57 protein-coding genes and 6 pseudogenes (1 of these 63 running past the window's edge) are annotated in these 54,953 nt (G+C 61.6%); 24 read left to right on the top strand and 39 right to left on the bottom strand.

The genetic code is table 11. The annotated features are described in order from the left end of the window. From M5G17_RS03880 to M5G17_RS03830, 11 genes are all read left to right on the top strand, one after another. Positions 1-24 carry the 3' end of a thiamine pyrophosphate-binding protein gene (locus M5G17_RS03880; protein ID WP_273891697.1) on the top strand. It extends 1,659 nt beyond the left edge of the window, so only the last 24 of its 1,683 coding nucleotides appear in the window; its start codon lies off the left edge, out of view; it ends in the stop codon at positions 22-24. 10 nt (positions 25-34) lie between these two features. Beyond that, positions 35-838: an aspartate dehydrogenase gene (locus M5G17_RS03875; RefSeq protein ID WP_273891695.1), complete on the top strand. Its 804-nt coding sequence runs from the start codon at positions 35-37 to the stop codon at positions 836-838. Between the two features lie 10 nt (positions 839-848). Beyond that, positions 849-2,339: an aldehyde dehydrogenase gene (locus tag M5G17_RS03870; protein ID WP_273891694.1), complete on the top strand. Its 1,491-nt coding sequence runs from the start codon at positions 849-851 to the stop codon at positions 2,337-2,339. Continuing rightward, entirely contained in the window at positions 2,336-3,301 is a 966-nt protein-coding gene (locus tag M5G17_RS03865; protein WP_273891692.1) for a VOC family protein, read from the top strand. The genes M5G17_RS03870 and M5G17_RS03865 overlap by 4 nt, the downstream gene beginning before the upstream one ends. 13 nt (positions 3,302-3,314) lie before the next feature. Beyond that, positions 3,315-4,457, top strand: a complete 1,143-nt coding sequence (locus M5G17_RS03860; RefSeq protein ID WP_273891691.1) for an FAD-dependent monooxygenase — start codon at positions 3,315-3,317, stop codon at positions 4,455-4,457. 9 nt (positions 4,458-4,466) lie between these two features. Further along, positions 4,467-4,784: a hypothetical protein gene (locus M5G17_RS03855; RefSeq protein ID WP_273891690.1), complete on the top strand. Its 318-nt coding sequence runs from the start codon at positions 4,467-4,469 to the stop codon at positions 4,782-4,784. A 1-nt stretch (position 4,785) separates the two neighbouring features. Continuing rightward, positions 4,786-5,013, top strand: coding sequence for a recombinase-like helix-turn-helix domain-containing protein (locus M5G17_RS03850; RefSeq protein WP_273891689.1), 228 nt, complete (start codon positions 4,786-4,788; stop codon positions 5,011-5,013). Positions 5,014-5,033: 20 nt separating this feature from the next. Next, complete coding sequence (locus M5G17_RS03845; protein WP_273891688.1) at positions 5,034-6,065, top strand: aromatic ring-hydroxylating oxygenase subunit alpha; 1,032 nt, start codon at positions 5,034-5,036, stop codon at positions 6,063-6,065. Beyond that, positions 6,065-6,502 carry a Rid family hydrolase gene (locus tag M5G17_RS03840; protein ID WP_273891687.1) on the top strand — a complete coding sequence of 146 codons (438 nt, stop codon included), beginning with the start codon at positions 6,065-6,067 and terminating at the stop codon, positions 6,500-6,502. Before M5G17_RS03845 ends, M5G17_RS03840 begins: the two co-directional genes overlap by 1 nt. A 3-nt stretch (positions 6,503-6,505) precedes the next feature. Next, positions 6,506-7,465: a PDR/VanB family oxidoreductase gene (locus M5G17_RS03835; RefSeq protein WP_273891685.1), complete on the top strand. Its 960-nt coding sequence runs from the start codon at positions 6,506-6,508 to the stop codon at positions 7,463-7,465. A 372-nt stretch (positions 7,466-7,837) separates the two neighbouring features. Further along, positions 7,838-9,067 (top strand): hypothetical protein, encoded by a 1,230-nt coding sequence (locus M5G17_RS03830; RefSeq protein ID WP_273891684.1) that lies wholly within the window; start codon positions 7,838-7,840, stop codon positions 9,065-9,067. A 39-nt stretch (positions 9,068-9,106) separates the two neighbouring features. Here M5G17_RS03830 and M5G17_RS03825 read toward each other — a convergent pair whose 3' ends face one another. From M5G17_RS03825 to cysK, 4 genes are all read right to left on the bottom strand, one after another. After that, positions 9,107-9,997: a DMT family transporter gene (locus M5G17_RS03825; protein WP_273891683.1), complete on the bottom strand. Its 891-nt coding sequence runs from the start codon at positions 9,995-9,997 to the stop codon at positions 9,107-9,109. A gap of 107 nt (positions 9,998-10,104) precedes the next feature. Next, positions 10,105-10,266, bottom strand: a complete 162-nt coding sequence (locus M5G17_RS03820) for a hypothetical protein (protein WP_165392196.1) — start codon at positions 10,264-10,266, stop codon at positions 10,105-10,107. Positions 10,267-10,383: 117 nt separating this feature from the next. Continuing rightward, positions 10,384-11,319, bottom strand: a complete 936-nt coding sequence (locus M5G17_RS03815) for an aspartyl/asparaginyl beta-hydroxylase domain-containing protein (protein WP_273891682.1) — start codon at positions 11,317-11,319, stop codon at positions 10,384-10,386. Between the two features lie 162 nt (positions 11,320-11,481). Next, on the bottom strand, positions 11,482-12,456 hold the full coding sequence (gene cysK / locus M5G17_RS03810; RefSeq protein ID WP_273891681.1) for a cysteine synthase A: 975 nt from the start codon (positions 12,454-12,456) through the stop codon (positions 11,482-11,484). Between the two features lie 231 nt (positions 12,457-12,687). On the opposite strand from cysK, the gene M5G17_RS03805 reads away from it, so the two are divergent. Beyond that, positions 12,688-13,533 carry an AAA family ATPase gene (locus M5G17_RS03805; RefSeq protein ID WP_038996581.1) on the top strand — a complete coding sequence of 282 codons (846 nt, stop codon included), beginning with the start codon at positions 12,688-12,690 and terminating at the stop codon, positions 13,531-13,533. Positions 13,534-13,549: 16 nt separating this feature from the next. After that, a complete protein-coding gene (locus M5G17_RS03800) occupies positions 13,550-14,728 on the top strand; it encodes a vWA domain-containing protein (protein WP_273891680.1) in 1,179 nt (392 codons plus the stop codon). A gap of 103 nt (positions 14,729-14,831) precedes the next feature. Here M5G17_RS03800 and M5G17_RS03795 read toward each other — a convergent pair whose 3' ends face one another. From M5G17_RS03795 to M5G17_RS03780, 4 genes are read right to left on the bottom strand one after another with little or no spacing between them, the layout of a single operon-like run. Next, complete coding sequence (locus M5G17_RS03795; RefSeq protein WP_273891679.1) at positions 14,832-15,752, bottom strand: 5-oxoprolinase subunit C family protein; 921 nt, start codon at positions 15,750-15,752, stop codon at positions 14,832-14,834. Next, positions 15,749-16,453, bottom strand: a complete 705-nt coding sequence (gene pxpB / locus M5G17_RS03790; protein ID WP_273891678.1) for a 5-oxoprolinase subunit PxpB — start codon at positions 16,451-16,453, stop codon at positions 15,749-15,751. The genes M5G17_RS03795 and pxpB overlap by 4 nt, the downstream gene beginning before the upstream one ends. Next, positions 16,450-17,202, bottom strand: coding sequence for a 5-oxoprolinase subunit PxpA (locus tag M5G17_RS03785; protein WP_273891677.1), 753 nt, complete (start codon positions 17,200-17,202; stop codon positions 16,450-16,452). The genes pxpB and M5G17_RS03785 overlap by 4 nt, the downstream gene beginning before the upstream one ends. 25 nt (positions 17,203-17,227) lie before the next feature. After that, positions 17,228-18,514 carry an MFS transporter gene (locus M5G17_RS03780; protein WP_273891676.1) on the bottom strand — a complete coding sequence of 429 codons (1,287 nt, stop codon included), beginning with the start codon at positions 18,512-18,514 and terminating at the stop codon, positions 17,228-17,230. 142 nt (positions 18,515-18,656) lie between these two features. On the opposite strand from M5G17_RS03780, the gene M5G17_RS03775 reads away from it, so the two are divergent. After that, complete coding sequence (locus M5G17_RS03775) at positions 18,657-19,568, top strand: LysR family transcriptional regulator (protein ID WP_273891675.1); 912 nt, start codon at positions 18,657-18,659, stop codon at positions 19,566-19,568. Here the strand turns inward: M5G17_RS03775 and M5G17_RS03770 are convergent. Genes M5G17_RS03770 through M5G17_RS03760 form a run of 3 tightly spaced genes read right to left on the bottom strand, consistent with a single transcriptional unit; the run spans position 19,565 to position 21,388 of the window. Further along, a complete protein-coding gene (locus M5G17_RS03770) occupies positions 19,565-20,086 on the bottom strand; it encodes a DUF2937 family protein (protein WP_273891674.1) in 522 nt (173 codons plus the stop codon). The genes M5G17_RS03775 and M5G17_RS03770 overlap by 4 nt on opposite strands. 11 nt (positions 20,087-20,097) lie before the next feature. Beyond that, positions 20,098-20,874 (bottom strand): class II glutamine amidotransferase, encoded by a 777-nt coding sequence (locus tag M5G17_RS03765; protein WP_273891673.1) that lies wholly within the window; start codon positions 20,872-20,874, stop codon positions 20,098-20,100. A 22-nt stretch (positions 20,875-20,896) separates the two neighbouring features. Next, a complete protein-coding gene (locus M5G17_RS03760) occupies positions 20,897-21,388 on the bottom strand; it encodes an MFS transporter (RefSeq protein ID WP_273891672.1) in 492 nt (163 codons plus the stop codon). A gap of 84 nt (positions 21,389-21,472) precedes the next feature. Between M5G17_RS03760 and M5G17_RS03755 the strand changes: the two genes are divergently transcribed. Both M5G17_RS03755 and M5G17_RS03750 read left to right on the top strand, forming a co-directional pair. Beyond that, complete coding sequence (locus M5G17_RS03755; protein WP_273891671.1) at positions 21,473-23,521, top strand: S9 family peptidase; 2,049 nt, start codon at positions 21,473-21,475, stop codon at positions 23,519-23,521. A gap of 152 nt (positions 23,522-23,673) precedes the next feature. Next, positions 23,674-24,147 (top strand): cyclic nucleotide-binding domain-containing protein, encoded by a 474-nt coding sequence (locus M5G17_RS03750; protein ID WP_130263591.1) that lies wholly within the window; start codon positions 23,674-23,676, stop codon positions 24,145-24,147. Here the strand turns inward: M5G17_RS03750 and M5G17_RS03745 are convergent. Further along, a complete protein-coding gene (locus tag M5G17_RS03745; RefSeq protein ID WP_273891670.1) occupies positions 24,144-24,416 on the bottom strand; it encodes a hypothetical protein in 273 nt (90 codons plus the stop codon). The two genes, M5G17_RS03750 and M5G17_RS03745, sit on opposite strands and share 4 nt — an antisense overlap. A 126-nt stretch (positions 24,417-24,542) precedes the next feature. Here M5G17_RS03745 and M5G17_RS03740 point away from each other — a divergent pair, with 126 nt between their 5' ends. After that, positions 24,543-24,914 carry a YajD family HNH nuclease gene (locus M5G17_RS03740; protein ID WP_273891669.1) on the top strand — a complete coding sequence of 124 codons (372 nt, stop codon included), beginning with the start codon at positions 24,543-24,545 and terminating at the stop codon, positions 24,912-24,914. A gap of 71 nt (positions 24,915-24,985) precedes the next feature. Further along, a complete protein-coding gene (locus M5G17_RS03735; RefSeq protein WP_130263589.1) occupies positions 24,986-25,456 on the top strand; it encodes an RNA methyltransferase in 471 nt (156 codons plus the stop codon). A gap of 8 nt (positions 25,457-25,464) precedes the next feature. Here M5G17_RS03735 and M5G17_RS03730 read toward each other — a convergent pair whose 3' ends face one another. Further along, a complete protein-coding gene (locus M5G17_RS03730) occupies positions 25,465-26,679 on the bottom strand; it encodes a hypothetical protein (protein ID WP_273891747.1) in 1,215 nt (404 codons plus the stop codon). Between the two features lie 56 nt (positions 26,680-26,735). Beyond that, positions 26,736-27,185 (bottom strand): YcgN family cysteine cluster protein, encoded by a 450-nt coding sequence (locus M5G17_RS03725; RefSeq protein WP_273891668.1) that lies wholly within the window; start codon positions 27,183-27,185, stop codon positions 26,736-26,738. 148 nt (positions 27,186-27,333) lie between these two features. On the opposite strand from M5G17_RS03725, the gene M5G17_RS03720 reads away from it, so the two are divergent. Beyond that, a complete protein-coding gene (locus tag M5G17_RS03720) occupies positions 27,334-27,927 on the top strand; it encodes a nitroreductase family protein (RefSeq protein WP_273891667.1) in 594 nt (197 codons plus the stop codon). A 64-nt stretch (positions 27,928-27,991) separates the two neighbouring features. Here the strand turns inward: M5G17_RS03720 and M5G17_RS03715 are convergent, their stop codons facing one another. The 5 genes and pseudogenes from M5G17_RS03715 to M5G17_RS03695 form a co-directional block, all read right to left on the bottom strand. Beyond that, positions 27,992-28,924 carry a D-2-hydroxyacid dehydrogenase gene (locus M5G17_RS03715; RefSeq protein WP_273891665.1) on the bottom strand — a complete coding sequence of 311 codons (933 nt, stop codon included), beginning with the start codon at positions 28,922-28,924 and terminating at the stop codon, positions 27,992-27,994. A gap of 66 nt (positions 28,925-28,990) precedes the next feature. Beyond that, the gene (locus M5G17_RS03710) at positions 28,991-29,284 is read right to left on the bottom strand and encodes a YcgL domain-containing protein (protein ID WP_273891664.1); all 294 of its coding nucleotides are present in this window, start codon (positions 29,282-29,284) and stop codon (positions 28,991-28,993) included. Beyond that, positions 29,281-30,414, bottom strand: coding sequence for a ribonuclease D (gene rnd / locus M5G17_RS03705; protein WP_273891663.1), 1,134 nt, complete (start codon positions 30,412-30,414; stop codon positions 29,281-29,283). Before rnd ends, M5G17_RS03710 begins: the two co-directional genes overlap by 4 nt. Positions 30,415-30,513: 99 nt before the next feature. Then, positions 30,514-32,147: pseudogene (locus tag M5G17_RS03700) on the bottom strand (phosphoethanolamine transferase). Positions 32,148-32,316: 169 nt separating this feature from the next. Beyond that, the gene (locus M5G17_RS03695) at positions 32,317-32,679 is read right to left on the bottom strand and encodes a 5-carboxymethyl-2-hydroxymuconate Delta-isomerase (protein WP_273891662.1); all 363 of its coding nucleotides are present in this window, start codon (positions 32,677-32,679) and stop codon (positions 32,317-32,319) included. A gap of 121 nt (positions 32,680-32,800) precedes the next feature. Between M5G17_RS03695 and M5G17_RS03690 the strand changes: the two genes are divergently transcribed. Next, positions 32,801-33,025, top strand: coding sequence for a DUF465 domain-containing protein (locus M5G17_RS03690; RefSeq protein WP_273891661.1), 225 nt, complete (start codon positions 32,801-32,803; stop codon positions 33,023-33,025). Between the two features lie 91 nt (positions 33,026-33,116). Here the strand turns inward: M5G17_RS03690 and M5G17_RS03685 are convergent, their stop codons facing one another. Beyond that, positions 33,117-33,920, bottom strand: coding sequence for a phytanoyl-CoA dioxygenase family protein (locus M5G17_RS03685; protein ID WP_273891660.1), 804 nt, complete (start codon positions 33,918-33,920; stop codon positions 33,117-33,119). Between the two features lie 203 nt (positions 33,921-34,123). Between M5G17_RS03685 and M5G17_RS03680 the strand changes: the two genes are divergently transcribed. Then, complete coding sequence (locus M5G17_RS03680) at positions 34,124-35,521, top strand: amino acid permease (RefSeq protein WP_273891659.1); 1,398 nt, start codon at positions 34,124-34,126, stop codon at positions 35,519-35,521. On the opposite strand, the gene M5G17_RS03675 is transcribed toward M5G17_RS03680, so the two are convergent. The 6 genes and pseudogenes from M5G17_RS03675 to M5G17_RS03650 all read right to left on the bottom strand — a co-directional run bounded on the left by M5G17_RS03675 (position 35,522) and on the right by M5G17_RS03650 (position 42,480). Further along, positions 35,522-36,418: a LysR substrate-binding domain-containing protein gene (locus M5G17_RS03675; RefSeq protein ID WP_273891658.1), complete on the bottom strand. Its 897-nt coding sequence runs from the start codon at positions 36,416-36,418 to the stop codon at positions 35,522-35,524. 40 nt (positions 36,419-36,458) lie between these two features. After that, entirely contained in the window at positions 36,459-37,115 is a 657-nt protein-coding gene (locus M5G17_RS03670; protein ID WP_273891657.1) for a DUF1266 domain-containing protein, read from the bottom strand. A gap of 10 nt (positions 37,116-37,125) precedes the next feature. Continuing rightward, positions 37,126-38,346: a hypothetical protein gene (locus tag M5G17_RS03665; protein ID WP_273891655.1), complete on the bottom strand. Its 1,221-nt coding sequence runs from the start codon at positions 38,344-38,346 to the stop codon at positions 37,126-37,128. Next, complete coding sequence (locus M5G17_RS03660; RefSeq protein ID WP_273891654.1) at positions 38,337-40,664, bottom strand: tetratricopeptide repeat protein; 2,328 nt, start codon at positions 40,662-40,664, stop codon at positions 38,337-38,339. Before M5G17_RS03660 ends, M5G17_RS03665 begins: the two co-directional genes overlap by 10 nt. 188 nt (positions 40,665-40,852) lie before the next feature. Further along, on the bottom strand, positions 40,853-41,227 hold the full coding sequence (locus M5G17_RS03655) for a type 1 fimbrial protein (RefSeq protein ID WP_273891653.1): 375 nt from the start codon (positions 41,225-41,227) through the stop codon (positions 40,853-40,855). Between the two features lie 411 nt (positions 41,228-41,638). After that, a pseudogene (locus M5G17_RS03650) lies at positions 41,639-42,480 on the bottom strand (IS5 family transposase). Positions 42,481-42,577: 97 nt separating this feature from the next. On the opposite strand from M5G17_RS03650, the pseudogene M5G17_RS03645 reads away from it, so the two are divergent. Both M5G17_RS03645 and M5G17_RS03640 read left to right on the top strand, forming a co-directional pair. After that, positions 42,578-42,751: pseudogene (locus M5G17_RS03645) on the top strand (helicase-related protein); the annotation flags it as partial. A 151-nt stretch (positions 42,752-42,902) separates the two neighbouring features. Further along, a complete protein-coding gene (locus M5G17_RS03640) occupies positions 42,903-43,367 on the top strand; it encodes a DUF6392 family protein (protein ID WP_273891652.1) in 465 nt (154 codons plus the stop codon). Between the two features lie 234 nt (positions 43,368-43,601). Here the strand turns inward: M5G17_RS03640 and chrA are convergent, their stop codons facing one another. From chrA to M5G17_RS03595, 9 genes are all read right to left on the bottom strand, one after another. Further along, positions 43,602-44,816, bottom strand: a complete 1,215-nt coding sequence (gene chrA, locus M5G17_RS03635; RefSeq protein WP_420793338.1) for a chromate efflux transporter — start codon at positions 44,814-44,816, stop codon at positions 43,602-43,604. Positions 44,817-44,912: 96 nt separating this feature from the next. Next, complete coding sequence (gene arsJ, locus M5G17_RS03630) at positions 44,913-46,145, bottom strand: organoarsenical effux MFS transporter ArsJ (protein ID WP_273891651.1); 1,233 nt, start codon at positions 46,143-46,145, stop codon at positions 44,913-44,915. Positions 46,146-46,154: 9 nt separating this feature from the next. Beyond that, positions 46,155-47,159 (bottom strand): ArsJ-associated glyceraldehyde-3-phosphate dehydrogenase, encoded by a 1,005-nt coding sequence (locus M5G17_RS03625; protein ID WP_273891650.1) that lies wholly within the window; start codon positions 47,157-47,159, stop codon positions 46,155-46,157. 32 nt (positions 47,160-47,191) lie between these two features. After that, positions 47,192-47,695 carry a phosphatase domain-containing putative toxin gene (locus tag M5G17_RS03620; RefSeq protein ID WP_273891649.1) on the bottom strand — a complete coding sequence of 168 codons (504 nt, stop codon included), beginning with the start codon at positions 47,693-47,695 and terminating at the stop codon, positions 47,192-47,194. Positions 47,696-47,707: 12 nt separating this feature from the next. Beyond that, the gene (arsH, locus tag M5G17_RS03615; RefSeq protein ID WP_273891648.1) at positions 47,708-48,424 is read right to left on the bottom strand and encodes an arsenical resistance protein ArsH; all 717 of its coding nucleotides are present in this window, start codon (positions 48,422-48,424) and stop codon (positions 47,708-47,710) included. Between the two features lie 4 nt (positions 48,425-48,428). Further along, a complete protein-coding gene (arsB, locus tag M5G17_RS03610) occupies positions 48,429-49,496 on the bottom strand; it encodes an ACR3 family arsenite efflux transporter (protein ID WP_273891647.1) in 1,068 nt (355 codons plus the stop codon). Between the two features lie 2 nt (positions 49,497-49,498). After that, complete coding sequence (locus M5G17_RS03605) at positions 49,499-49,975, bottom strand: arsenate reductase ArsC (protein WP_273891646.1); 477 nt, start codon at positions 49,973-49,975, stop codon at positions 49,499-49,501. Positions 49,976-49,995: 20 nt separating this feature from the next. Continuing rightward, on the bottom strand, positions 49,996-50,352 hold the full coding sequence (locus M5G17_RS03600; RefSeq protein ID WP_273891645.1) for a metalloregulator ArsR/SmtB family transcription factor: 357 nt from the start codon (positions 50,350-50,352) through the stop codon (positions 49,996-49,998). Positions 50,353-50,359: 7 nt separating this feature from the next. Further along, positions 50,360-50,773 carry an arsenate reductase ArsC gene (locus M5G17_RS03595; RefSeq protein ID WP_273891644.1) on the bottom strand — a complete coding sequence of 138 codons (414 nt, stop codon included), beginning with the start codon at positions 50,771-50,773 and terminating at the stop codon, positions 50,360-50,362. Between the two features lie 242 nt (positions 50,774-51,015). Between M5G17_RS03595 and M5G17_RS03590 the strand changes: the two genes are divergently transcribed. Next, entirely contained in the window at positions 51,016-51,288 is a 273-nt protein-coding gene (locus tag M5G17_RS03590) for a hypothetical protein (protein ID WP_273891643.1), read from the top strand. Between the two features lie 360 nt (positions 51,289-51,648). On the opposite strand, the pseudogene M5G17_RS27530 reads toward M5G17_RS03590, so the two are convergent. The 4 genes and pseudogenes from M5G17_RS27530 to M5G17_RS03575 form a co-directional block, all read right to left on the bottom strand. After that, positions 51,649-51,912 (bottom strand): annotated as a pseudogene (locus tag M5G17_RS27530) (IS66 family transposase); the annotation flags it as partial. Then, a pseudogene (locus tag M5G17_RS03580) lies at positions 51,909-52,727 on the bottom strand (SulP family inorganic anion transporter); the annotation flags it as partial. The pseudogenes M5G17_RS27530 and M5G17_RS03580, both read right to left, overlap by 4 nt. A 4-nt stretch (positions 52,728-52,731) precedes the next feature. Next, positions 52,732-52,872 (bottom strand): annotated as a pseudogene (locus M5G17_RS27525) (LysE family translocator); the annotation flags it as partial. Between the two features lie 429 nt (positions 52,873-53,301). Beyond that, a complete protein-coding gene (locus tag M5G17_RS03575; protein WP_273891642.1) occupies positions 53,302-54,801 on the bottom strand; it encodes a sensor domain-containing diguanylate cyclase in 1,500 nt (499 codons plus the stop codon). Positions 54,802-54,953: the final 152 nt, after the last annotated feature.

Here is a 54,953-nt window from a genome sequence, read left to right as displayed (position 1 = left end):
AAAGCCCAGAAAGCCACGGCCTGAGGACTTGAAGATGCTCAATATCACCATGATCGGCTGCGGCGCCATTGGCGTCGCGGTGCTGGAACTGCTGGAGAACGATGCGCAGATGCGGGTCGAGCATGTGATTGCCTCGGCCGGCTCCGAAGCCCTGGTAGAGCAGCGCCTGGCCAGCTTCAAGCGCCCGCCGCAGGTGCTCACCGCCCTGCCCGCCGATGCCCGCCCGGACCTGCTGGTGGAGTGCGCCGGGCACAAGGCGATCGAAGAGCACGTACTGCCGGCGCTGGAGCGCGGTATCGCCTGCCTGATCGTCTCGGTCGGTGCTTTGTCGGAGCTGGGCCTGGTCGAGCGCCTGGAAGCGGCGGCCGCCCGTGGCAATACGCGCATCGAGCTGCTGCCCGGCGCCATCGGCGGTATCGATGCGCTGTCGGCGGCCAAGGTCGGCGGTCTGGACTCGGTTGATTACACCGGCCGCAAGCCGGCCCGGGCGTGGAAGAACACCCCGGCCGAGCAGGTCTGCGACCTGGATGCCATCGACCAGGCCACGGTGATCTTCGAAGGCAGCGCCCGGGAAGCGGCGCGCCTGTACCCGAAGAACGCCAACGTCGCCGCCACCCTGTCGCTGGCAGGCCTGGGCCTGGACCGCACGCGGGTAACGCTGATTGCCGACCCGCGCAGCGACGAGAACGTCCACCACTTCGAGGCCCGGGGTGCCTTCGGCGGTTTCGAGATGAGCCTGCGCGGCAAACCGCTGCAGGCCAACCCGAAGACCTCGGCGCTGACCGTCTACAGCGTGGTCCGCGCCCTGGGCAACCACGCCCATGCCATTTCCATCTAGGGGAACTTTGATGACGCTGGAACAGACTCTACCTATCTGCATCGCCGGCACCTGGCGCCTGGGCGGCGGTGAACGCTACGCCACGCGCTACCCGGCCACCGGCGAGCCGGTGGCCTGGCTCAACGCCGCCAGCCTTGATGACGTCGAAGAAGCGGTGCAAGGGGCTCATCAGGCCTTTCTTAACAGCGGCTGGGCCCAGCGCAAACCGCACGAACGCGCTGCGGTGCTGTACCGCATCGCCGAGCTGATCCGCCAGCGCGGTGAAGAACTGGCGCAGTTGCAGCGCCAGGACAACGGCAAGCCGATCAACGAAACCCGCGCCCTGGTGGCCAGCGCCGCTGGCACTTTCCAGTTTTTCGCCGCGGCCTGCGAAACCCTGGAAGAAACCATCACTCCGTCGCGCGGCGACTTTGTCAGCATGAGCGTGTACGAGCCGATGGGCGTGGTCGCGGCCATCACCCCGTGGAACTCGCCGATCGCCAGCGAAGCGCAAAAGGTCGCCCCGGCCTTGGCCGCCGGTAATGCCGTGGTGATCAAACCCGCGGAAATCACCCCGTTGCTGGCCCTGCAACTGGCGCAGATCTGCGAAGACGCAGGCTTGCCCAAGGGCCTGGTCAGCGTACTGCCGGGCAAGGGGTCGCTGCTCGGAGACGCCCTGACCCAACACCCGCTGATCAAGCGTGTGTCGTTCACCGGCGGAACCAAAACCGGCAAGCACATCGCCCATATCGCTGCCGACAAGATGATGCCGGTATCACTGGAACTGGGCGGCAAATCGCCAACCATCGTCCTTGATGATGCCGACCTCGATCACGCTGTGGCCGGGGTGCTCTACGGCATTTTCAGCTCCTCGGGCGAGGCCTGCATCGCCGGCTCGCGGCTGTTCGTCGCCCGCGCCCTGTATGAGCCGTTCATGCAGCGCCTGGTGGCCGGGGCCGCTGGTTTGCGCCTGGGCGACCCGGCTGACGAGTCGACGCAGATGGGCCCGCTGATCAGCGCCGCGCACCGCGAGTCGGTGGAGCGCTATGTGGCCCTGGGCCTGGCCGAAGGTGGCCGCTTGTTGCTCGGCGGCCAGCGCCCAACCGGCGGTATCTACGAGCAAGGCTACTACTACCCGCCGACCATCCTCGAAGGCCTGAGCAACAGTCAGCAGACCTGCCAGGAAGAAATCTTCGGCCCGGTGCTGGTGGCCCTGCCCTTCGACAGCGAAGAGCAATTGGTCGAGCAGGCCAACGACAGTCTTTACGCCCTCGCCGCCGGCATCTGGAGCCGCGACTACAAGCGTGCGTGGGCCCTGGGCCGCAAGATCCAGGCCGGCACCGTGTGGATCAACACCTACAAGCAGTTCTCCATTGCCACCCCGTTCGGCGGCTGGCGCGACAGTGGCCTGGGCCGCGAGAAAGGCCGCCTCGGCATCCTGCAGTACATGGAACAGAAGAGCCTCTACTGGGGCATGAACGAACAACCGCTGGCCTGGGCCGGTGTGGAGGCAAGGCCATGAGCGTATTGGGCATCGATGAAGTCACCTACGGCGTCGAAGACCTCGACACCTGCGTGCGCTTCTTCAGCGACTGGGGCCTGAACAAGGTCAGCGAACAGGCCGACGAGGTGATCTTCGAAACCCTTAACGGCTGCCGGGTGGTACTGGCCGATATCAACAAGGCTGGCCTGCCACCCGCGATCGAAGCGGGCTCGACGGTGCGCGAAGTGGTCTGGGGCGTTGAAAGCGAAGCGGACCTGGCCCTGTACAGCCAGCGCATCGCCAAGGATCCGGGCTTTGTCGAGGGCAACGGGCGCATCGGCTGCACCGACCCCAATGGCCTGGCGATTCGTCTGCAGGTGACCCGCAAGCGCGCGCTGGACATCGAGTGCAGCGGCCACAACACCTGGCAGACCAAGGGCCGGATCAACAAACCGGCGCCGGTCTACGAGCGCGCCACGCCCATTGAAGTCGGCCACGTGGTGTTCTTCGTCAAGGATGTGAATGCCTGCGAAGCCTTCTACCACGAACGCTTCGGTTTCCAGGCCTCGGACCGCTACCCCAACCGCGGCGCCTTTTTGCGCACTGCCGAAGAAGGCGGCCACCACGACCTGTTCATGCTCCAGTTGCCGGCACCGCGGGCCGGCCTGAACCACGTGGCCTTCACCGTGCGCGACCTGCACGAAGTGTTCGGCGGCGGCATGCACATCTCGCGCAGCGGCTGGAGCACCGAGATCGGACCTGGCCGGCACCCGGTGTCGTCGGCGTTTTTCTGGTACTTCAAGAACCCGGCCGGCGCCCTCGTCGAGTACTACGCCGACGAGGACCAACTGACCGGCGAATGGCAACCCCGCGAGTTCGAGCCCGGCCCGACGGTGTTTGCCGAATGGGCGATTGCCGGCGGCATCGATGGCAACACCCGGCGCCAGCAACATGCCGAAGCGCCGCAAGGCAAGTTCCTTACCGACAAACCCAAACCCTGAGCAGGAGTTGTCCATGTCTTCGTTGAACATTGCCATCAACGGTGCCGGCATCGGTGGGCTCACCGCCGCCATCGCCCTGCGCCAGGCCGGTCACCAGGTCACGGTTTTCGAACAATCCAAAGCCTTCCTGCGGGTCGGCGCCGACATCAACCTTACGCCCAATGCCGTGCGCGCCCTCGACGGCCTCGGCGTCGGCCTGGCTGTGCGTATTCCGGCAGCGCGCCCGACCCACCGCATCAGCCGCCTGTGGGACAGCGGCGAAGAAACCTCGCGCCTGGAAATGGCCGACGCCGCGCAAAGCCAGTACGGCGCACCGCAGTTGACCATCCACCGCGCCGACCTGCTGGCGGCACTGGCCGATGTGTTCCCGCTGCACAACGTGCAGTTCGCCAAACGCGCCGAGCACGTGCTGCAGGATGCCGACGGCGTCGAGCTGCGCTTCAAGGACGGCAGCCGCCATCGCGCCGACCTGCTGATCGGCGCCGACGGCATTCACTCGGTGGTGCGTAATGCCCTGTTCGGTGAAGAGCAACCACGCTTCACCGGGGTGGTCGCCTACCGCGCCGTAATCCCGGCCAGCCGCGTGGCCCAGGTGCCGAACATCCAGGCCTTCACCAAATGGTGGGGGCCGAACCCGCAGAGCCAGATCGTCACCTTCCCGCTGAACCAGGGTCGCGACATCTTTATCTTCGCCACTACCGCCCAGGAAAGCTGGCACCTGGAGTCCTGGACCACCGCCGGTGACGCCGCCGAGCTGCGCAGCCATTACCAGGACTTCCACGCCGATGCCCGCGCCCTGCTCGACGCCTGCGACGAGGTGCTCAAGACCGCGCTGTACGAACGCGACCCGCTGCCGTACTGGTCCGAAGGCTTGATCACCCTGTTGGGTGATGCCTGCCACCCGATGATGCCGTTCATGGCCCAGGGTGCCGGCCAGGCCATTGAAGACGCCGTAGTGCTGGCCCGTCATCTGCACGGTGTGAACACCCCAGCGCAGGTCACCCGTGCCCTGCAGGGCTATCAACTGGCCCGCCTGGAACGCACCAGCCAGATCCAGATCGGCTCACGCGGCAACCAGTGGCTCAAGGCCGGCGGCAACGCCGACTGGGTTTACGGCTATGACGCCTGGAGCGTGCCCACGGTAAGTGCAGCCTGAGGCCCGAACATGAGCGAGACGATGCAACTGACGGTGGTGCTCAAGCACGACCAGTCGAAGAACCTGGAACAGATCCAGGCGCACATGAAGCAGATGGGCTGGTGGGACAGCTTTCCGCCCGCCGGCGTCGAGCTGGTGTCCTGGACCGTGGCCATGGGCCTGGGCCAGATCGTCACCCTGCGCCTGCCGCCGAGCCTGCTCGGCAAGGTCAATGTGGAACTGGAGCGCGCCGCCTGGGGCGTGTTCCGCACCGAATGCTACCCGACGTACGACTTTGTCCCGGTCCGCGAAACGATCCGCGAACGGGTCCGCAATGGAGGTCAATGACATGAACAACAACCAACGCTACCTGGAACCCCATCAGGCGCGCAAACGGCCCAACACCCCGTTCGAGGAGCTGCTTGGCGACTCCATCGAGCGCGCTTACGGCAACGGCGTGACCCAACTGCCCGAGCTGCTGGCACACCTGAACCTGGCCGGGCCGCCCTGCCCTTTGACCAGCGGCGAATGGACCGAAGACTCCTATAAATCCCTGATGGCACGGCTGGGCGCATGACCCGCCGGAGGTAAAACAAGATGAATATGCAATTCACCGTCGACCCTGTTGAGAACCATCTGGCCAACGGCCTCAAAGACCTCTGGTTTCCCGTATTGCCCTCCGAGCTGCTCGGCGACAAGCCGGTATCGGTACGCCGCCTGGGCTACAAGATCGCCCTGTGGCGCGACAACGATGGCAGCGTGCATGCCCTCGAAGACCACTGCCCGCACCGCGGCGCGCCACTGTCCCAGGGCCCGGTGCTGGGTGACCGCCTGCAGTGCCCGTACCACGGCGTCGAAGTGCGCTGCGACGGCACCGTGACCAAGGTCCCCGGCAGCCCGGGCTGCAAGCTCGAAGGCAGCCGCCCGACGCGCATGTTCCATACCCGTGAGGCGGCCGGGGCGATCTTTTTGTTCAACGCCACCGACCCGCACCTGGACGCCCCACCGGAGCTGGTACTGCCCGAGCAACTGACCTCGCCCGAGTGGAGCAGCTTCCTCTGCTACACCGAATGGCAAGGTGACTACCGCTACGTACTCGACAACGTCATGGACCCGATGCACGGCACCTACCTGCACAAGATGTCGCACTCGATGAGCGAAGGCGAAGCCACGGCCAAGTTCGTCACCCGCGATACCGAGCAGGGCTTCTTCTTCGAGAAGGAAGGCCAGCGCGGGGTCAACTTCGACTGGACCGAATTCCTCGACAACGGCTGCCACTGGCTGCGCCTGGAAATCCCTTACCCGAAGACCGGCGGCCCGGGCGGCAACTTCACCATCATCGGCAGCTACACCCCCAGCAGCCGCAGCCTCTCGGCGGTGTTCCACTGGCGTGCCCGGCCGTTGACCGGCTGGCAGCGCGACACCTGGCGCTTCCTCTACAAGAACCGCCTGGAAGCCCGTCACTGGGCAGTGCTGGAGCAAGACCGGGTGTTGCTGGAGTTCATGGAATACGACGCCAATCAGCGCGAAAACCTCTACCAGCATGACCTGGGTGTGGTGCGCCTGCGCCGTTACCTCAAGGGCCAGGCCAAGGAGCAACTGGCGCTGATCGAAGCGAAGCAGCTGTGATGAACCTGCCCGTACAACGTATCCAGGCGCAGGCATTGACCGAGCTGGCCAGCGCCAGTTGGTCCAATGCCCTGCTGCTTGGCGATGAACTGGTGATGTCCGGCATGACCGGCCATCCCGCCACCCGCCAGGCGGCCGAGTGCGGCACGCCACTGGATGCCTACGCTCAGACCCTGGTGGTGCTGAACAAGGCCCGGGCCCTGGTGGAAGCGGCAGGCGGGCACATCGGCAATCTCTACCGCTTGACGGTGTACCTCACCGACATTGCCGACAAGGACGAAGTCGGTCGCGCACGCCGCGACTTCTTCAAAGGTTTCGCCTGTTACCCCACCTCCACCCTGGTTCAAGTGAGCGCCCTGGTGTTCCCTGAGCTGGTGGTGGAAATCGAAGCCAGCGCCCGGCTCGACATTGACTTGCGCACTGCGCCATTGAGGTGACCGATGTCCAACTCCTCTACCATCACCGCGCTGGTGCATACCCTGCGCCACGAAGCCGAAGGCATCATCAGCGTCGAACTGCGCCCCTGGGGCGACACCGTGTTCGCACCGTTCGAGGCCGGCTCGCACATCGACCTGCACCTGCCCAACGGCCTGGTGCGCAGTTACTCGCTGCTCAACTCGCCGAGCGACCAGGGCCGTTATGTGGTGGGCATCCTGCGTGACCGCAACAGCCGTGGCGGCTCAGCGTTCGTCCATGAGCAACTGCGCGTTGGCTCGCAACTGAGCATCTCGCAACCACGCAACAACTTCGCCCTCGACCCGCATGCCAGCCACAACGTGCTGGTGGCCGGTGGCATCGGTATAACACCGATCTACTGCATGTTTCGCCAACTGCTGGCCCTGGGCAAATCCGCCGAGCTGATCTACTGCGCCCGCTCGCGCAAGGAAGCGGCGCTGCTGGAAGCACTCAGCGCAGTTGATGCCAAGGTGCTCTACCACTTCAACGACGAGAAGAACGCGGCGCCGGATCTGGCCCATTACCTGGCCGGCCAACCCAGCGACACACACTTCTACTGCTGCGGGCCGACGCCGATGCTCGATGCCTTTGAGAGCACCTGCGAAAGCCTGGGCTATCCCCATGCGCATATCGAACGTTTTACCGCCGCCGAACTGCCACCCTCGGAAGATGCCCAGGACAGCTACAGCGTCGAGCTGAAAAAGTCCGGCAAGACCCTGAACCTCGAGCCTGGGCTGAACCTGCTCGATGTACTGCTCGAAGCCGGTTGCGATATCGAGTACAGCTGCCGCGAAGGGGTATGCGGGTCGTGCGAAACCCGAGTGCTGGAGGGTGATATCGACCACCGCGACGGTGTACTGACCAAGGCTGAACGAGCAGAGAACAAATCGATGATGGTCTGTGTGTCGGGCTGCAAGAGCCGGCGCATGGTGCTGGATCTGTAGATAAAAATAGCTAACTACTTATTTACTCATAAAACAAACAAGGCGCTATTACAGCGCCTTGTGCACTTAAGCCGCACCTTAACTGCACACGCCTGTTACTTAAACTCCACGCTGTTTCACCCACAACACAAATCAAAGCGTTTCAAATATAAATAATTGATTTACTTGATGTTTAGCGGAAAACCTACCGCTTATCCGCACTGGCACAGTTCCTGATCTTACCCTCTCGAGTTCAAAAATAAAAACAACGTGCCACTTATAAAACAATAACAAACCTACCCCTGCGCCACCGCTGACTTTCGCTTAATGCCTGATTGCAGGCGGCGGACAGCTGTCGCCCAGAGAAACTGCTCAACCTTGCGGGGCATTGATATGAACAAGTACGTGATAAGCCTGGGCCTGATCCTCGGCAGCGCCACCAGTTTCGCTTCCGAGCCCGGCCCGGCGGCGCCCGATCAGCCGCCAGCGCTGAAAAAACCATTTCCGCACATCGCCTGGCGCAGTGACGATGGCCAGAGTTCACTGGATATCGGCGGCGCGCTGCGAGTCAACTACCGCGACGAACACTGGGATACTACCGAGAACAACGGACGCTTTCTTTTCGATACCTTCCGCCTGGATGTCCAGGCCACCCATAAGCAACTGTTCAGCGACATCGGCTACTGGTTCCAGGACGACGGCAAGCGCTCGATCGACCGCGGCTACGTCGGTTATCGCTTCAACACCAACGCTAATGTGCAACTGGGGGCGCCGTTCAAACCCTTTGGCCTTGAGCCCTACCCGCAGTTCGGCTGGAGTTATCACATTCCGTTTTTCATGGGCTATGGCGTCAGCGCCGGCACGGGCCTGAAATACAGTTACAAGGACAAGAACTGGGACCTGCAATTGGGTTACTTCCCGCGCATGCTGCCCAGCGGCATCCGCTACTCGCCGGAAGTCGGCCGTTATGCCGACCTGAACGACAACGCCGTGGCCTTTACCCAGTCGCGCCAGGACAACGAGAAGCGCAACCAGGTCAACGCCCGGGTCGCCCGGACGTTTAGCGGTGACGGCTGGAAGACTGAAATCGGCGCCTCGCTGGCCGCCGCCGAGCTGTACAACGCCACTACCCGCGACGATGGCGACTACTGGGCGGGCGGCGTGCATGCGATCGTCAACGCCGGCAACTGGACGGTCACCAGCCAGGCGATTCGTTACGAGTACGATCCGCAGAACCCCGATGGCGTCAGCAATGACTCGGTGCTGATGGGTGGCAACGGCCTGACCCCGGCCTTCCTGATCGCCTCCAAAGCCACCATCGGCTCGATCAACGTCGGCTACGACATCTTCACTCCAAGCCTGGGCCAGTTGAAGAAGATCAAGGTGTACAACGACTACAGCCGCATGATGAAAGACAAGAGCGGCTGGGATGACTCGCAGATGTTTACCGTCGGCGCTCAGTTTCTGGCCATGCCGATCATGGCCTGGGTCGATTTCACCTGGGCGAAGAACGCCAACCCCTTCGGCGGTGCCGAAAACGGCACGGGCTGGACCAGCACCAGCTCGGTTGGCAGCAACGACTGGTACTACCGCACCAACATCAACATCGGCTACTACTTCTGAAGGTAAGCCGCCCGGCACGCCGCCGGGCGGCCGGCCGTGCTAGTCAGCCTGCAGTTGCGCCTGGGCGGCAGCGGGCTTGCGGAACACGAACAACAGGCCAACGACGATCAGGCCCATGCCCAGCAGGCTGAGTGCCGCCAGGCGGTTGCCGAAGATCAGGTAGTCCATCACTGCGGTGACTGCCGGCACCAGGTAGAACAGGCTGGTGACATTGACCAGGTTGCCCTGGGCGATCAGCCGGTACAGCAGCAAGGTCGCCAGTAGCGACACCACCAGCCCCATCCACAGCAAGGCGCCGACGAAGCTGCCGGTCAGCTCCACCTGCAGCGGCTGAAACGGCGCAAACACGGCACACATCAACAACCCAGCAAAGTACTGCAGCGGCAAGGTTCCCATGGGGTTGCGGGTGATGCGCTTTTGCATGATCGAGCCAAAGGTCATGCTCATCAGTGCCAGCAGGGCAAACAGCATCCCCGCCAGTGATACACCACCGAGGTTGATGCCCTGGTAGACCACCATGATCAAGCCGCTCAAGCCCAGGCCCAGGCCGAACAACCGGCGCCAGGAGCGCTGGCGTTCCATCAGCACCACGGTGAGGATCGGTTGCACGCCCATGACCGTGGCCATGACCCCGGGGGTAACCTGGGTGTTAAGCGCCAGCAGATAGAAAATCTGGTAAGCGCCCAGCAGCACGCAACCAGTGGCCAGGGCTTGCAGTACCGCCGGGCGCGTACGCGGCCAGTGCAGCTTGAGCAACGGGCTGAGCAACAGCAGGCCGACCAGGGCCAGGGCTGAACGCAACAGCAAAAAGGCAAAGGGGCTGGCATGGGCCAGGCCAAGCTTGGAGACAATCGCCCCGCTACTCCAGAGCAGGACGAACAGGCTGGTAGTGGCCGCCGAGACCACGGATTGTTTCGCTAGAACAGACATGAATGCCACCTGTAATTCGGGCAGATAAGCCGAACGGTGCTACCCGCGAGGGGAAGCCAACCGTATTCAGTAGGGTGCAGGTGTGTGGGGACGCAGCAATTGGCCGCTTAGCCCAGCACTACCACCGCTGGCGGTGCAACGATGCACACGACCACGCTACTGACAGGTGGTGGGTAGTGGCTGATCATGGCCGGCTGCTGATTCCCGCGCACAACGACAACCGCGTCAGGCGCGGTGGCGAATACGGTGGATGGGCAGGAAGCTGGCATGAGCAGGTCTTCGGTGAGGTGAAGTGTGGCTGACTATAGTGGTGAAATTATCGCGGGGCAAGCCCGCTCCCACAGGTTCTCACTCTGTGGGAGCGGGCTTGCCCCGCGATGTCTTTCTCAGAACAGCCAGCGATACAACAGATAGGCAACCACCACCGCCAGCACCGGACGCAATACCCGGTAGGCCTTGGGATTGGCACGCTTGAACTGCTTGACCCGGCTGCTGATGACGTTGCTGAAACGCTTGCTCCAGGCATAGGCCTGGTTGATCCCGCCAACCCGCTCGTCGTCGGTGTTCTGCGGCGCGGTGGCGCGGCCGAGGAAGGCACTGACCTTGCGGTTGATGCGGGTCATCAGCGGGCTGTTGAGCGGCCGCTCGACGTCGCAGAAGAGGATCACCCGGGTGGTTTCGGTTTCGTTCTTGACCCAGTGTACGTAGGTCTCGTCGAACATCACGTCTTCACCGTCGCGCCAAGCATACACCTGGCCATCGACGTAGATCCGGCAGTCGTCGGAGTTGGGCGTCGACAGGCCCAGGTGATAACGCAAGGAGCCGGCGAACGGATCGCGGTGCGGGTTCAGGTGGCTGCCACCGGGCAGCAAGGCGAACATCGCACCCTTGACGTTGGGAATGCTGTTGACCAGTTCGACGGTCTTGGGGCACAGCGTTTCGGCCGAAGGCAGCGGCTTGTCGTACCACTTCAGGTAAAAACGCTTCCAGCCCTTCTTGAAGAACGAACCGAAGCCGGCGTCGTTGTCTTTCTCGGCGGCGCGGATGTAACCCTCGTCAAACAGGTGCATGGCCTCTTCGCGGATCACTTCCCAGTTGTCCTTGAGCACGTCGAGCTCGGGGAAGCGGCTGCGGTCCAGATAGGGTTTGGACGGCACGCCGGAAAACAGGTACATCAGGGCGTTATAAGGGGCGAACAGCGCCGAATGGTTGACGAACTGGCGCAACATTGGCAAACGCGCCTTGCCGCGCAGGTGCACATACAAGGTGCTGCCGAAAAACAGCAGCAGTACACCTGCCTTGGCGACAAAGGAAAAGGTCATGCAACACTCCTTGGAATTTCGATCAGGCCATCGCTGCCAGATTAATCGAGCATGATAAACCGATCCGCCCGCGGTACAAGCCTGCGCAGCTGGCAATCAGTGTTGAGGATTGTGCAACAAACAGCGGCGCCGAACATTGCGCCGGATCAGCGCCGCTGCGGTTTACTGCTGGTTTTCCTGCTCGGTGAACAGGTCGGCAAAAAGCATGCTCGACAGGTAGCGCTCGCCGGAGTCCGGCAGGACGACGACGATGGTCTTGCCCAGCATTTCCGGTTTTTCCGCCAGACGCACCGCGGCAGCCATGGCCGCTCCGGAGGAAATGCCGCAGAGGATGCCCTCTTCCTGCATCAGGCGCAGGGCCATGGCCTTGGACTCCTCGTCAGTGACCAGCTCGACCTGATCGACCATCGACAAATCCAGGTTCTTCGGCACAAAACCTGCGCCAATGCCCTGGATCTTGTGTGGGCTGGGCTTGATTTCTTCACCGGCGCGGGCCTGGGTGATCACTGGAGAGCTGCTCGGCTCGACCGCCACCGAGAGAATCGCCTTGCCCCGGGTCTGCTTGATGTAGCGCGACACCCCGGTAATGGTGCCGCCAGTGCCGACCCCGGCCACCAGCACATCCACCGCGCCGTCGGTGTCGTTCCAGATCTCCGGGCCGGTGGTCTTCTCATGGATCGCCGGGTTGGCCGGGTTCTCGAACTGGCCGGGCAAAAAGTACTTCGCAGGGTCGCTGGCAACCAGCTCGTTGGCCCTTTCGATCGCGCCTTTCATACCCTTGGCCGGGTCGGTGAGTTCCAGTTGCGCGCCCAGGGCCTTGAGCACCTTGCGCCGCTCGATGCTCATCGACGCCGGCATGGTCAGCAGCAGCGTGTAGCCACGGGCGGCGGCGACAAAGGCCAGGCCGATGCCGGTGTTACCCGAGGTCGGCTCGACGATGGTCATGCCCGGTTTGAGTTTGCCACTGCTTTCGGCGTCCCAGATCATGTTCGCGCCGATCCGGCACTTGACCGAATACCCGGGGTTGCGCCCCTCGATCTTGGCCAGCACGGTGACGCCGCGAGGGGCGATGCGGTTGATCTGCACCAGCGGCGTGTTGCCGATGGAATGCGCGTTGTCAGCGAAAATACGGCTCATGGCGGGGTCCTTTTATACACCGGGCGGAAAACTTCAAGGGTAAGCCTGCACGGCCAGTGCGTCCACAATCAGCCTGTATGTAAATCTGACCAGGTCACCAAGTGACGGCCCATTCAGAGACTGAATGGACCGTCTGCGTTCCCACTCGCCCAGAGCCCGCGTTATAGTCGTGCATGGCAATTTTTCCGCCAGGGGCCATGTATCCCCGGCGCTACGTTAGAGGATCGGTTCATGAAGTTCGAAGGCACCAGCGCTTATGTCGCTACAGACGACCTGAAACTGGCGGTCAACGCGGCGATCACCCTGGAGCGGCCGCTGCTGGTTAAAGGCGAGCCGGGCACCGGCAAGACCATGCTCGCCGAACAGCTGGCCGAATCCTTTGGCGCCAAGCTGATCACCTGGCACATCAAGTCGACCACCAAGGCCCACCAGGGCCTCTACGAGTACGACGCGGTCAGCCGCCTGCGCGACTCGCAACTGGGCGTCGACAAGGTCCACGATGTGCGCAATTACCTGAAGAAAGGCAAGCTCTGGGAGGCTTTCGAGTCCGAAGAGCGGGTCATTCTGCTGATTGACGAAATCGACAAGGCCGACATCGAGTTCCCCAACGACCTGTTGCAGGAACTGGACAAGATGGAGTTCTACGTTTACGAGACCGACGAGACGATCAAGGCCAAGCAGCGCCCGATCATCATCATTACCTCGAACAACGAAAAAGAGCTGCCGGATGCCTTCCTGCGCCGTTGCTTCTTCCACTACATCGCCTTCCCTGACCGCACCACCCTGCAGCAGATCGTCGATGTGCATTATCCGAACATCAAGAAGGACCTGGTCAGCGAAGCGCTGGACGTGTTCTTCGATGTGCGCAAGGTGCCGGGCCTGAAGAAAAAGCCGTCCACCTCCGAGTTGGTCGACTGGCTCAAGCTGCTGATGGCCGACAATATTGGCGAAGCGGTGCTGCGCGAACGCGATCCGACCAAGGCCATCCCGCCGCTGGCCGGGGCCTTGGTCAAGAACGAACAGGACGTGCAGTTGCTCGAGCGCCTGGCCTTCATGAGCCGTCGCGGTAACCGCTGAGCCGGGAGCAATAGCCATGCTGCTCAATCTGTTCAATGAAATGCGCGCGGCCAAGGTGCCGGTTTCGGTGCGCGAACTGCTCGATTTGCTCAACGCACTCAAGCAACGCGTAACCTTTGCCGACATGGACGAGTTCTACTATTTGTCGCGGGCCATCCTGGTCAAGGACGAACGCCACTTCGACAAGTTCGACCGGGCGTTTTCGGCCTACTTCAAGGGCCTGGAAAACCTCGACCGGCACCTGGAGGCGCTGATCCCCGAAGACTGGCTGCGCAAGGAATTCGAGCGCTCGCTGAGCGACGAGGAGCGCGCGCAGATCCAGTCCCTGGGCGGTCTCGACAAGCTGATCGAGGAGTTCAAGAAGCGCCTGGAAGAGCAAAAGGAACGCCATGCCGGCGGCAACAAATGGATCGGCACCGGCGGCACCAGCCCGTTCGGCTCGGGCGGCTTCAACCCCGAAGGCATTCGCGTCGGCGACGCCGGCAAGCGCCAGGGCAAGGCGGTCAAGGTCTGGGATCAGCGCGAGTACAAGAACCTCGACGATCAGGTCGAGCTGGGCACGCGCAATATCAAGCTGGCCCTGCGCCGGCTGCGCAAGTTCGCCCGCCAAGGGGCGGCCGAAGAGCTGGACATCGACGGCACCATCGATCATACGGCCCGCGACGCCGGCCTGCTCAATATCCAGATGCGCCCCGAGCGGCGCAACAACGTCAAGTTGCTGCTGCTGTTCGACATCGGTGGCTCGATGGATGCCCACGTGAAGATCTGCGAAGAGCTGTTCTCGGCCTGCAAGACCGAGTTCAAGCACCTGGAGTACTACTACTTCCACAACTTCGTCTACGAGTCGCTGTGGAAGAACAACCTACGCCGGACTTCCGAACGCACCTCAACCCTGGACCTGCTGCACAAGTACGGCGCCGACTACAAAGTGGTGTTCGTCGGTGACGCGGCCATGGCGCCCTACGAGATCACCCAGCCCGGCGGCAGCGTCGAGCACTGGAACGAAGAAGCCGGCTACGTGTGGATGCAGCGCTTCATGGAGAAGTACAAGAAGCTCATCTGGATCAACCCCTACCCGAAGGAAACCTGGGGTTATACGGCGTCGACCAACATCGTTCGCGAGCTGGTCGAGGAGCGGATGTTTCCGTTGACCTTGCGTGGGCTAGAGGAAGGCATGCGGTTTTTGTCCAAGTAAGCCCGGGGCCGCTTCGCGCCCCATTGCCGGCAAGGCCGGCTCCCACAGTGACTCTGTGTACACCAGACCTGTGGGAGCTGGCCTTGCCAGCGATGAGGCCCTTTCAGCCAACAAACCTCTCAAGAAATACCCGCTGCTGCTGCCACGCCATCTCCTGCACCACCGGCCTAAAGCGCACCACCGCCCCCGGCAGCATCTGCGCCAGCCGCGCCAGCGCCAACGGCGTCAACGCCCCCAGGCGTGGATAACCGCCAATGGTCTGGCGATCATTGAGCAGGACAATCGGCTGACCATCGGGCGGCACCTGCACCGCGCCCAAGGGGATCCCCTCCGAGATCATCGCCGGCCCCTGGTACTGCAACACCGGCCCCAACAGGCGAATGCCCATGCGATCAGCCCGGCTGTCGAGGGTCCAGTCGCGGTTGAACGCTTCGAACAGGCTCAACCCGCTGAAATCACCGATCTGCGCACCCAGCAACAGGTCAAGCGGCGCCCGGTCGGTAAAGTCCGGCCAGAACCCCTCCGGTACGTCCCTGTGCGCCGGTGCCGCACCGTGATATTCCAGCTGTTGCCCCTTGGCCAGCGGTGAACCCAGGCCATCCAGGCCGCCCAGTTCTTCGCGCACCACACTCGCACAGCTGCCCAGCAGCAAAGGCGCCTTGAAGCCACCGGGCGCTGCGATGTACGCCCGAGCGCCGTGCAGCGGTTGGTTGAGGCGCAGGCGCTGGCCCCTGCGCATGCTGAAACTGCGCCAAGGCTTGAGCGGCTGGCCGTCGAGCCGTGCATCCAGGTCGGCACCGGCCAGGGCCAGGCAGCAGTCCTGCTCGGCAATCAGGCTGAAACCACCGAGGGTGACCTCAACCACTGCGGCCTCAGGGCGGTTGCCCAGCAGCCAGTTGGCCCAGCGCATCGACACCCAGTCCAGTGCCCCACCCTGGGTCACGCCCAGGTGGCGCACGCCAAAGCGCCCGGTATCCTGCAACAGGCACAGAGGCGTGCTGGCTTCGATCGACAACTGGCTCATGCCTGTGCCTCCAGCGGCGTATCGTCGCCGCCCAGGTTGATGAAGGTGGCGCGCTCAACTGCCACGAAACGCACCCGGTCGCCCGGCTGCAGCAAGCTGTAGCCCTCGCGTTGACGGTCAAAGAGTTTGCTCGGGGTGCGCCCGATCAGGTTCCAGCCGCCGGGCGAAACTGCGGGATAGGCGGCGGTCTGGCGTTCGGCAATGCCCACGCTGCCCGCCGCCACGCGTTTGCGCGGGGTGGCCAGGCGCGGGGCGGCCAGTGCCTCCTCAACCAGGCCCATAAAGGCGAAGCCCGGGGCAAAGCCCAGAGCGAACACCTGATACTCACGCTCGCTGTGACGACGCACGATGTCCGCCATCGAGCTCTGGCAACGTTCTGCCAACAGTTTGAGTTCCGGGCCGACACTCAGGTCGTACCACACCGGTATCTCATGCAGGCGGCCAGCGCTGCCGGTGTCTGCCTGCAAGTCGTCGAGGGCTGCACGAATGCGCGCCTGCGCCTGCGCGGGTGACACCTGGAGCAGGTCGAAATGCACCATCAGCGTGGTATAGGACGGCACCAGGTCGATCAGTTGCTCGGCAAAGGCACTGCGCAGGCGCTGGCCAGCGGCGAGCATCCACGGCATGTTGCTTTCGTCGATGGCATCGAACAGGCGCACCATCAGGCAATCGATGGCCACCACCTCAATCCGGTAGTTCATGGCACCACCTGGGCATCGAGGGCCTGGCGGATCTGCCGCACGGCGGCGATCGAGCTGTCATTGTCGCCATGCACGCACAGGGTCTGGGCCTGCAAGCGCAAGGCGCTGCCATCGCAGGCGATCAGCGGCTCGCCCCGGGCCAGGCGCAGGGCCTGCTCGACGATCAGCGCCGGATCATGATGCACCGCCCCCGGCAGCCGTCGCGACACCAGGTGGCCGGCGGCGTCATAGGCGCGGTCGGCGAAGGCTTCGAACCACAAGGTCACGCCATATTCATCGCCCAACGCCTGGGCCGCACTGTTGTCGGCGGTGGCCATCAGCATCAGCGGCAACTGCCGGTCATAGGCGGCCAGCGCTTCGAGCACGGCGCGCAGCTTGAGCGGGTCGGCCATCATGTCGTTGTACAGCGCGCCATGGGGTTTGACGTAGGCCACCTGAGTGCCCTGGGTACGGCAAATGCCGTCCAGGGCGCCGATCTGGTAGTGCAGCAGGTCGCGAATCTCTTCGGCGCTGCAGGCCATGGAGCGGCGACCGAAACCGGCCAGGTCCGGGTAGGCCGGGTGCGCGCCGATACGCACCTGGTTGGCCACAGCCAGGGCCACGGTCTTGCGCATGATCCCCGGGTCGCCTGCGTGAAAGCCGCAGGCGATGTTGGCGCAGTCAACATAGGGCATGACCTGGGCGTCCAGACCCATGGTCCAGCTGCCGAAACTTTCACCCATATCGCAATTCAATAGCAGGCGGCTCACGCGTGATACTCCTTCAGGCTCGGCTTCAATGGGCGTCAAGTTGTTTGCCGCGGGTTTCCGGCAGGCTCAAGGCTGCCAGAATTACCACTGCGTAGGACACCGCGGCAAATGCGCCGATGCCCAGGCCCAGGGAGATCTTCTGGCTGAGCAGGCCGATCAGCAGGGGGAAGAACGCCGCCAGGGCGCGGCCGATGTTGTAGCAAAAGCCCTGGCCCGAGCCGCGAATACGGGTGGGAAACAGCTCGGTGAGAAACGCGCCCATGCCGCTGAAGATACCCGAGGCAAAGAAACCCAGGGGGAAGCCCAGCCACAGCATCACCCCGTCACTGACCGACATCTGGGTGTAGAGCAGGACGATGGTGAAGGAACCGACGGCGAACAGGATGAAGTTCTTTTTCCGGCCCAGCAGGTCGGTCAGGTAGGCACTGATCACGTAGCCGATGTAGGAACCGAAGATCACCATCGCCAGGTAGCCGCCAGTGCCCAGCACGCTCAGGCCGCGTTCGTTCTTGAGGAAGGTCGGCAGCCACGAGGTGATGGCGTAGTAACCGCCCAGGGCGCCAGTGGTCAGCAGTGAGGCACGAATCGTGGTGAAGAGCATGCCCGGGGCGAATATCTCGTAGAAGTGCGAAGGCGCTTCGGTTTTCTCGGCAGCCTTGGCTTGCTGGTAGATCTCCGGGTCCTTGACCAGGCGACGAACGAAAATCACGAACACCGCTGGCACGATGCCCAGCAGGAACAACGCGCGCCAGGCATCTTCGGGTGGCAGCAGCGAGAACAGCACGGCATACAGGATTGCCGTCAGGCCCCAGCCGATGGCCCAGCCGGACTGCACCATGCCCACCGCCTTGCCACGGTCCTGGGCGCGGATCACTTCACCGATCAGTACCGCACCAGCGGTCCATTCACCGCCAAAGCCAAAGCCCATCAGGGTGCGGGCAATCAACAACTGCTCGTAGCTCTGGGCAAAGCCGCAGAGGAAGGTGAAAAATGCAAACCACAGCACCGTCAGTTGCAAGGTGCGCACGCGGCCGATGCGGTCAGAGAGGATGCCGGCGATCCAGCCACCGAGGGCCGAGGCGATCAGGGTGCTGGTGTGAATCAGCCCGGCCTCGGCGGTGGTGATGCCCCACAGGGCGATCAGGGTGGGGATGACGAAGCTGAGCATCTGGGTGTCCATGCCATCCAGGCCATAACCGATCTTGCAGCTCCAGAAGGTCCGGCGTTCTTGCTTGTTGATGTTGCGGTACCAGTCGAAAGGTCCCGCCACAGACCTGGATTTGACCTGTTGCTGCACGCCCGATGGGTTCATGGTTGCCTCAGCTTGTTGGTATTGTTTTAACGACGACAGCATGTGTCGCGGCCTGAGGATCATTTTTCGACGGGCGCAGGTTGCCGTCCAACGAGAAAAACCAGCTGTCTGGCATAAGAAAAATTTGATCAGTGAGCGCGCGATGAACCTTAAATTTCTCGAAACCTTCGTTTGGGTAGCCCGGCTCAAGAGCTTTCGCCTGACCGCCGAAAAACTCTTCACCACCCAGGCCTCGATCTCCAGCCGCATTGCAGCGCTTGAGGCGGACCTTGGGGTCAGGTTGCTGCTGCGCGACTCCCGCGGCGTGAGCCTGACCCCCGAAGGCAGCAAGGTGCTCGAGTACGCTGAACAGATGCTCGACACTGCCAAGGCTCTCAAGCAGTCGCTGGACAGCGACCGGGCCAAGGCCGGGCGGATTCGTATCGGTGTGATGGACACGGTGATCCACACCTGGATGAGCCCGCTGGTGTCGGAGCTGATGGAGCGCTACCCCCAGGTGGAAATCGAACTGGTCGCCGATACTGCGCTCAACTTGCGCGAACAACTGCAAAAAGGCTTTCTCGATGTGATCCTGCAAACCGACCTGTTACGCCAGGAAACTATCCGCAGCCTGGACCTTGCGCGCTACCCCATGGGCTGGATCGTTGCCAGCCAATCGATCTACAACCGCGACTACGCCTCGCTGGCGGACCTGGCCCGCGAACGCATCATCACCTTCTCGAAGAACTCGCGACCGCACCAGGAAGTGCTCAGCCTGCTGCAGGCCGAAGGCGTCGGCGCACCACGGCTGAACTGCGTGAACTCGGTGGCAGCGATTACCCGCTTGTTGCGTGACGGCTTTGGTATCGGCGCCCTGCCACCCGCGCTGGTCAGCGAAGAGCTGGCCCGTGGCGAACTGGTGCTGCTGCCGCTGGCCCGGCAACCACCGAGCCTGGAGCTGGTGGTGGCCTGGCAGACCGGCGTCGATCTGGTCGATGAAGTGGTCCAGCTGTGCCGCAACGTTCTGCAGCGCTACGCCCGCGATGCCGGGCCGCAGCGTATCGTGCTGGTCTAGCGCCAGCTCTCCTGCACGGCCTTGCGCCGCCCGCCCATGGCCACCCAGCCGAGCAACAGCAGCAGGCTCTCGACCAATAGCGCCAGCAGTAGCGCGCAGCTCAGGCCCCAGGCCAGGGCCTCGGGGTTGAGGAGGATCTGGTAGCGGTAGCCGTTGAGGGTTTCTTCGCGCAATTGCGGGGTGGCGGCGACCAGTACATGCCAGGTTTTAGCCAGCCACGGCCCTTGCACAATCTGCCATTCCTGCTCGAACTGGCGGTTGCGGATCATCAGGCTTTCGATGCTGTTGGCATCACTGGTGAACACCGGGTCGTCGCTGCTGCGGTAGTGGCGCAACAAGGCCTGCAAGTCGCCGTTGAAAAAGCGCCTGGCGGTGTCTTCAAAGCCCTTGAGGCCCTCACGCGATTCCAGCAGGTGCGCCTCGACCCGCTGGCTGTAGTCAACGATATAGCCCGGGACCTGCAGGCCAACCAGCAGACCGCAGGTAAACAACAGCAAGCGCAGGTAACTTCTGAACATGGGGCTGATCCTTAGCTGGCCTGACCTTCGGCGATGCATTCGCCACGGCGCCACAGGGCCCATTGGCCGGGCTCGTAACGGTGCCAGGTTTCGTTCTCGGTGAGAGCTTCGGTGGCGATCACCGTGACCACATCTTTAGGGGTGGTTTCAGCCTGGAAGTCGACGATCATGTCGACGTCCTTCAGCCGCGCCGGGCCGAACGGCGCACGTCGAGTAATGTGCACAAGCTTGGTCGAGCAGAAGCAGAACAGCCAGTCACCGTCGCTGAGCAGGCAGTTGAATACACCCTTGCGACGGAACCCGGCGCAGGCCTCGACCAGCACCGGCAGCAATTGCTCGACCTCCACCGGCTCAGGAAAGGCCTCGCGTACGCGGTTGAGCAGGTCGCAGAACGCCGCTTCGCTGTCGGTGTCGCCAATCGGCCGGTAGAAGGTCGCCTGGCCCTTGAACTCGCCGAGCTGGCCGTTGTGCGCAAAACACCAGTTGCGGCCCCACAGCTCGCGCACGAACGGATGGGTATTGGACAGGCAGACCTTGCCGACGTTGGCCTGGCGAATGTGGCCGATCACCACTTCACTCTTGATCGGATAGCGCTGCACCAGGTTGGCGACTTCCGATTCGCAGCTTGCCGCCGGGTCCTGGAACAGGCGCAAGCCACGGCCCTCGTAGAAGCCGATGCCCCAGCCGTCACGGTGCGGACCGGTGCGCCCACCGCGCTGCATCAGCCCGGTGAAGCTGAAAACGATATCGGTCGGCACATTGGCGCTCATGCCCAGTAGTTCACACATGCTTGGCTGCTCCGGGCAAGTCCTACAGTCGCGGCTCGACCCGCGTGCCGCTGCCACCCAATGGCGCTGCGGGTGGCGGGTTACGGTAACGATCACTGCGATCGGCGGCGAACGGTTCATCGCTCACAGGCTCTTGGGCCTCACGCTTGGCAGCGGCTTCGGCCTGTTCGCGGCGGGCCTTGGCGCGCCGCTCCAGCGGCCAGCGGATGAGCACGAACACGGCATACAGGGTGAAGGCGATCATGCCGTACATGGCCAGATCCGCAGCGGCACGCAGGGCGTTGTTGCCGACCTTGAACAGGGTATCGAGGGCGGCAATGGCAATGGCCGGGGCGAACTTCTCCTTGACCGGGTCGACAATGGTCGGCGTCAACAGCAGTACCGCCATCACCACCCGCAGCGGTTCACGCAGCCAGCGCCACATCCAGCCGGTCAGGCGAAAGCCCACCAACAGGCATCCCAGGGCGGCAAGGGCGTAGAGGCCCCAGGCGAGCAGATAGTCGTTCTCGGTCATGGTGTCCGTGGCAAGCTAGGCAAATAGACGCTTATGATAAACACTTTTCCGCGCGCAGGCGCCCCCCAGCCAAGAGAACCCCGCATGTCCGCAGACACCGCTCCCCGCGCCCCGATTGCCCACAAGGCCGATGGTGCCGACCCCTATGCCTGGCTGCAGCAACGCGATACCCCCGAGGTACTGGCTTACCTGAACGCCGAGAACGCATACCAGGAGGCGCAACTGGCCACTCAGGCGCCGCTGCGCGAACAGTTGTTCGAAGAGATCAAGGCGCGCATCCTCGAAACCGACCTGTCGCTGCCCTCGCCCTGGGGCCCGTACCTGTACTACACGCGCACCACCGCCGGTGACGAGTACGCCCGGCATTACCGCTGCCCACGCCCGGCCGACGACTCCAACACGGTCGATGAAAACCACGAAGAGCTGCTACTCGACCCTAACGCGCTGGCCCAAGGCGGCTTCCTGTCCCTGGGCGCCTTCAGCATCAGCCCCGACCACCAGCGCCTGGCTTACAGCCTGGACACCACGGGCGACGAAATCTACACCCTGTACGTCAAGGATCTGGCCAGCGGCGCCATCGAGCAACTGCCGTTCGAGGACTGCGACGGCAGCATGACCTGGGCCAACGACAACCAGACGCTGTTCTTCGCCGAACTGGACGACACCCATCGCCCGCACAAGCTGCTGCGCCATCGTCTGGGCAGCGGCAGTGTCGAGGCGGTCTATGAAGAGGCCGACGGCCGCTTCTTTCTGCACTGCTACCGCGCCAGCTCCGAGCGCCAACTGATCCTGCTGCTCAACAGCAAGACCACCAGCGAAGCCTGGGTGCTCGACGCCGAACGCCCCGAGCAGGCCTTCACCTGCCTGGCACCACGGGTCGAAGACCACGAGTACTACCCGGATCATGGCCAGCTGGATGGCCAGTGGCGCTGGTTCATCCGCAGCAACCAGGACGGCATCAATTTTGCTCTGTACCAGGCTGAGGCCGATGGCGTGCCGACCCGCGAGCAATGGCAACTGTTGGTGGCCCATCGCGAAACGGTGATGCTCGAAGGCCTGACCCTCAATGCTGGCGCCCTGACCCTGAGCCTGCGCGAAGGCGGCCTGCCAATCATCGAGGTGCGCCCGCAAGGCCTGCCGGCCTATCGCGTGGAACTGCCGGACGCCGCCTACAGCCTGTACGTGCAAGACAGCCTGGAGTTCGTCAGCACGCGTATTCGCCTGCGCTACCAGTCACTCAACCGTCCAGCCCAGGTGCGCCAGCTGGAACTGGCCAGCGGCGAGCAGCAGGTGCTCAAGCAAACCCCGGTACTCGGCCCGTTCGACCCGGATGCCTACGTCAGCCAGCGCCTGTGGGCCACCGCAGCTGATGGCACCCAGGTGCCGATCAGCCTGGTGCAGCGCCGCGCCGATCTCGGCAAGCCGGTGCCGCTGTATCTCTACGGCTACGGCGCCTACGGCGAAAGCCTTGACCCATGGTTCTCCCATTCCCGCCTGAGCCTGCTCGACCGCGGCGTGGCCTTTGCCATCGCCCACGTGCGTGGCGGCGGCGAACTGGGTGAAGCCTGGTACCGCGCCGGCAAGCAAGAGCACAAGCACAACACCTTTGGCGACTTCATTGCCTGCGCCGAACACCTGATCGCCCAGGGCGTGACCTGCGCCGACCAGTTGGCGATCAGCGGCGGCAGCGCCGGTGGCCTGCTGATCGGTACGGTACTCAACCAGCGCCCGGAGCTGTTCAAGGCGGCGATTGCCGAAGTACCGTTCGTCGACGTGCTTAACACCATGCTCGACCCCGAGCTGCCGCTGACCGTCACCGAATACGACGAGTGGGGCAACCCGCAAGAGCCCGAGGTGTACGCACGCATCAAGGCCTACGCGCCGTATGAAAACGTCCGTGCCCAGGCCTACCCTGCCCTGCTGGTGATTGCCGGGTACAACGACAGCCGCGTGCAGTACTGGGAAGCGGCCAAGTGGGTGGCGCGCTTGCGCGTGACCAAGACCGACACCAACCCGCTGCTGCTCAAGACCGAAATGGGCGCCGGCCATGGCGGCATGAGCGGACGCTACCAGGGGCTGCGCGATGTGGCGCTGGAATATGCGTTCGTATTTAACGTGCTGGGCGTGGTGTAAATCGGAAAACGTGTTGTCTGATCAAAGGCATCTCCGGCAAGGCCGGCTCCCACAGGTCCTGTATACACCGGACTTGTGGGAGCTGGCCTTGCCAGCGATGGGCTGCACAGCAGCCCCAGAACAGACACCATAAAACTAAAAGAACGACACACATGCCTGAACCCACCCACCTCAATAACGAAATCCGCGACATGCTCATGGACTGCGGCCTGTTCGACCAGTTGCTGCCTGGCGACTTCCAGGCCGCTGCCGGCTATTTCAGCATCAGCAGCATGGGCGAAGGCGCGCAGATCTTTAACGAAGGCGATGCCGGCACCTTCATGTGCATCATCCATCACGGTGTGGTGTCGGTGCGCAAGACCGACGCCGAGCAGCGCCAGGTGGAAATCGCCACCCTGCGCAAAGGCCGCGCCTTCGGCGAGATGGCCGTGCTCGACGGCGAGCGGCGCTCAGCCAGTTGCGTGGCCGCCAGCGATTGCCAGTTGCTCAACCTGGGCAAGGACTCACTGGAAAAGATGCTCAATGACGCACCGAAGATCGCCGCCAAGATCATCCGCGCCCTGGCCGTGGCCCTGTCCCGGCGCCTGCGCATGCAGGACGGTCAGCGCGTGGCGCAGCAGGTCTAGTCGGACTTGCCCTTGTTGCCGTCCGGGATCAAACCGGGCAAGGGTTGATCTTTGGGCGGCGTGGGCACCGGCATCGGTGGCAGCAGCGGCGCGCCCGGCTTGGCGTCGCCCGCCCGGGGAATGCTGCTGGGTGTGACCTGCGGGTACGGCGTCGGCGTGGCGGTACCCGGCGCACCGGGCACCGGGGTGGCCAGGCGTGGCTGCAGGTCGGCGGCCATGGCGTAGGGCAGGCTGGCACAGATCAGAACGGCAATGATCGCGTAACGCATGCGCAGGCTCCTTGAGGGTCCTGCCTACAGGCTACTCCCACCAAGCACGGTTTGCCTGTCCGAATTGGCCGCCATCGGGCTAAACTTCAAGGCATAACCGTAACAAGCCCGAGAAAAGGTAATCCCATGAGTTCGTCATCCTCTGCCGCCGCCACCGCACGGCTAGACCGTATCCTCGCCGACGCCAAGCGCGACAAGGAAATGGGCTACCGCGACAAGGCCCTGCGCATGTACCCGCACGTGTGTGGCCGCTGCGCCCGCGAGTTCGCCGGCAAACGCCTGAGCGAGCTGACCGTGCACCACCGCGACCACAACCACGACAACAACCCCCAGGACGGCTCCAACTGGGAACTGCTGTGCCTGTACTGCCACGACAACGAGCACTCGCGCTATACCGACCAGCAGTACTTCAGCGAAGGCTCCACCAGCAGCCCGACCATCGCCAAGGCCACCCACAACCCGTTCGCGGCCCTGGCCGGCATGCTGAAAAAGGACTGAGCGCCCAAGCGCACCCCACAGAGGCCGGCAAGCCCGTATAATCGCGTCTTTTTTGCGAAGGGCCCCGGCACGTGGCGAACAAACGGTACAGCTGCATTGGTCTGTTCAACCCCAAGTCAGCAGAGAACGTCGGTTCCGTGATGCGCGCGGCGGGTTGCTACGGCGTCAACTCGGTGTTCTACACCGGCAAGCGCTATGAGCGCGCCCGCGACTTCGTCACCGACACCAAGCGTGTACACTATGACATTCCGCTGATCGGCATCGACGACCTGCAGAAGATCATCCCCCTGGGCTGCACACCTGTGGCCGTGGAATTGATCGACGGCGCCCGGCCGCTGCCCGAATACACCCACCCGGACCGCGCCCTCTACATTTTCGGCCCCGAAGACGGCTCCCTCGACCCGAGCGTGCGCGCCTGGTGCGAAGAGACCATCTACATTCCGACCAACGGCTGCATGAACCTTGCCGCTACCGTCAACGTGGTGCTCTACGACCGCTTGGCCAAGGGCCTGAACACCCGCTCCGGGCCGAAGTTCAAGTAAGCCCTGTTCTAACGCAACAGCTTGCTCTGCAACACCTCGGAGGACTTACCCAGCACGCTTTCGCTGAGCTGGATGAACTCTGCGGTGTTGACGCTGTTCAGGCGCATCATTGCCCGGGTGACATCATCCAGCGAGCGCTGGTTGTGGGTGTGCAGGCGAATTTCCTGGTCCAGTGCCCGCAGCAACAGCACGCCACGGGCGATCACCGCGCTGTCGACCTGCTCGCCACGCAAACTGGCGACTTTCTTGCCACTGCGCTCAAGGCTCGCCTGTTGGGCCTGATAGCGCTCCTCGGTCATGCCGCCGGCACGGCGCAGCAGTTCGCTGGCGTAATACTCGGCCAGGCTTTCGGCAATCCAGTCGCTGCCCTCGCGGTCGTTGATCTGCGCGAACACATGCACCAGCTCGCGCAGCAGTGGGCTTGAGCCGTTCTCGCTGACCAGCGGGCGGCTGCTGTGCAGGTAAATGGAGTTATGCCCGGCCCGAGCACCGCGCCACAGCTCGTCACGGGCACCGACCAGCAGCAGCTTGGGCGGGTTGCGCGGGAACACCGCCTGCAGCTGCGGCCAGATGAAGGTCAGCAGGGTCAAGTTGTCCAGGCGGCGCATGGCCTGGCCTTGCGGTGCGGCAACACTGACTTCGGTTTCGCCCAGGCGCGCGCGGCGGGTGCCGATGCTCCCGGCAAGCATCCAGCCGGTCGGGCGATCGAACAGGCGTGAGACGTTGTCGATACGAAAGCGGTTCTTGCCGATGCGCGGCCAGGGAGTTTCGACGCTCTTCCAGCCCTTGGGCAGCTCGAAGCTCAAGCGCGCCACAAGCTCAGTACCGTCGTGCTGATCGAGTCGGGCCGGCGGTACCAGGTCATCGCCACGAAACAGCGCCCAAGCGGGGGTCATGCGGGTTTCATAGGCGCCGCCCTTGAGCCGCTGGCTCAGGCGCACCTTGTAGCTCAGTTGGCTCTTGCCCGCCGCAGGCTGCCAACGGCCGCGCTGATCATCGCCCTGCAGTTGCCATTGACCGTCGGCCTTGAAGTCGCTGTAGACGCCGTCCTTGCCCAGGTCAAAGTCGAGGCTACGCACGCTGGCGCCATCGCCCAGGGTCACGCGCACCTCGGCCTGCTCGCTCTGCGGCAGCAAGCGCACGTGGTAATCCAGATCGACTTTTTTCGCCCAGGCCGACGAACTGGCCAGCAGGCCCAACAGCAACCACCAATGGCAACGCACAGGCATACACAAGCTCCTTGTTCCCCCAAACGCAATACCCGACAAGCCTGGGCAGCTCAACCGGCGCGGAATATCAGATAGTCTTCCCAATCGTCTTCATCGACGCTGTCTTCACTGAGCATGCGCCCGGATTGTGAAATCCGCTGCTTGTGCACCTGTTCTCGATCACCACACACCAGGTAATGCCAGCCGGGCAGGTCCTTGCCCTCGCTGACCAGACGGTAACCACAGGTAGGCGGCAGCCATTTGAACTGATCAGCCTTGCCCGGCGTCAGCTGGATGCAATCGGGCACGATCTGCATGCGCTGCGGATAATCACTGCACTGGCAGGTCTTGAGGTCGAGCAATTTGCAGGCGATCCGCGTGTAATAGACGCTGTTGTCATCTTCGTCTTCAAGCTTTTGCAGGCAGCACAGGCCACAGCCGTCACACAGCGACTCCCACTCCTGCGGGTTGAGTTGCTCAAGGGTTTTACGCATCCAGAATGGATTGGCGTTGGCAGTCATGTAGCGGGTGTCCTGTTTCAATTCGTACGCGGCGGCGCGGCGGCGCCAGTCTAGGGCCTGTCACCGGCCATTGCCAGACCGCTTGTCAGCGCTGGTACGACACAGTAGTTTGACCTGCGGTCACCTCACCAACTCTCAGGAACTCAAGATGAGTGCAAATCCTCGCGTTGCCGATCACGCCATCAGCGAACAGTTCATCCAGCGCTGGTCACCGCGCGCCTTCACCGGCGAGCCGATCGACCAGGCCACCCTGCTCAGCTTTCTTGAAGCGGCACGCTGGGCGCCGTCGGCCTACAACTCGCAGCCCTGGCGCTTTCTCTATGCGCGCCGCGACACGCCGAACTGGGAACGCTTCCTGGGCTTGCTCAACGAGTTCAACCGCAGCTGGGCCCAGCACGCCTCGGCCCTGGTGATCATCCTCTCCAAGACCACCTTCACCGCGCCGGGCGCCAGTGAAGAAACCCCAGCGCTGTGGCACACCTTCGACACCGGCTCCGCCTGGGGCCACCTGGCGCTGCAGGCGAGCCTGAGTGGCTGGCACACCCATGGCATGGCCGGCTTTGACCAGGAGCTGACCCGCAAGGAGCTCAAAGTGCCTGAAGGCTACGCCCTGCATGCGGCCGTGGCGATCGGCAAGCTGGGCGACAAGTCGAGCCTGGCTGAAGGCCTGCAGGCCCGTGAGGTGCCGAGCCCGAGGCGGCCGTTGAGCGAGTTGGCGGCTGAGGGGGATTTCAGCCTTTGATGAGTTTCGCGGGGCAAGGCCCGCTCCCGCAGGTTGTGGGAGCGGGCCTTGCCCCGCGATGTTTTTAGTAGCCGCGCTGAAAGCTCACTTCCCCGCGCAACGCTTCACCCGCCTGATACGCCCGCAGATTCTCGACGAACAAGCGCACCATCGCCACCGGCGAGGTCGGTGCCGAGCTGTGCCCGGTCAGCAGCAAGCCCCAGGCGGTCCAGAACGGATGGCGCTGAGGCAAGGGTTCCTGCCGACAGACATCAATCACCGCGCCCGCCAGGTGCCCCTTCTTCAAGGCCTCGACCAAGTCGCCATCGACCACCGCGACCCCACGCCCGGCATTGATGAACAAAGCCTCGGGGTTGAAGCACTGGAACAGCGCGGCATCGTACAGATCTCGCGTCGCCGGGGTGTCGGGCAGCAGGTTGAGCACATAATCGACCTCCCCGACCAGGCGCCCCAGGTCCGCCAGGCCGGCCACTTCGATAAACGGGGCCTGCTCGCGGGGCTGGCTGGCAACGCCATACAGCTGCACGCCAAACGGCAGCAGAAACTCCGCCACCCGCTGGCCGATATCGCCGGTCCCGACAATCAGCACCCGGCGCCCTTCCAGGCTGCGGCCAGGGCGATCATCCCACTTGCGCTCAACCTGGCTGACTAGCCGTGCCATCACCTCACGCTCGTGGCCGAGCATGTAGGTCAGCATGTACTCGGCCATCACCTGGCCGAAGATGCCCACCGCCCGGGTCAGGCGGTAGTCGCGCTGCAAGCCTTCAGCCAACAGCGGTGTGATCCCGGCCCAGGTCGATTGCAGCCACTGCGGCTGATGGCCCTGGCGCACCAAGGTTGCCAGCAGGTCCGGCTGGCCCAGCCACACCGGGCTGTTGGCGGCCAGGGCGGCAAGCTCGGCCGAATCACCACTGCTCAGGACCTCCAGGTCCGGTGCCATCTCGCGCAGCAGGCGAGCGTAGAGGGCATGATCCTGTTCAGCGATCAAAACACGCATGTTCATAGCAACCTTGGATAACAGCGAAGGCCGCCAGGGGCTGGCGGCACTACAGCGAAAGGGAGGTCAGACCGGGTCGTTGCGACGCAGCAGCTCTTCGGGCAGGTGCTCGATGTACTCGTCTTCGGCGGGCGGCATCTGCAGGTGGTAGCCCTGCTGCTCGAGGTTTGCCAGGACCTTGGCGATATCCTCGCGGGCCAGCTGGCGCTCCGGGGTGAGCACCAGGTCGAAGGCATGCACCGGCTTACCGAAGAACGGCAGCAGCGCTTCGGGTATGCGTTCCAGGCCGTCGGCCTTGAGCACATAGAGGTACATTTCGTTCTTGCGCGGGCTCTTGTAGATCGAGCAGATACGTTTCATGGTTGTTCTCCGGCGCCCGCCAGGCAATCGAGCAGCGCCTGCCCCATGCGCTCACGGCGCCAGCCGCGCAGCGACTCGGGGAGTTGATAGGGTCCGTTGGGGTAGCCGCTCTTGAGCAGCAGTTCCAGGGTCTTCTTGCGCAGCATCAGCTCGGGGGCGATGTTCAGGCGTTCGCCCTCGGCCTGGCCGATGGCGCGCAGTTGCTTGAGCAGCGCCGCCGCTTCGATCGGCAAAGGCTCGGGCACCGCTGGCGGCCATTGATCGGCTGGCAGGCTGGCGGCCTGCTTGATCAGGCCGAGCAGGAACTCGCCGTCCTGGCGAATGGTGCGCGGGTGCATGTCTTCGATTTTGGCCAGCGCCGACAACGAGTCCGGCTGGGTGCGGGCCATGGGCCACAAGGCGTTTTCACGGACGATGCGATTGCGTGGCAGGTCGCGGGCGCGGGCTTCGCGTTCGCGCCAGGCGCACAGTTCGCGCAGCACTGCCAATTGCGCGCGCGACAGTTTCCAGGCCAGCTTGGCCTCGCGATACAGCTCGTACGGGTCGGTTTCGCGGCGCAGTTGGGCGACCAGCTCGGCACCGTCTTCGAGCACCCAGGCGTTTTTGTCGTCCGACAACTGCGGGCGCAGGCGCTCATAGAGTTCGGCCAGGTGCACGGCGTCTTCGGCAGCGTAGCTGACCTGAGTTTCCGACAACGGGCGTTGCAGCCAGTCGGAGCGGGTTTCACCCTTGGGCAGGTCGATACCGAGTACTTCCTGAACCAGGCGCGAATAGCCCATGGAGAAACCGAGGTTGAGGTAACCGGCGGCCAGTTGCGTGTCGAACAGCGGTGCCGGCAGGCTGCCGGTCAAGCGCGAAAGCACCTCGAGGTCTTCGCTGCAGGCGTGCAACACCTTGATCACTTGGGTGTCTTCAAGCAGCTCGGCCAGTGGCTGCCAGTTGCTGATCCGCAAAGGATCGATCAAGAAGGCACGCACCCCGTCGCCGACCTGGATCAACCCGGCAATCGGATAGAAGGTATCAACCCGCATGAACTCGGTGTCGACTGCCACGAACGACAGCTTGCGCCACTGCTGGCAGTGTTCGGCCAGGCTGCTATCGTCGCAAATCCAGTGTATTTCGATGGCCACAAGGCTCTCCCACAAACAATGGCGCGCAGTATATACGGCGCAGGCCATCGTCGGGAAACCACTCGACCGCTATCCCTGGCGCCGTGGCTGCAGGTGTGATCAGTGCGCAGCGAGCATCGGCCGGCAGCTGGCGAACAGGTCCAACTGCGGCTTGTACAGCGCGGTATGCACCTGCAGCAGGCCGAGCATGGAGTGAAACAGGTTGTCCTGGCTCAGCGGCTGGTTGCGATTCTTCTGCAGGCAGTCGCTATCAATGCCGAAGCTGGCCTTGTAGCTGTCGGAAAACCACGCCAGCAACGGCACGTGCTTCTGCTGCTCCGGCGCAAGCATATACGGCGTGCCGTGCAGGAACAGGTTGTACTCGCCAAGGGATTCGCCATGGTCGGACAGGTACAGCATGGCGGTGTCGACCTTGTCCTGCTTGCTGCGCAGAATGTCGATCAGTGAAGCCAGGACATGGTCGGTGTACACCAGGGTGTTGTCGTAGGCATTGACGATACTGTCCTGGCTGCACTGGTTCAGGGCATTGCTGCGGCACACCAGGGTGAATCGTTCGTACGCCTGCGGATAACGCTTGTAGTAGTCCGGGCCATGGCTGCCCATCTGGTGCAGCACCAGCACGGTGTCCTGTTGCAGGTTGTCGATGAAGCTGTCCAGGCCCTTGAGCAGGACCTCGTCGCGGCATTCGTCATCAGCGCACAGGGCCGGGTCCTTGAGATTGCTGACGTCCTCGAACAGCACCCGGTCGCACGTGCCCTTGCAGCCAGACTGATTGTCGCGCCAGCGCACCGCCAGCCCGGCCCGCTGCAGTACATCGAGCAGGCTCTCCTGGTTTTTTGCGGTGCTGGCGTCGTAATCCTTGCGGGTGAAGCCGGAGAACATGCAGGGCACCGACACGGCGGTTTCAGTGCCACACGACTGCACGTCGGTGAAGGAGACCAGGCCCTTTTCCTTGCTCAGTTGCGGTGTGGTATCACGCCCGTAGCCCAGTACCCCGAAGTTCGGCGCCCGGGCGCTTTCGCCCACCACCAGCACAGTCAGGGATTTGCGCGTTCGTTGCTGCCAGGCGATGTCGAGTGTTGCGTCCTCGCCGATCTTGCGAAACGGCTTGGCGGCGCTGCCGACCCGCTCGCCCACATAGCCCAGGGAGGCACCCACAAAATTGCTTGGCACCAGCATCAGACGGATTTCATGGTGATTGCGAAACAGCGAAGCCAGGCCCTGGTAGTTCATCAGCGCAACGGCACCCAGCACGACAACGCAGGCCACACTGGCGAGTAATTTTCCGAACAACTCGCGGAACCAGTTACGGTACAGAATCGGGGTTTTATACAACAGTAAAGAAGGCAACAAACCTAACACTGCTATATATAAAAAAGTTTAATCGAGAGCAGATCGCGCACTTCAGTGGCATTGGTTTCCAGCGCATTGCGAAGCATGCCAACGTCAATCATCACACCGTACTGGCTCATGAAGTAAGCCACTGCCGCGCTGACCATGAACAGGGTGATCAACAACGGCTTGAGCAGCGGCCTGAAGGCCAGCAGGGTCAGTACCAGGTTGAACGCACAGAGGATCATCAAACCGAAGGCGACGCGCAGCAGCAGGCCATGACCATCCGTCGCAAGTACCGATGCCAGGTGTTGCCACAACAATGAGTTGAAGCCGATCAACAGGTACAGGCTGGCAATCAACGTGACCCATTCGGCCCGCAGGGGTTTGACCTTGAACATGACGATCCGCTTATTTAAACGTCGGGAACAGTACCGTTGCGGCACTACCTGGAAACAGCCCGAACTTTAAGAAGCATCTCATCAATTTTTTGTGAAAAAGACGCCAACAAATAGTCGGCTGGCGTCTATTTAATCATCACGTTCAGCGTTTGTTCAGCCAGAAGCGTGTTTAAGCCGGCAGGTGCATTTTTGAATAGGAATCGCGATCAATATCGATCACCTCGACGCACAGCTGGATGTCCAGCCCCGGCGTGCTCGGCAAGGCCTCCTTGAGCACCTCCAGCAGGCTGGCGGACAGTTGGCGTTTGATCTCGGCCGAACGGCCGCTGAGGAGCGCCAGCTTGATGTGGGCGAACGCGCGCTCCACCGGTGCCACGCCAACGCGAAAGCTGGCCAGCGCCACGGCACGGCTCTTGATGTCCAGCTCTTCGAACTGGCCGCTGCCGGCCAGGGCATGGTTCAGACGCAGCAGCAGGCGGTCGACGTCCAGGTTTTTCAGGTTGTCGCTGTATTCCACATGAAGATGAGGCATTGCACGGAAGTCCTTGGCGGGGCAAATGTTGCAACAGACTACCTCAGCCCCGAAACCTGGCAAAGACGACTATCCTCTAAGTTCATGACTTCCACCCCACAAACCCCGGAGAGGTGAAGAAATGCCGGTCAAGCACGATTTGCTCGCAGACTTGGGTCTGGACGAGAAAGCCTTCAATGACAAGAAGAAGGCTGACGCGCAACTCAGTCGATTGCACGACAAGTACAACGATATTGACACCAGAGTCCTTGAAGCGGAACGCGGCAGTGCCTCGGATGATCAGGTCAACAAGCTGCGTTTGGAACGTGTGCAAATAAAGGACGAGATCGTCGCCCATCTGAAGTAATCCGCAAAACCTGTGGGAGCGGGCTTGCCCCGCGATTGCGATCTACTCGCCACATCGCATCGCGAGGCAAGCTCGCTCCTACCAGTCCCCCTTAAGACTGCGTCCACACCACCGGAAACCAGTCCTCACGCATGCGATCCCCGGTATTGAGGTCGATCCCCGGAAACGGTGGCGAGGTCCGCCCAGGCCGCTGGATGTAGCGCACATCATCGCCCATGAAACGGGTCGAAAACGCCCGCCGCCGATTGTTGCCCTGGTTACCGGCGGCGCCATGCACGGTACGAAAATCGAACACCACCGCATCCCCCGGCTCAAGCTCCGGCGAGAGGATCTGGTACTCGCCGTTCTCCACGTCCGGCATATCCATGAACAGGCTTTCGCCGGAGCCAGCAACGGTTGCGCCATAGAAGTCCTTGTTGCTGGCCCAGCTTTTGGGCCGCACCGGCTTGGGCCAGCGATGGGAGCCGAGCACCACGCTCAGGGTGTTGTGGCGGGTCACCGGGTCCAGCGGAATCCAGTAGCTGGCGGTCTGCAGGCCATCGACACAGTAGTACGGCAGGTCCTGGTGCCAAGGCGTGGGCTTGGAGGTGCCCGGCTCCTTGACCAGGATGTGCTCATGGAACACCTGCACCTGCCGCGACTGCATCAGCGCGCCGGCAATCGCCGCCGCCGGCGAGTTGAACACAAAGTCCTTGAACGCCGGGATCCGCTGCCAGTTGCAATAGTCTTCGAAAAAGCGTCCGCCTTCGCCACTGCCGACGTTTTCAATGGCAAAGGCACTGGGGTCGGCCAGGTTCTGCTCAAAGCCTTCGCGCAAGGGCTCGATCCAGTCGCGGAACACGCCGCGCAACACCACTGCACCGTCTTGCTGGAATTGTTCGATATCGGCATTCATCGTGGCCACCTCTCTTGTTGTAATGAACAAAAGTATTGGGCGGCCCCGCGCAGCCGGTAAACCACAGATTACCTATTCGCCACTATAGGCAATCTGTATGGCACAGCGGTTGTCAGCCCCCCGCTTTTGGCCGGTTAATGGCCCTGCCTGTGTCCTACGGCGCCTTGCTATCCAAGAATAAGAACAATGAGGAGTTACCTGGCATGAATGACAACAGCACCGCCCTGCGGCGCGGTCTGAGTACCCGCCACATTCGCTTCATGGCGCTCGGTTCTGCTATCGGCACCGGGCTTTTCTATGGCTCTGCGGCGGCCATCAAACTGGCCGGCCCTTCGGTGTTACTCGCCTACCTGATCGGTGGCGCGGCGATCTACATGATGATGCGCGCCCTGGGCGAGATGGCCGTGCGCAACCCGGTGTCCGGCTCGTTCGGGCAGTACGCCAGCCAGTACCTGGGGCGCTTCGCCGGCTTTCTTACCGGCTGGAGCTACGCCTTCTCGATGCTGGTGGTGTGCCTGGCGGATGTCACCGCCTTCGGCGTCTACATGAGCTTCTGGTTCCCCGAAACGCCCAAGTGGATCTGGGTGCTGGGTATCGTCTTGTTCATTGGCGCACTGAACCTGTGCAGCGTCCGTGTATTTGGCGAGCTGGAGTTCTGGCTGTCGCTGCTGAAAGTCACCGCCATCGTCTCGATGATTCTCGCAGGCGCCGCCGTGCTGATGTTTGGTATCCAGCTGGGCGGCGCCGGCGAACCCCTGGCGGCGGTGAGCAACCTGTGGAGCCATGGCGGCTTCTTCCCCAATGGAGTGGGCGGCATGATCGCCTCGTTCACCGTGGTGATGTTCGCCTTTGGCGGCGTCGAGATGATCGGCATCACCGCCGGCGAAGCCAAGGACCCGCAACGGGTCATTCCCCGGGCGATCAATTCGGTGCCGCTGCGCATTCTGCTGTTTTATGTGTTCACCCTGTTCGTACTGATGTCGATCTATCCCTGGACCAGGATCGGTAGCCAAGGCAGCCCCTTCGTACAGATCTTCAGCGGCCTGGGGATCGGCTCTGCGGCCACGCTGCTGAACATCGTGGTGATCTCGGCGGCAATCTCGGCGATCAACAGCGACATCTTCAGCGCCGGGCGGATGATGTACGGCATGGCCCACAACGGCCAGGCACCCGCAAGCTTCGCCCAGCTGTCGCGCTTCGGCGTGCCGTGGATGACCGTGGTAGTGATGGCCGTCGCCCTGCTGCTGGGGGTAGTGCTTAATTACCTGGCCCCGGACAACCTGTTCCTGATCCTCGCCGCCGTGGTGACCTTCTCGATTGTCTGGGTGTGGCTGATGATCCTGCTGTCGCAGATCGTCATGCGCCGTGGCATGAGCGCCGACGAGGTGGCCAGGCTGCACTTCCCGGTACCGCTCTGGCCAGTCGGCCCGGCCTGCGCGGTGGTGTTCATGCTGTTCATCTTCGGCGTGCTGGCCTGGTTCCCGGACACACGCATGGCCCTGTACGTGGGCATTGGCTGGCTGGCCCTGCTGTCGCTGGGCTACTGGCTGTTCGTCGCCCGCCAGCCACAGGTCAGCCTGGCCGATTCAACTGCTAACTGATCAGGCCGGGAACTGCTCGCTGGCCCAGTCAAGGAAAGCCTGCGCCGCCGCCGAGGGGCGCATTGCGCTGGACCGGGCCAGCACCACCGGCTGCGGGCTGACCGTTTCGAGCAGCGGCCGGCAGGCCAGGGGTTGGCCGTCGTAGCTGCAATCCGCCACCGGCCGGGTGCAGGACAAAGCCACGCCATAACCATGGGCGACCAGCCCGCGCTGCATCTCGAAGGTCTGGGTCAGTTGCAGGCTGGCCGGCTGCAGGTCATGGGCCCAGAACAGCGACAGAAAGTACTCGCGGGTTCGGGCGATGTCTTCGAGGATCAGGCATTCAGCGGCCAGGTCCACCAGCGACACCCGCTCCTGCAACGCCAGGGGATGATCGGCCGGCAGCAAGGCGTAAGGCGTCAACTGCGCCAGCACGTGTTTTTCGATCGGCGCATCGAGCCCCACGTCATAGGTCAGCGCAAGCTCCGCCTTGCCATCGGCCAGGCGCCGGTTGACCTCGGCAAGGTCGGCCTCGAACAGGGTGATGGTGACTTCTGGATGGCGCCGGCGAAAGCCGCTGAGCAGGCGCGGTGCGTAGTACGGCCCCAGGTCCTGGAAGCAGATCAGGCTCAAGGCCCCGCGCACCACCTGTTGCGCTTCGCCCTTGCCGCTGATTGCCGAGGCCAGGTTGAGCATCTGCCGCGCCTGTTCCAGTAACGTGCGCCCCGCCGGGGTCAGTTCCAGGCCACGGCTGACCTGGCGATGAAAGAGCTTTTCACCCAGGCTCGCTTCCAGTTGCGACAGCGCCAGCGATACCGACGGCTGGGAGATGTGCTTGGTACGCGCTGCCGCACTGACACTACCCTGCTCGGCGGCGGCGACGAAATACTCCAACTGGCGGAAGGTGAAGTTAATCATCGCAATGCCCTCTCGGATGCTTGAACCAGCAGCTGCGCCGTTACCTCGCCAGCGCCGGGCTCAACGCCGCAGGCGTATGCCAGGGGATATCAGCCCAGGCCCCGTTGCCGGGTGCCAGCAACTGGCACAGCTGCTGCTCGTGGAACGCTTTGCCCAGCGAGTCGACGCGAAACGCCGCAACCCACTGCTCGCGCCCCAGTTTATAGGCATTGCCAAAGTCTTCCCAACTGTCGAAACAGTCCTGCGCCCGCTGCGCATTGAGCAGCAACACGCGCCAGGCAAGATCAGGCTCAAGCCAACGCATCAGCAACGCGCAACGGACCACAAACGCCACCCGTGCACAGGCAAAGGCCATGGCCGCACGCGGCTCATCGCTGGCCGTCAGCCCTTGCAGGTCGAGGCTGTACCATTGCTGCTCGAGGGTCGTACTGAAGTGCGCACGCGCAGCCTCGTCGTTGGCGTTACTGCGGATCCCGGCCTGGTGCAGCAACGCCGCCCGCACGATCGTCTGGGCCTGCTCGGTGAAGTGATCACACGCTGGCAAGTAGAAACCCTCGACGCCCATGGCATCGGCCATGGGCCTGGCCAGCAGCAACGACCAGTGCTTGCGCTGGCTGAACAGCGGCCCAGCCCCGCGCGGGCGGAACGCACGCCACAACAACCAGGCTGAAACAACAGCCGCGAAAAGCAAAAACATGCGGTTCTCCTTACCTTACCCGGGCCTGCCAGGCCTGGATTTCCTCGGCCTGGGGCGGCGCCATGTCTGGCCATGGCACGCCTTCGGTGAGGTACAGCGGATCATCGGGCAAGCGCTCAAGGCGCTTGCTGAAGATATGCCGGGTGGCGTATTTGACCGACACTGCCTGCGGGGCAACCTGCAAGAACTGCTGCGGCTGACGCCCGGCCACCAGCCACTCGACCATGGCCGAAGGCGCCTCAAGACGCTCATACAACTGCGGGTAGCGGGCCACCAGACGGGTCTGGGCGGCAGGGTCGCTGACCTCTTCGATGCGCAGCCAGCCTGCTTCGGTGCGCACGATGCCGATGGTGAGACAGTCAGCGGGCGTCTGCTGGTCGGTGCCCAGGGCATTCAGGCAGTGCAGCAGTTCCTGGTAATAGCGCTCGATCGGCGGGCGGTTCTGCTTGCCCTTGACCTGCTCGACAGTCAGGGTGCCATCAGCCTGGACGATCAGGCTGATGGTGATGTGCGGCTGCCCCTGGCCGTCGCGAAAACTGAACACGCGCATGCGCCGCTGCTCTACCGCCTCGGCGTAGCGCTCGCCATAGCCGCCAGTCAAGGCGCGGCGATCAGCGAACTGGCCCAGGCAGTGGCGCATCACATAGCTTTCAAAGGCCATCTCAGCGCGCAGCACAGTACTGTCGGGCCGTAGCTCATGCAGCACGTGCTCACTGCCGGTCAGTACCGTGGCCAAGGCCTCGGGCTGGCTCTGACGCCAGCCCTGCTCCACCCGCGCGGCCATCTGCGCGTGTTCCTTTTGCCACAGTGCCAGGGCCTGCGGGCAGTTGATCCGGTCGAGTTTGCCGGCCAGCGCAGTACCTTGGCGCGAGCTGAGAAACTCCACCAGCAAGGCCTCCTGGGCCAGCAATGGTGCCTGCTGCGGGTCGATCCACACCAGCGGTGCCAGCGCCGGTTGCGACGCTTTAGCGGCGTCGCTCAAATGCCTGGCCACCCAGGGCGGCGGCTCGCCGCCCAGTACCTCGAACGCTTGCTCAAGGGTCAGGATCCGCCGCGCTGGCTCGAAGTTACCGACCAGATGACGGTAGAAATGGTTGAGCAGCCATTTGCCCACCTCTGGCACATCACCGCGATCCTTGCTGCGCGCGGCAATGCCGCGCTTGAGTTCATCGGTATTGAGCACATTGCGCGGAGCGTAACCGGACTGTCGCAGCTCCGGTGTCACTTCCATATTTGCCACCAGGCCTTGCCTGCAGGTTTTTCCGCTGCCTGCAGCTCGGCGATGCTCTGGCCGAAGATCTCGTTATTGCTCTGATCAACGGCGTTGTTCGGATCACTGCGCAGGATCGAGCGCTGGTAGTAGGCGATGGCCTCTTCATTGCGCCCAAGGCCCTTGAGCACATCGCCGGCACAGCCCACCAGGGAAGGTTCGTCGCGTTCATTGATATGCGGCGCATAACGCAGCCACAGGCTGGTGGCCGCTTCCGGCAGGTTGTACGACAGGTGCATGGCCACTTTTATCCGCGCGAAAAGCGCCGAAATTTCCAGGTCCTTGTCGCTGATGTCGCGCTCTTCCTGCAATTTGAGGACGCGCTCCAGCCAGATCAGGATTTCGCGTTCACGGTCCAGGCGGAACAGAGCCCGGCTGACTTCGAACAGGTACTCTTCCGGGTCGTGGCGGCTGTAGCCATGGTCGGCGGCAAAGTGCCAGAGCTGTTCGGCGGCCTCGACAACGCCCAGGTTATCGTCCAGCGCAATGCGGTTGTTGAGGATGCCGTGATAGTGTTCTGCGAACGGGCTGGCGGCAATGCCACGGGCATGCAGCTCCAGGGCCTGGTCATACATGTGCTGGTCGTTGTAGCAGTTGTAGTTGATCGCCAGGTTGTTGCAGAGCATTGAGTACAGGTGCGCGCAGGCATCGAAGCGGTGCCCGCGGCCGCTGGCGAAGCATTGCTCCAGACGGGCCTGGCCGTGTTCGTAGGCAACCCTTTGTACTTTGCGCAGCAGCGCCCAGGCCGGTTCGGCCTCCTCGTTCGAGAGCGTCTCGACATGCTCCCCGACCAGGTTCTCGAGGTGGCCAGCGAACTGATAGTAGTACATGCCACTGGCCATTAGCGGCAATGGCTGGTGCAGGGCATCGATAATGCCGAACACACTGGCATGGGCGCTGAACAGGCTGAACGCGCTGCGGTTGTCCTGCATATCACCGGCCGAGACGGCCTCGCGCAGCATCGCAAGCTCGGTGTTGGCGTCGATGCGCCCGGCCTCGCGTTCACGCACCGCCAGCAGGCGGTTGATCCACGGGTGGTTCGGCGCGCGACGCCGGGCTTCTTCAAGGGCCTGGGCGAAGACGTTGTCGATCTGTTCAAGGTCATTGCGCGCGGCGTGCAGTGCATCGAGCAGCGGGCCCAGGGACGGCGTCGACTCATCGCGCAACGGCAGCCCGGAAATGAACCGTTCCAGCACCTGTTGATCATCACAGGCGCGCATCACGCACAACGGCCACCACGCGGATTGATCCTCGGCATCAAGCAGACGATCGTGTACCCAGTAGGCCGTGCCCGGCCACATATGCCGGCGAATGTCATAGATTTCCATGAACGCACGCTGCCCGGCCTCCTCGATCTGGCCGTTTTCAAGCAACCAGGGCAAGTGGAAGTCGATAAAGCTGTCACCGCCGCTGGAGTCCAGGTCCAGGGTCGCCACTTCACAGATTTTCAAGGCGCCGGCCAGGTCGCCCTGGGCCTGCAATGAGCGGGCAGCCAGGCGCGCCAGGCGCACTTCCCACTCCCGCCGCTGGGGCAACGGCAGGTCGGCAATTGCCTGCACCACTGGTTGCTCGAACATTGCCAGGCGCAGCGGCACGATCTCGATCAGCGCATTACCCAGCCACAGCCAGTCGTCATTGTCGACGTCCTGATCGGGGCCGGCGGTGCGCAAGGCGGCAATTGCACAGAGCGCAGCTTCGCGAGCCTGCTCGTCTTGCTCGTGAGCCGCCAGCACCTGAGCCCGGCGCCGGTACTGATCGGCATCGTCCCAAGCCCGCAAGGCTTGGCGCCCAGGGTTGATCAGGGCGAGGGTGTGACGCACCTCGATGGCCTTGAGCGCCACCTCGAGGGGGGCGTGCTGCAGATCGTCGAAAATGCGGTAGCGCCGGTATTGCTCGATGTCGAAGTGCAGCCGCTCGTTGCTCAGTTGCTGCAGGGCGTCGAGCGCCTGTAACAGGCCTTGCTCGTCTTTGAGGTAGTTGTCCAGCCGCAGCTGGTAAACCAGCAGGTTGAGCTTGAGCTCGTTACGCGCGTCCTCAGACGCAGCATCGAGCAGGGCCTGACCGTCTTCGGCCAGTACCGCCTTGGACGCGTCGGCGTCACCGGCGTTGACCCAAAGCACGTGCAAGCGGTCAATCGACTCCAGCGAGACTGCCTTGAGCGGCTGGGCGCGCAACTGCGCCAACAGGTACTCATCACCGTGTTCCTGGTGCTCGACCTCGACACGGTCCATGAATTGGTCCAGCTCAATACCAGACAGCACAGTGCTGTTTTGCGTCATTGTGAACTCCCTTTGCGAATGACTGTGCATCGCCCGATGCTACCTGCGCCAGCGCCCTTGAGTGGGGCAGCGGGTACCCGCGCACGTCGGCTTTTGACAAGCAACGATGGCGGCAGGGATCGGGCAATGCAGCGAGGTGCTGCACGCTACCAGTTGGCGTTTGAAAATCCAAGCGCGTGCAGAACGGTCTATGGTGTGGTCAAGGTAACCAGAAAGGTGCCACGGGTAAGTGGCTTGCCCGAAGCATCCATCAGCGCATAGCGCTGATGGTAATAACGCCCCGCCGTGCCGCTGTCGGCGACCAGCTTGACGTTAACCGGCGCAAGATCGGCGGTACTGACCGACGCCTGCGGCTCGACCCTGTGCAGATCGACCCGGGTACCGCGCATTTGCGCCGGACAATCATCGAGGCTCAGCGCGCCGGAGCGCGCTGATGCCATGCAGGGCGACTCGACAACACTGCCGGTGAAGGTGATCACCCCTTGCGCCACCGGCGTCGCGGCCAGGCAGGCGCCACTGAAAACCAACAACCCTGCAGCGCTAGCAACAGATTTGCCATTCATGTCGATACTCCTGGGGTAAGGGTGAATTACCTTGAGTATCGGCCAGCCTGGAAAATAGATAAGGATTGTCTGATAGGCAAAAACGAAAAAGCCCCCTGAGCTTTCACTCAGGGGGCTTTTTCATGTATGGCGGAGAGATAGGGATTTGAACCCCACCGGTTTGCGGCCAGGGCCGCTGGAGGCCGCTAAAATCCGGCCATGGCGTATTGAGCGGCAGTCTACAGCGGTGCACAGCGGCACGGCTTTTGTCCTAACATTGTCCTAGGGATGGTCTGAAGTAGCCATGCATTTCTGGCTGACTTCAGCGCCTGCCAATTTCAAAAGCGTCCAACCGATCCAAAACACTCAAATCAGTCGCGCTTTTCTATCTTTTTCGCTATCGCGAGTACATCGCAGCAACCATTTTCCGCATTACAGGCGCACCTTTCTTGCGCTGGCCAGCAAATGTCGGCGGACCATCCACAGATTCGACAGGGCAAACAGCGTCACCATCTGCGCGGCATTCTTGGCCAATCCGCGGTAGCGCACCTTGGTGTAGCCAAACTACCGTTTGATCACGCGGAATGGGTGTTCGACCTTGACACGAATCCGGGCCTTGGCCTTCTCGATCTTGCGCAGCGCTTTGTACAAGGCACTGCGCTTGCCATGTTTCTTGTAGGTGCTACGCCGAGCCGCGATCTGCCAGACGATTGGGCGACCTGAGTGATGTCCGCCACATTGGCCGCCGTGAGCACCACGCTATGCACCAGGCCCGATTCCTCATCAGCGCCAATATGGGCTTCCGCGCCGAAGTAGTACTGGTTGCCCCTCTTGGTCTCGTGCATTTCCGGGTCGCGCTTACCGTCCTTGTTTTTGGTCGAGCTCGGCGCGTGGATCAGTGTGGCATCGACGATGGTGCCCTGGCGCAGCGAAAGGCCGCGATCCCCCAGGTAGCCATTGATCACGGCCAAAATCCCACCCACCAACTCATGCTTTTCCAGCAGACGGCGGAAGTTGAGGATGGTGATTTCGTACAGTGCTTCCTCCATCGCCGGCTCGCTGTAGCCAAACCAGTTCTGCATCAGGTGCACGCGCAGCATCGCCATCAACGGATACGCCGGACGGCCACCTTCGCCCTTCGGGTAGTGCGGTTCGATAAGGGCCATCAAACCCTTCCACGGCACCACCTGATCCAGGTCGATTAGGAACAACTCCTTGCGGGTCTGCTTACGCTTGCCGGTGCACTCGGCATTGGCGAAGGTCATCTGCTTCATCGGGAAACTCGGGCAACGGGATCGGCGTATTTCACCAGATTTGGGAGGTCTTCTTCAGGATTTCCCCAGGGTACTGACCTGTGAGTCGTACAGCCTGAAATTAATCAAGACCGGACTGGACCTGCTGGACTTCCCAACCATCGCGTTCCTGCAGACGGGGTACAACGTGTCCACCCTGCAGCAAGCCGCGCGGCGGTCGCGAAGGATCGGGCAGAAACACTCGGTCAGCGTGGTTTTCTTCGGCTATGTCGGCAGCTCGCAAATCAACTGCCGGTACGACTCCCTGAACCAGGACGGTGACTCGGTTGAAATGGTGCTAGCTAGACAGCTGATAGTGGCATAGCATATTGCCACCCTTGGGTGGCCTTTTCCCCCTCAGGATATGACAACTTGAAAAGTTTGAGCCATCAATGGGAATGCCGATGAAAGGACAGCTCGAGTTACTGATCAACAATCTGGGCAAGACATATCACGACCTCGTGAAGCTTGGACTAATTGAGAAGAACTCCATCCGCGAGTCCCAATATGAGGATAGCGACTCACTTGAAATTGAGAGCATCTCAGGCATCGAACTGGTCTTTGAACCAATTGCATACAGATTTGAAGCGATCTACATCCGACTCAGAAATGACGCATATTCAGAACTCCCTACTTATCCCGCACCGCTGCCAAAGTCACTTTGCGAGATCCACGAAAGGTACGACTCTCACAAAATTTTTGGCAAACCAATCTCCAGCACCGAAGCGAATCACACTGCGGGAATCCCTGCCGCCGATATCTACCAGCTAGATACTAATCTACATCCGGCTGCACAGCTATCCTTGCAATACGGCACCAGCAAAAACTTAAACGTTATAGCAATCTCTCTTCTCGACGCATCGGTCTAATCTGATTTACTGGCCACTGATAGATGGCCTGATCAATGCTTGTCTTTGATCATGACTGTGATGATGTAGGGTGAATTGACACTGCCCCTTGATTACAGACGTTTCATATTTATTTGCTGACCGCGAACCACCGGAAATCAGCGGTAGGCCGCAGCCAGTCTGGACGAGTTCCGCCATCCGCTTGGTCGAGGTATCTGGACCTATTCATTCTCTTGCAAACTCAGGGGTATGGCTTTATGAGGCAGTACTGACTAGCCCACTCATAACTCCGCTGCCGAGTACGACCAGCCAAGGTGGCAGCTTCCAGAACATCAAGGCTACCAACGCCATGAGGGCCAAGCCAAAGTCCTCCGGAGCGTGGATCGCACTCGTCCAAACCGGCTGATAGAGAGCGGCAAGCAATAGACCGACTACAGCGGCGTTGATGCCAAGCAGTGCTGCTTGTGTACGCGCATTCCGGCGTAGATGCTCCCAGAACGGTAAGGCGCCCACCACCAGTAAAAATGAAGGTGCGAAGATCGCCAGCAGGCAGATCAGACCTCCTACCCAACCATTGGGCGCCTGGCTCATCGAAGCACCAAGGAATGCCGCGAAGGTGAATAGCGGTCCGGGAACCGCCTGCGCGGCGCCATAGCCTGCCAAGAACACATCGCTGTCGACCCAGCCTGAAGTCACGACTTCGGATTGCAAGAGTGGCAGCACGACATGCCCGCCCCCGAAAACCAGCGATCCGGCACGGTAGAAGGCATCCATACTCGACAGCATCTGACTTGGTAACCACGTAGCCAGAAGAGGTAGGCCGAGCAACAGGGCAAAGAACAAAGTCAGCCAGCACAGGCCAGCGCGACGTCGGATGCCAATGGACAGCGGCTCATGGGCTCCGCACGGTTGCGGCTTGAATAGCAGCACGCCAATGACTGCGGCAAGCGCAATGACCCCTATCTGCGCCAAGGCGGATGGGAGCAGCAATACCAAGCATGTCGATGCTGCCATGATAGAAATACGTGGCACATCAGGACACAGATTGCGTCCCATACCCCACACCGCTTGGGCAACTACTGCCACAGCCACTACCTTCAAACCGTGCAGCACGCCAGCCGGCATGGCATCGCCATAGTTGGCGATGCCAAGTGAGAAGAGGATCAGGGCAATCGCCGAAGGTAATGTGAAACCTAGCCATGCAGCCAGTGCGCCGCCATAGCCGGCGCGTGTCAGCCCCAATGCGATGCCAACCTGGCTACTAGCAGGACCTGGTAGAAACTGACAAAGGGCAACCAAGTCTGCGTAACTGCGCTCGCTTAGCCACTGCCGACGTACCACGAACTCATCCCGAAAGTACCCCAGATGAGCGAGTGGGCCTCCGAAAGAGGTCAGACCCAAACGCAAAAAAATGAGGAAAACAGTCCAGCGTGAATGTTGGGGAGTATCAGTGATGCTTGTTTGATTCATAAGAGGCTGATCCAACATAACAATTCTTCGTCGCTGGCATGGCGCATCGGTAGTCGGCTAGCTATGCCATCGAATGCATCCGCCTTGAATAAGTGATCAGTGGGTCTGCTGTTTCATTTTGTGGTGTCTGGGCAGTCCTATCGAGATGAGCGCGGCGGTCAATGCGAACATGCTGGAAACCCACAAGCAAGCCTCCAACCCATAGGCCTGAAACACCCAACCTGACAGCAGCGTGCCGACCAAGCGACCGAGGGCGTTGGACATGTAGTAGAAGCCCACATCCAGGGACACGCCGTCTTCCTTGGCATGGCTGACGATCAGGTAGCTATGCAGCGATGAGTTCACGGCGAAGAGTACGCCGAACAGCATCAGCCCACCGAGCAGCACCATCTGAGCTGACCAGCCTACCGATAGGCCCAGGGCAATAAGCGCGGGCAATCCAGCCAGGGCGATCGCCCAGATAAAGGCCGCTCGGCCGTCAGGCACATGATCGCGCTTCTTGCCGGTAATGTGGGGGGCAAAGGACTGGACGATGCCGTAGCCGATGATCCACGCGGCCAAGAAGCCGCCGACCAGCCAGAAATCCCAGCCAAACGCGGTGCTCAGGTACACCGGCAGCGCTACGACAAACCAGACGTCCCGGGCACCGAAGAGAAACAGCCGTGCGGCCGAGAGGATGTTGATGGCCCGGCTCTTGGACAGCATGTCGCGGAACTTGGGTTTGGCCTTGGCTTTGCCCAAGTCCTTTTTCAGCAGCACCAGGCTGCCGATCCAGATCATGGCCAGTACTGCTGCCATGGCCAGCACCGCCAGGCTGAAGCCGAGCAACGCGAGCAGTGCTCCGCCGAGGAAGAAGCCCACGCCTTTGAGCGCGTTCTTCGAGCCCGTCAGGATGGCCACCCATTTGTAGAGAGTGCCTTGCTGGCTGTCCGGGACCAGGAGCTTGATGGAGCTCTTGGCGCTCATCTTGTTCAGGTCCTTGGCGATGCCGGACAGTGCCTGGACGGCCATCACCCACGGCACCGTCAGCCAGGCTGCCGGCACCGTGAGCATCAGCAGTGCAAAGACCTGCATGCCCAAGCCGATGTTCATGGTGCGGTTGAGTCCCAGGCGGGCGCCGAGGTAGCCACCCACCAGGTTGGTGATCACGCCGAACACTTCGTAGAACAGGAACAGCGCGGCGATCTGCAGCGGCGTGTAGCCCAGCGAATGGAAGTGCAGTACCACCAGCATGCGCAATGCGCCGTCGGTGAGGGTGAAGGCCCAGTAATTGCCGGTAACCAGCAGGTACTGACGCACTTCTGCAGATAGGGCTGACAACGCCTTCATGATCGCCGCTTACTCCGCTGCGCCGACCAGGCGTGCCAGTTCAACTGCACGGTTGGCGTAGCCCCACTCATTGTCGTACCAGGCGTAGATCTTCACTTGGGTGCCGTTGACCACCAGGGTCGACAGCGCGTCGATGATCGAGGAGCGCGGATCGGTGCGGTAGTCGATGGACACCAAGGGGCGCTCTTCGTAGCCCAGGATGTCCTTAAGCGGCCCTTCGGCCGCTGCTTTCAGCAGCGCGTTGACCTCTTCAGCCGTTGTCTCGCGTTCCACTTCGAACACGCAGTCGGTCAGCGAGGCGTTGGCCAGCGGTACGCGCACAGCGTGACCATTCAGCTTGCCGCGCAGCTCGGGGAAGATCTCGGCGATCGCAGTGGCCGAACCCGTGGTGGTTGGGATCAGGCTCATGCCGGAGGCACGGGCGCGGCGCAGGTCCTTATGTGGCGTATCGAGGATGCTCTGGGTATTGGTGAGGTCGTGGATGGTGGTGATCGAGCCGTGGCGGATGCCCAGGTTCTCATGAATCACCTTGACCACCGGGGCCAGGCAGTTGGTGGTGCAGGAAGCGGCGGTGACGAGACGGTGCTGCGCCGGGTCGAACAGGTGCTGGTTGACGCCCATTACCACGTTCAGTACGCCTTTCTCCTTCACTGGAGCGCAGACCACCACACGTTTGACGCCCTGATTCAGGTAGGCCTGGAGCACGGTTACCGACCTCATCTTGCCGCTGGCCTCGATGACCAGGTCGCAGCCCGACCAGTCGGTGTCTGCGATGGTCTTGTTTGCGGTGATCTGAATGCGCTTGCCGTCGATCACCACCATACTGCCCTCTGCACGGGCTTCACGGCGCCAGCGGCCGTGCACCGAGTCGAAGTTGATCAGATGGGCATGGGTCTCGGCGTCACCGGCCGGGTCATTGATCTGCACAAACTCGAACTCCGCCCAGTCCCAAGACGCGCGCAGCGCCAAGCGACCGATGCGGCCAAACCCATTGATTCCTACTTTGATTGCCATGTTTTTGTTCTCGCGTAGCCGTCAGGGGACGGTCAGAGGGTATTGGCGAACTGGTTTATGTAGTCGACGTGCGTTGGGTTCTGAATTGCCCGTGGGCGCAGGGCCTGGACCTGAGCAACAGCTTCCTGCACGGGAATACCGCACTCGATCATCAGGCGGGCCGCAAACAGGCCGGTGCGGCCGGAGCCGCCTTTGCAGTGAATGGCGATCGTCTTGCCAGTTATCACCAACTCTTTCAGGCGTTCCCGGTGGATCTCCCAGGCGGCAGCAAAGGGCTCGCCGGGTGCCTGGTCGTCTTCCACCGGCAGGTGGAACCATTCAAGGCCGAGCAGTTGGCACTCCTCGGGCAGCAGATCGATCTCGTTCTGCAGTAGTTCTTCACTCGGCATCAGGGTTACCAGCGCGCTCGCGCCGCCTTCGCGCAACGTTGCCAGTGCCTGAGATACCGATGTCTCCTTGGTCCCTGGGCACGGAGTGAAGATCAGTTGGCCGACCAGTTCGGAAGTAGCCAACACGGAATACGGGTGCAATTGCATGCTCACAGAGCCTCAAATGGATCGTTGATTGACACGCTTGGATAGTTCCTCTGCCGACTCCTTGCGCTCGGAGTAGCGATCGACGAGGTAGTCGGAGCGGTCACGAAGCAGCAGGGTGAACTTCACCAGCTCCTCCATCACGTCGACGACACGGTCGTAGTACGAAGAGGGCTTCATGCGGCCCGCCTCCTCGAATTCCAGATAGGCCTTCGGCACGGACGACTGGTTAGGGATGGTGAACATGCGCATCCAGCGGCCGAGGACACGCAGCTGGTTGACCACGTTGAATGACTGCGAGCCACCGCAGACCTGCATCACCGCGAGGGTTTTGCCCTGCGTCGGCCGCACTGCACCCATGCTCAGCGGAATCCAGTCGATCTGCGACTTGAACACGCCGGTCATCGCACCGTGGCGTTCTGGTGAACACCAGACCATGCCTTCCGACCAGAGCACCAGGTCGCGCAGCTCTTTGACCATGGGGTGGTCGTCGGGTACGTCATCCGGCAGCGGCAGGCCCGACGGATTGAAGATCCGCGTCTCGGCACCGAAGTGCTCCAGCAGGCGGGCTGCTTCCTCGGTCAGAAGGCGGCTGAAAGAGCGCTCTCGGGTCGATCCATACAGCAGCAGGATGCGCGGTTTGTGAGTGGACTGCTGCTCGATAGCCAGCTTTTCGGAAGACGGCAGATCGATCAGATCACTGTCGATGTTGGGGATATGGTGTTCGGTCATGATTTCACTCCTGGGACAAGGCACCAGATGGCTGATCGAACCAGCGACGCTTGAGCCACAAGGCAACGCCGACCAGGGAGATCAGTACCGGTACTTCCACCAAAGGCCCGATGACGGTGGCAAATGCTACCGGCGAGGCAAGGCCAAAAGTGGCAATGGCCACGGCAATGGCCAGTTCGAAGTTGTTACTGGCAGCGGTAAATGCCAGCGCGGTGGTGCGTGGGTAGTCGGCCTCCAGCAGCTTGCCCATCCAGAAGCTGATGAAGAACATCACCACGAAGTAGATGGTTAGCGGGATGGCTATGCGCAGCACATCCAGAGGCAGTTGCAGCACCATGTCGCCTTTCAGGCTGAACATAGCGACGATGGTCAGCAGCAACGCCACGAGCGTCAGCGGGCTGATCTTCGGAATGAAGCGCTCCTCGTACCACGCGGAGCCCTTACGGCTGATCAGGATCTTGCGGGTCAGGAAGCCAGCCAGGAATGGGATACCCAGATAGATCAGTACCGATTGGGCAATTTCGATGAAGCTGGTTTCGATGATGCTACCTTCCAGCCCGAACAGCGGCGGCAGAAGGCCCAGGAAGATCCAGGCATACACGCTGAAGAACAGAATTTGGAAGATGCTGTTGAAGGCGACCAAGCCCGCAACGTACTGGTTGTTGCCGCCTGCAATCTGGTTCCACACCAGCACCATGGCGATGCAGCGTGCCAAGCCGATGAGGATTAGGCCGGTCATGTACTCGGGCTTGTCGGAGAGGAATACGACAGCCAACCCGAACATCAGCACCGGGCCAATCACCCAATTCTGAATCAGCGACAAGGCGAGGATGCGCTTGTCTTTGAAGACCTGTGGTAGCTCCTCGTATTTCACCTTCGCCAATGGCGGGTACATCATCACAATCAGGCCGATGGCAATGGGGATATTGGTGGAGCCCACGGACAGGCTGTTCAGCCACGTCGGAAAACCTTCGAAGAAGCTGCCCAGGCCCACACCCAGGGCCATGGCCAGAAAAATCCACAGGGTAAGGTAGCGATCCAGAAAGGACAGGCGGCTCTTGCTCTTGCTCATGGTCATGCTCCCAGCGTGCCAATCAGTGCCAGCTCTGCTTTCAACTGCTCAGGACTCATGTGCTCGAACCGCAGGGCGAGGAATGCCCGAACGCGGTTACGAATGATTTCCACGGTGTGATCGAAGGCGCCTTCGATCAGTTCGGTACTCCCCTCCATGTCGGAAGGGTCTGCCAGCCCCCAGTGGGCTTTGATAGCAGGCCCGAAGAACACGGGGCATGCTTCACCGGCCGCTTTGTCGCAGACCGTGATCACAAAATCCGGGGCAAGCGACTGATGAGCATCGGTAGGCTTGCTGAAAAGACCATTCGTGCCAATGCCGGCTTTGATCAGAGTCTTTAGGCTGAGGGGGTGAACTTCGCCCTTTGGCTGGCTCCCAGCGCTATAGGCCTTGAAACCCTTCGGTGCCATGTCGTTGAAGACGGCTTCGGAAAGGATGCTACGGCAGCTGTTTGCAGTGCACAGAAAGAGAATTTTCATCGACGTATCCTTGGCGATATTCAGCAGCAGGCAGCGGCCCTTTCAGGTCGGTCACCCATTTGTTCAAGGCGTTTGGCGTCAGGGCTGAGCCAGTGGCGGTTTGAAGCGAGTGTGCTCTGCAAGATCTGGACGACCCAATCCGGGAGATTAGGGTGCAGGCGGTAGTACACCCACTGCCCTTGACGACGGTCTGCCAGTAGACCGCAGGTGCGTAGTTGGGCCAGGTGACGGGAAATTTTCGGCTGGCTTTCTTGTAGCGCACAGGTCAGTTCACACACGCACAGTTCACTTTCTTCGGTGATGAGCAGCAGGGTCCGGATGCGTGTTTCATCTGCCAGGCATTTGAAGACGGTAGTTGGGGTCAGATGGTCTGTCATTGCGATCTCAGCGCTTGGTTTTCACCAGAACGAACATCTTGATACGTTCATGGATTTCATGAAGGGTGTGACGGAAAGCGTCAGGCTTGCTGCTGGTGACGGGATCTTCGAAATGCCAAGAAAGGACCTCGCCAGCTTTCAACGACGTCATGCATTCCGCTGCCGACTTGTCACACAAGGTAATGACGTAATCGAAATGCTCACCTGAGAATTCGCCAATGGCCTTGCTGTGCAAGCCATCGGTGCTCACGTTCAGATGCTCAAGTGCCTCCAGCGTGCGTGGGTCAATTGAGGTGGGCTGGGTACCGGCACTAAACGCTTCGAAATGCTCGTCATCTGTGTGCTTAAGGAGGGCCTCCGCTAGCTGCGAGCGAGCGGCATTAGCGGTACAGACAAAGAGCACGCGGGTCTTGAAGGCCATGGGGGCACCTCAGGGCTTATTCGGAACATCAAATATATGTTTTTCCGTATGTTCCGTAAACAAAAAATATGCCTTATGAAGCCCAATGGCCTTCTGGTGGCGCCTCGGTGCAGGTTTTCTTGGTGCTTCGACGAGGCGGCGGATGTTTACATCTGATTACACGTATATTCAGGCTGCGTCATGAAAGTGTCATCGACAGCCCTTTAGGTTGCGTCCATTCCAACCCAACACAGGAACTCGTGATGAAAAAAATGACCCTCGCGGCTCTGGTCCTCTCCAGCCTTTTTGCCGGTGCTGCCAATGCCAGTCAGTACGACAAACCCGGTTTCGTTACCGAGGTCGAAGATGGGCGACTGTGGGTGTTCCGAGCGGATTCCCAGGAACTCAAAGACTTCAAGGCCAGCGGTGAGCCGGCCAAGCAGTTCACTGACATCGGTACCGGCCCTGAAGGGATGACCGTCAAAGCCGCGGACGAGCAGACCCTGAAGGAGTACCTCGAAACACTGAAAAAGTGATGGATCAGGACTACACTCAGGATTCATCCATGTAGTCCCCTTGGCCGCCTTCGGGCGGCTTTTTCCGTATCCGTTCGGGCAGCACATCTTTCTGACTAAATCAGGTGATGCGATGGCGTCCGGACGCCATTTTCTAGTCTGGCTATGTGAGGCCCATGCTACGAGCCGCCCCTATTCCAATTCCACCACACAGAAGTCATGGAAAAATTGCGCCCCTTGGTACATCCGACAATGATCCAATCGGCGCGGCTCAAAGGGCTTGATCTGTTCAGTCCAGATTTTCCAGTGCAGCATCAGCTTTTTTGTAGTGTAAGCAGCTACTGACTTACGTATTTCTTCCCTAGCCTCATCTGCACTACCCCAGCGCCCCATCTTCACCCACTGACCCGGTTCCAACGCCTTGTAGTTTTCGAAGAGCTGCCTCTGGGCGATCATCCAGGTATGAAGTGCGTCGATTATCGGTGCTGCTTTTTCCTGCCGTATGCGCTGCCGGACATCCGGTTCCAGCTCGCGTGCCTCTCGTTCAACTTCGTACAAGGCCGCGATGTAGTGCAACGCTTTTTCGGCAATCTTGCTCTTGTTGGTGGCGTGCAAGTCGAAGAACTTTCGACGTGCATGGGCCAGCTGAAGGTGCTGACGGACAGCATGATCATCACCCCGACAAGTGCCGCCATTGGGATACTGGCGAGCCAATCGCCGAGGAACAGCATCATCGCCAGCAGTAGCACGCTGGCGCTTAACGTTGACAGACGCGTGCGACCTCCCGACTTCACGTTGATCATCGACTGGCCGACCATCGCGCAGCCAGCCATCCCGCCAAGCAGCCTCGCTGTGATGTTCGCGATGCCCTGTGCTTTACATTCGCGGCTCTTGTGGCTGTTCGTTTCCGTCAGATCATCCACGATGGTGGCAGTCATCATCGATTCCAGCAATCCGACGACAGCCAGCGCCGCCGACTAAAGCAGGATGATGAGTAAGCTCTAAGGGTCCAGCGGGACTTCCAGCCACAGGAAGATTGGCAGGCTATCCGGAAGCGAGCCCATGTCGCCCACAGTGCGGATATCCAGGCCGAGATACATCGAGGTCGCAGTCAGCACCAGAATGCAAACCAGTGGCGAGGGCAGAAGCTTGCCCAGAACAGGTACGTACGGGAATAGGCAAATGATCCCAAGCCCGGCAGCAGTCATGGCGTAGACCGGCCAGGTCACGTCGGTCAGTTCAGGGAGCTGGGCCATGAAGATCAGGATGGCTAGCGCGTTGACACAGCCGGTTACGACCGAACGTGAGACGAAGCGCATCAGTTCGCCCAGACGCAGGTTCCCGGCGAGGATCTGCAGCATGCCGCACAGAAGCTTTGCGGCCAGTAGATACCGCAGGCCGTGATCTGTGACCAGGTTGACCATGAGTACAGCCATGGCGCTTGTCGCTACGAAGATCATGGCTGCCCAGGCCTGATGCCAGTCTAGATACAGCAACTGCTACTAAACCTTGGCTGAGGCCACGTCCGATGGCCAGCAAGTTGTCAGGGCCGAGCGCCAGAACCAACAGCACGCAGGCGGCGGTATATGCAAACCGCACACTCATGCGGAACACGGCTTCTTCCCTAAGCCTGGTGAAGCCCCCATCCTGACTGTGGGTTGTGCTAATGGCAACGCGGGAGTTCACGGACTGCTTACTCAGCTGGGCTTGGGCATGCGCAGTTGCCAAAGTCAGTCACCAAAGCGATGTCCGCTTTGGGTGGATATATCCACCGGGCTTACATCTGGCCTTATGCTTACCTAGAGAATGCGGTGACCCGGCGGCCTTCCCAGAAGGTCGCAGATTAGCCAATAGCTGCCGCATCAGTGGATGCTGGCGTGACAGACACAAGGTGAGTTGGCACACGCTTACCTTTGAGCAATCTTTGAGTCGGCGGAGCAGTCGACTGCGGGTGAGAGGGGCTTGAGGTTCCCAAGCAGGAAGTCTCGTACTAGAAACGATGGGGATCGCGAACAAGGCATACTCGCACCGGCGTCAGGCAATATGCAGGCGGTTACGGCCTGTGTTCTTCGCGATGTATAGCGCCTGGTCGGCGCGCGCAATCAGTACCTGCACGGTCTCCAAGTCGCTGCCGCTGGCGTAGGCGATGCCGATGCTCACGGTGACCTGTGCGAAGGGGCTGTCGCGGTGGATTATAGGTTCATTGCCCAAGTATTCTAGTATCGTCCGAGCAACGGTGGCCGCTCCAGCACTGTCAGCGTCGGGCAGTATCGCCGCAAACTCTTCGCCCCCGTAACGTGCCAGCAGGTCGGGCGGTCGACGCATGCAAGCCGACAGCCGACTGGCCACTTGTTGCAGGCAGTCATCACCGGCCAAGTGGCCATAGCTGTCGTTGTAGCGCTTGAAGTGATCTATATCGATCATCATCAGCGATAAGGCATTGCCGCTTCGCCGAGCCCTGCTGGCTTCCTGGGTCAGGGTGTCATCAAAATTGCGACGATTGGCCAGCCCTGTCAGTGCATCGTGCATGGCTAGGCGCTCGAGCTGCTCGTTGCTGTCGAGCAATTGCTGCTGAGCCACTCGCAGTTCATCTTCGACCAGGCTGCGCCGAAGCATGGCGCGGATTAGGAGCCAACCGATGCCGCCGGTGAGCAACAATAGCCCACAGACCAACAGCACCGACAATTTGGCCTCAAACTGCCAGGCCGCCAGCGCCTCACGTTTGCCCAGCGCAACGGTCGTCACCAGCGGAAGTTTATCGCTCTTGCGATACGCATAAAGCCGCTCCACACCATCTAAACTAGAGGTGTAGGAGGCGGTCCCCACCGACCGGTCGACCAAGTACTTGGCGTAGATGGGCGAATTGGAGAAGTTGCGCCCCATGTCCTGTTCACGGAACGGGTAGCGAACAAGCATCGAGCCGTCGGTATAGAACAGCCCGATAGCTCCGTCGCTGCCGACATCGATCTGGCCGAACAAGCGCAGGAAGTTCTCGACACCCAGTGTTACTGCGACAACCCCTGCGAATTGACCGGCGGCATCATCGAATCGACGGCTAATAGTGATTACCCATTCCTGATTTGCGCTACTGCGGATGGGCAGGCCAACGAACGGCTCTCGCGAAGGATTGTCACGGTGATGGATAAAATAGACCAGGTCACTGCTGTTGGCACCGGTTTGGCTGGGCTGGTTGGAGGACATCAGCCAGAGCCCGTCCTTGCTGTACACTGTAACGCCACTCAACTGCGGCATCAGCGGTTGTTGTCGGCTCACCAATTGGCTGAGCCGTTCAATCTGCCTCGGCCCGCTTCCTTCAGTTTCCAGTCGTTCCACAAGCCCGAGCAAAAGCAGTGAGCTCTGCCGCACTATACCTTCGGAGTAGGTGGAGAGGGCCTGAGATAGGTTCAGGCCGTGCGTGTTGATTTCTTCTAGGGCGTGCTCGCGAGAGGCCATCACCTTCCACAACGTCAACGAAGCGAGCGAGAAGAATATGACCGATAGCAGAAGGACAACAAGGTTAATGTCACGCTTCACGTTAATACCTGATGGAAATCCGGATTCCGACGTTGGCGATCAGTTGCTGAAGGCCAAATCATGTCGCCACTCCTAGCGTGGGGCAAGGATACAGCGAGTCGCCATGAAACGCAGTGGTTGTAAACTCGGCCTTCTAGGGATTCTCCGATCAA

The organism is Pseudomonas rubra, from assembly GCF_028656935.1.
Taxonomy (GTDB): domain Bacteria; phylum Pseudomonadota; class Gammaproteobacteria; order Pseudomonadales; family Pseudomonadaceae; genus Aquipseudomonas; species Aquipseudomonas rubra.
This window is presented reverse-complemented; position numbering and strand designations above follow the sequence as displayed.

Excerpts from the sequence above, each read along its gene's own strand:
- M5G17_RS03875 (WP_273891695.1), top strand. The coding sequence starts at position 35 with ATGCTCAATATCACCATGATCGGCTGCGGCGCCATTGGCGTCGCGGTG.
- M5G17_RS03870 (WP_273891694.1), top strand. The coding sequence starts at position 849 with ATGACGCTGGAACAGACTCTACCTATCTGCATCGCCGGCACCTGGCGC.
- M5G17_RS03865 (WP_273891692.1), top strand. The coding sequence starts at position 2,336 with ATGAGCGTATTGGGCATCGATGAAGTCACCTACGGCGTCGAAGACCTC.
- M5G17_RS03860 (WP_273891691.1), top strand. The coding sequence starts at position 3,315 with ATGTCTTCGTTGAACATTGCCATCAACGGTGCCGGCATCGGTGGGCTC.
- M5G17_RS03855 (WP_273891690.1), top strand. The coding sequence starts at position 4,467 with ATGAGCGAGACGATGCAACTGACGGTGGTGCTCAAGCACGACCAGTCG.
- M5G17_RS03850 (WP_273891689.1), top strand. The coding sequence starts at position 4,786 with ATGAACAACAACCAACGCTACCTGGAACCCCATCAGGCGCGCAAACGG.
- M5G17_RS03845 (WP_273891688.1), top strand. The coding sequence starts at position 5,034 with ATGAATATGCAATTCACCGTCGACCCTGTTGAGAACCATCTGGCCAAC.
- M5G17_RS03840 (WP_273891687.1), top strand. The coding sequence starts at position 6,065 with ATGAACCTGCCCGTACAACGTATCCAGGCGCAGGCATTGACCGAGCTG.
- M5G17_RS03835 (WP_273891685.1), top strand. The coding sequence starts at position 6,506 with ATGTCCAACTCCTCTACCATCACCGCGCTGGTGCATACCCTGCGCCAC.
- M5G17_RS03830 (WP_273891684.1), top strand. The coding sequence starts at position 7,838 with ATGAACAAGTACGTGATAAGCCTGGGCCTGATCCTCGGCAGCGCCACC.
- M5G17_RS03825 (WP_273891683.1), bottom strand. The coding sequence starts at position 9,997 with ATGTCTGTTCTAGCGAAACAATCCGTGGTCTCGGCGGCCACTACCAGC.
- M5G17_RS03820 (WP_165392196.1), bottom strand. The coding sequence starts at position 10,266 with ATGCCAGCTTCCTGCCCATCCACCGTATTCGCCACCGCGCCTGACGCG.
- M5G17_RS03815 (WP_273891682.1), bottom strand. The coding sequence starts at position 11,319 with ATGACCTTTTCCTTTGTCGCCAAGGCAGGTGTACTGCTGCTGTTTTTC.
- cysK (WP_273891681.1), bottom strand. The coding sequence starts at position 12,456 with ATGAGCCGTATTTTCGCTGACAACGCGCATTCCATCGGCAACACGCCG.
- M5G17_RS03805 (WP_038996581.1), top strand. The coding sequence starts at position 12,688 with ATGAAGTTCGAAGGCACCAGCGCTTATGTCGCTACAGACGACCTGAAA.
- M5G17_RS03800 (WP_273891680.1), top strand. The coding sequence starts at position 13,550 with ATGCTGCTCAATCTGTTCAATGAAATGCGCGCGGCCAAGGTGCCGGTT.
- M5G17_RS03795 (WP_273891679.1), bottom strand. The coding sequence starts at position 15,752 with ATGAGCCAGTTGTCGATCGAAGCCAGCACGCCTCTGTGCCTGTTGCAG.
- pxpB (WP_273891678.1), bottom strand. The coding sequence starts at position 16,453 with ATGAACTACCGGATTGAGGTGGTGGCCATCGATTGCCTGATGGTGCGC.
- M5G17_RS03780 (WP_273891676.1), bottom strand. The coding sequence starts at position 18,514 with ATGAACCCATCGGGCGTGCAGCAACAGGTCAAATCCAGGTCTGTGGCG.
- M5G17_RS03775 (WP_273891675.1), top strand. The coding sequence starts at position 18,657 with ATGAACCTTAAATTTCTCGAAACCTTCGTTTGGGTAGCCCGGCTCAAG.
- M5G17_RS03770 (WP_273891674.1), bottom strand. The coding sequence starts at position 20,086 with ATGTTCAGAAGTTACCTGCGCTTGCTGTTGTTTACCTGCGGTCTGCTG.
- M5G17_RS03765 (WP_273891673.1), bottom strand. The coding sequence starts at position 20,874 with ATGTGTGAACTACTGGGCATGAGCGCCAATGTGCCGACCGATATCGTT.
- M5G17_RS03760 (WP_273891672.1), bottom strand. The coding sequence starts at position 21,388 with ATGACCGAGAACGACTATCTGCTCGCCTGGGGCCTCTACGCCCTTGCC.
- M5G17_RS03755 (WP_273891671.1), top strand. The coding sequence starts at position 21,473 with ATGTCCGCAGACACCGCTCCCCGCGCCCCGATTGCCCACAAGGCCGAT.
- M5G17_RS03750 (WP_130263591.1), top strand. The coding sequence starts at position 23,674 with ATGCCTGAACCCACCCACCTCAATAACGAAATCCGCGACATGCTCATG.
- M5G17_RS03745 (WP_273891670.1), bottom strand. The coding sequence starts at position 24,416 with ATGCGTTACGCGATCATTGCCGTTCTGATCTGTGCCAGCCTGCCCTAC.
- M5G17_RS03740 (WP_273891669.1), top strand. The coding sequence starts at position 24,543 with ATGAGTTCGTCATCCTCTGCCGCCGCCACCGCACGGCTAGACCGTATC.
- M5G17_RS03725 (WP_273891668.1), bottom strand. The coding sequence starts at position 27,185 with ATGACTGCCAACGCCAATCCATTCTGGATGCGTAAAACCCTTGAGCAA.
- M5G17_RS03720 (WP_273891667.1), top strand. The coding sequence starts at position 27,334 with ATGAGTGCAAATCCTCGCGTTGCCGATCACGCCATCAGCGAACAGTTC.
- M5G17_RS03715 (WP_273891665.1), bottom strand. The coding sequence starts at position 28,924 with ATGCGTGTTTTGATCGCTGAACAGGATCATGCCCTCTACGCTCGCCTG.
- M5G17_RS03710 (WP_273891664.1), bottom strand. The coding sequence starts at position 29,284 with ATGAAACGTATCTGCTCGATCTACAAGAGCCCGCGCAAGAACGAAATG.
- M5G17_RS03695 (WP_273891662.1), bottom strand. The coding sequence starts at position 32,679 with ATGCCTCATCTTCATGTGGAATACAGCGACAACCTGAAAAACCTGGAC.
- M5G17_RS03690 (WP_273891661.1), top strand. The coding sequence starts at position 32,801 with ATGCCGGTCAAGCACGATTTGCTCGCAGACTTGGGTCTGGACGAGAAA.
- M5G17_RS03685 (WP_273891660.1), bottom strand. The coding sequence starts at position 33,920 with ATGAATGCCGATATCGAACAATTCCAGCAAGACGGTGCAGTGGTGTTG.
- M5G17_RS03680 (WP_273891659.1), top strand. The coding sequence starts at position 34,124 with ATGAATGACAACAGCACCGCCCTGCGGCGCGGTCTGAGTACCCGCCAC.
- M5G17_RS03675 (WP_273891658.1), bottom strand. The coding sequence starts at position 36,418 with ATGATTAACTTCACCTTCCGCCAGTTGGAGTATTTCGTCGCCGCCGCC.
- M5G17_RS03670 (WP_273891657.1), bottom strand. The coding sequence starts at position 37,115 with ATGTTTTTGCTTTTCGCGGCTGTTGTTTCAGCCTGGTTGTTGTGGCGT.
- M5G17_RS03665 (WP_273891655.1), bottom strand. The coding sequence starts at position 38,346 with ATGGAAGTGACACCGGAGCTGCGACAGTCCGGTTACGCTCCGCGCAAT.
- M5G17_RS03660 (WP_273891654.1), bottom strand. The coding sequence starts at position 40,664 with ATGACGCAAAACAGCACTGTGCTGTCTGGTATTGAGCTGGACCAATTC.
- M5G17_RS03655 (WP_273891653.1), bottom strand. The coding sequence starts at position 41,227 with ATGAATGGCAAATCTGTTGCTAGCGCTGCAGGGTTGTTGGTTTTCAGT.
- M5G17_RS03640 (WP_273891652.1), top strand. The coding sequence starts at position 42,903 with ATGAAAGGACAGCTCGAGTTACTGATCAACAATCTGGGCAAGACATAT.
- chrA (WP_420793338.1), bottom strand. The coding sequence starts at position 44,816 with ATGAATCAAACAAGCATCACTGATACTCCCCAACATTCACGCTGGACT.
- arsJ (WP_273891651.1), bottom strand. The coding sequence starts at position 46,145 with ATGAAGGCGTTGTCAGCCCTATCTGCAGAAGTGCGTCAGTACCTGCTG.
- M5G17_RS03625 (WP_273891650.1), bottom strand. The coding sequence starts at position 47,159 with ATGGCAATCAAAGTAGGAATCAATGGGTTTGGCCGCATCGGTCGCTTG.
- M5G17_RS03620 (WP_273891649.1), bottom strand. The coding sequence starts at position 47,695 with ATGCAATTGCACCCGTATTCCGTGTTGGCTACTTCCGAACTGGTCGGC.
- arsH (WP_273891648.1), bottom strand. The coding sequence starts at position 48,424 with ATGACCGAACACCATATCCCCAACATCGACAGTGATCTGATCGATCTG.
- arsB (WP_273891647.1), bottom strand. The coding sequence starts at position 49,496 with ATGAGCAAGAGCAAGAGCCGCCTGTCCTTTCTGGATCGCTACCTTACC.
- M5G17_RS03605 (WP_273891646.1), bottom strand. The coding sequence starts at position 49,975 with ATGAAAATTCTCTTTCTGTGCACTGCAAACAGCTGCCGTAGCATCCTT.
- M5G17_RS03600 (WP_273891645.1), bottom strand. The coding sequence starts at position 50,352 with ATGACAGACCATCTGACCCCAACTACCGTCTTCAAATGCCTGGCAGAT.
- M5G17_RS03595 (WP_273891644.1), bottom strand. The coding sequence starts at position 50,773 with ATGGCCTTCAAGACCCGCGTGCTCTTTGTCTGTACCGCTAATGCCGCT.
- M5G17_RS03590 (WP_273891643.1), top strand. The coding sequence starts at position 51,016 with ATGAAAAAAATGACCCTCGCGGCTCTGGTCCTCTCCAGCCTTTTTGCC.